Genomic DNA, 57,671 nt, shown 5'->3' with positions numbered 1-57,671 from the left:
GCAACATTGCCCGTCATGGCTATCAAGTGTTATCCGCAGGTAAAGTTGTGGGAGAAGTTACTAGTGGCACACTGTCACCGACACTTGGTTATCCTATTGCCTTAGCTTACATTCCCACCCAGCTAGCAACTGTCGGTCAGCAGCTAGAAGTTGAAATTCGTGGCAAAGCTTATCCAGCAGTTGTAGTTAAACGTCCCTTTTATCGGTCAAAAAATCGTGTTACCAACTGATAAGCGCCGAGGTTTTTGAGGAATAATGTGTTGTGAGTTATTCAATCTACACTCAGGTTCATTACCAGATATGACTTGGATGACTGTTAGGGAAATAATTTTTTTGATAAGGGAGAGGAAGTGATATGTCTTTTGAATATCCTCAAGATTTCAGATACCTGGATTCTCATGAATACGTGCGAATCGATGGTGAAATTGCCACCATTGGCATTACTGAGTTTGCCGTACATGAATTAGGTGATATCGTCTTTTTGGAACTGCCAGAAATTGGCGACGCTCTTACTAGGGGAGAAAACTTTGGCACAATTGAATCAGTGAAAGCCGTTGAAGAACTGAATTCACCAATAACAGGCACTGTTATAGAACGCAATGAAGCCTTAATTAGTTCTCCTGAAGAAGTGTCAGAAGACCCCTACGGAGAAGGGTGGTTTTTGAAAGTACGCGTCAATGACCCTGGCGAAGTTGAGGATGCCTTGACAGCGGACGAGTATCGTGCCCAGGTGGAAGGGGAGTAGGGAGTAGGGAGTAGGGAGTGGGATGAGGGGGATGAGGAGGACAAGGTAAAATTATCTCCCTTATCTCTCATTCCACTCGAAAATAAGTCATGAAATTTAGATAAATTGAAAAGTTACACCTACTTCTCATCAGTATTTATTGCAAAATATGAAATAGTACCATCTGGAGAGTAATTTGTGGTATTAAACGCCCCTATTCTCAAGTCTAATCAGCAGCAAGTGCTGGACGAAAAAAGTCAAAAGTTAAGTAGTTTTGTGCCAAGACACATTGGCCCTAACTCCGACGATATCCAGCAAATGCTTAAGGTTCTGGGGTTTCCCACCTTGGATGCCCTAATCGACCAAACAGTTCCACAGGCAATTCGGCTGAAGCAACCGCTAAAGTTACCAGAAGCCGAAAGTGAGTATGCAGCATTGGCATCGTTAAAAAAAGTTGCTGCCAAAAATCAGGTTTTCCGTTCATACATTGGTATGGGCTATTACGACAGTATTACCCCACCTGTGATTGGGCGTAATATTCTAGAAAACCCCGGTTGGTATACTGCTTACACTCCTTATCAGCCAGAAATTGCCCAAGGGCGACTAGAAGCGCTGCTGAATTTTCAAACCTTGATTATTGACCTCACAGGTTTAGAAATTGCCAATGCTTCGTTACTTGATGAAGCCACAGCCGCTGCTGAAGCGATGAGCCTAAGCTATGGTGTTTGTAAAAATCAGGCAAATGCTTATTTTGTCTCTAGTGACTGTCATCCCCAAACTATCGACGTGTTGCAAACACGCGCTCAACCATTAGGGATTAAGATTATTGTCGGCGATCATCAAACATTTGATTTTGATCAACCAATTTTTGGGGCTGTTCTGCAATACCCTGCAAGTGATGGCACCATTTACGACTACCGCGCTTTTATAGAAAAAGCCCATGCTAAGGGTGCATTGGTGACGGTAGCAGCAGATCCTTTAAGTTTAACTTTGCTGACTCCTCCTGGAGAATTTGGCGCTGATATTGCTGTAGGAAGCACTCAGCGGTTTGGTATTCCGTTGGGGTTTGGGGGGCCTCATGCGGCATATTTTGCTACGAAGGAAGAGTATAAACGGCTGGTTCCGGGGCGAATTGTAGGAGTATCAAAAGATGCCCAAGGTAAGCCTGCATTACGTCTCGCCTTGCAAACCCGCGAACAGCACATCCGCCGCGAAAAAGCTACTAGTAATATCTGTACTGCACAGGTATTGCTGGCGGTAATGGCAAGTATGTACGCGGTCTATCATGGGCCTACTGGACTGAAGCAAATTGCCGAAAATATCCATTCTTTGACGGTGTTATTGGCAGAAGGACTGAAGCGTTTGGGTTACAGCATCAGTTCCAAAGATTTCTTTGATACGCTGCGAGTAGAACTGGGAAGACGCAATTTAAAAGATATTCTGGCAGTTAGCGAACAACTTCAAATTAACCTACAGGTTTTTGATACCACTGCTGTTGGTATTTCGCTGGATGAAACAACTACGCCAGAAGATTTAATCGACCTCTGGCAGATTTTCGCTGGTACAGATGATTTACCCTTCACTTTAGAAGACTTAACTTCTGACTCATCCTTCCATCTCCCTCTCTCGCGTACAAGTACATATCTCACTCACCCAGTTTTTAACCGCTATCACTCAGAAAGTGAGTTGTTGCGCTATTTGCACAAGCTAGAAAGCAAGGACTTGTCGCTAACGACATCGATGATTCCTTTGGGTTCTTGCACAATGAAGTTGAATGCAACTGCTGAGATGATTCCGGTAAGTTGGGAGGAATTTGGCAAGATTCATCCATTTGCACCTGCGTCGCAAACTCAGGGTTATCAAATCCTGTTTGAGCAACTTGAGGCATGGTTAGCTGAAATTACCGGGTTTGCGGGAATTTCTCTACAACCAAATGCTGGTTCTCAGGGCGAGTATGCCGGACTTTTAGTAATTCGTCAGTATCACGAAAGTCGCGGTGAAGCACACCGTAACGTTTGTTTGATTCCCACTTCCGCACACGGGACAAATCCAGCAAGTGCGGTGATGTGTGGGATGAAGGTGGTAGCTGTTGCCTGTGACTCACAAGGTAATATTGACGTTGGTGACTTGAAGGCTAAGGCAGAAAAACACAGCAATGAATTAGCTGCCTTAATGGTGACATATCCCTCAACTCACGGTGTCTTTGAGGAGCCAATTCAGGAAATCTGCGCTGTTGTCCATAGTCACGGTGGACAAGTTTACATGGATGGGGCAAATATGAACGCCCAAGTGGGAATTTGCCGTCCTGGTGATATTGGCGCGGATGTCTGTCATTTGAATCTGCACAAAACTTTCTGTATTCCTCATGGTGGTGGTGGCCCTGGTATGGGGCCCATTGGCGTTGCCTCTCATCTTGTGCCTTTTCTACCCGGACATCCTGTTGTCACTATGGACAACTCAACTCAGCACTCTAATATTGGTGCGGTTGCGGCTGCGCCTTGGGGTAGTGCTAGTATCTTGGTGATTTCTTGGATGTACATCGCCATGATGGGTGCAGATGGTTTAACCCAAGCAACTAAAGTGGCGATTCTCAACGCTAACTACATTGCCAAGAAACTGGAATCATACTATCCAGTTTTGTATCAGGGGAAAAATGGTCTAGTTGCCCATGAATGTATTTTAGATTTACGATCGCTCAAAAAATCGGCTGCGATCGAAATCGATGATGTTGCCAAGCGTCTCATGGATTATGGTTTCCATGCACCGACTGTCTCCTGGCCTGTAGGAGGTACAATCATGGTGGAACCTACAGAAAGTGAATCTAAACAAGAGTTGGATCGTTTCTGCGATGCGTTGATTTCTATTCGCCAAGAAATTGCTGAAATAGAAGTTGGCAAGGTGGATGTCCAAGATAATGTTTTGAAGAACGCACCCCACACTGCCGAAAGTCTCATCACCGGAGAATGGCAGCATCCCTATTCTCGTGAACAAGCTGCCTACCCTGCGCCTTGGACTCGTGAGTATAAATTCTGGCCTGCTGTCGGTCGCATTGATTCAGCCTTTGGCGATAGGAACTTTGTTTGTTCTTGTCTGCCAATGGATGCTTATTAAAATCAAGTGAGGAGTTAGGAGTTATAAGTTAGGAATTAAGACTCCTAACTCCTCTGCCTCTTCCCAATGCCCAAACCCTTACGGCAAATTTTCTCGCAGTAATGCTCGAAACCCTGCTTGTTGAAAATGCTCATCAGCGGTCAGTGCTTCAGTGATGCCGCTATATTGCATAACAATAAAAGATACGCAATCGACAAATCCCCATTCTTTCTCTGTTCGTTCTCGATATAGCTGGAAAGCACGTTCGTAGAGTTCCTGGGAAAGGGGGACAATTTCTACTTTGGAGTCTGCTACTAGAGAATTTAATAATATGATTGCCGCTTGACGATAAGGTTGTTGGGATAAGGCATTGCCAATTTCCAACATCACCGCCTGTGTTGTCACCAAACGAGTCTCTGCTGCTTGTAACATTTTAGCCAGATGTAAGGCTCGGTCATGCAAGCGATCGCTCGGTGCAGATAAGGCAATGGCAAATGATGTATCAAGAAAGACTTCAGAATGCATGAAAAGTTTATTTACTGTATAAATATTTATCTATATTGGCAGACCAGTCAGGCGGCCCTTCGAGGTTGAGCGATCGCGCTGTTTGCAGAAATGATACCGTTTCATGTTCACTTGGCGGTAAAATTTCAATACTAATTCGCACGCGGGTATTAATTGGCAGTGCGATCGGTTCAGCCGGATAGAACACTTTGCCATTAAACACAGCTGTGATTTTTTCTAGCATTTTCCTTAGAAAGTTTTTCTAGTCTATCCTAAGCTGGTTGTGGTGATACGAGTAGGGTAAACGACCCCATAATTAGTGAAGATACGTATATTTGTCTTACAAATTATCTCGATTTTTTAAAATTGTCTAAACTACCAACTGAATTACACCCCACTGCCCATTTGTCAACCAAGAAGAGTCAGATTTTGCTACTTTCTCAATAACTTCTGGTTTTAAACCGACTGCTACTTCTGACTTCAGGGTGCGTAGAGCTACCATTGGCACGGGTAGGTAGGAAACTATATCTGCAATGTTGGTGGTAAAATCCCAGTGGCAATCGCCTAATAATCGGCGATAATTGGCATCTCCTTTGACTATAACCAAACTCGCATTGGCTAACTCATTTTTGAGGTAGTTGGGTATTTCCCAAAAGGCTAAAGGCGATGTCCAAAAGTAATCTTCAGATAGTACTAAACACCCTGATGCAATATTGTCTTGCAGCCTTTGGGTAAAGGATGTAACTTGTTGATTTCCACTAGCGGCTAAAAAACTTGTTGTGTAATGTACATCCTTAATCATGGCATCAGATACAAAAGTCGGATGTGGCTTTAAGTGTAGGTAAACCTGATTAGCCAGTCGGCTACTTAACAAAAAATCTACTAAACATAAATCACAAACAAGTTCAAAACCAGCATTATCTACAACAAAATCAATCCGTCCCCCTTGAGAGTTGATTAACAATTCCGTGACTTGGGAGGCATCATTTACTAAGATGTGAGCTAGTTGGGTTTGAATATCAAAACGACTGCGATCGCTCTCGGATGCTGACCATAAACTCAAGTCAACTCGATTTCCCCATAAAGCAAAATATAACAATGCTATTAAAGCTGTTTGATTTGATTCTCTCTTCAGTTGTGAATTATCTAACCAATTGTTAGTCTGACCACACAATAGAATAATCGAATCCAGAGATGCTTCTAAACTTTGAGACTTTTGTAACTCAAATGGATCGACACCTTGCCAGATACCAGGGCGAAAATAATTAGTAATTTCTAGAATTAACCGAAAAAAATAAGTTTCGGCAAAAAACCAAGGAACATCAACCCAACGCTGACCTTTGTAGAATTCTAAATATGTATTCCAGGCTAAAAAATCTACAGCAGTCTTATTTAAAAGAGGTTGCACATATCCTGTTGGTAATTCTCTAGCCAGGTTTTCTAAGCTGGTATTAATTTCAGACGAGAAATTATTTTCAGCGATAACTTTGCGAGCGATCGCAGGCATTCGTTGAGTAACTGTAAACTCAGAAAAAGAACCGACTTCTGACCCCAAAAGAGACGGTGGTATGGGTAATTTGGGGATGTGGGATATATTCACTACAGACTTTGATTTTACTCATATTTTCAGTTATTCTAACCCCGTGTGCGACTTGATTTCAAACCTAATCAACTCAAAAGCAGGATAAATAGTTATAGGGAGATGCGAAGATTGATTTCAGCACTCCTAAATTGTCTATTGTGAATCATTAGTATCGCCAAAGGATTTCATCTGTAACTCGACTGCGTTGACGTAACTTTGATCGTTCAAAACTTGCGCTGGTAACTTATTAGCCCTGATAGCAGCCTGAACCACATCTTTCGCAGTCAAGAATCCGGTTTGATATTTGAATAACAAAGTTCCCCCACTAGGAATACCTTGGTCTTTTAAATAACCTTGATAAGCTAGAAAAGCAAGATTAAAGGGTTGCAGATATTTGGCATCTGTGGGATTTTTACGTAAAGTATTAGAGTTAACATCTGTATTTATTTGTCCACCGCCATTGTTAGTATTAGCTGTTTGAGCGCCAGCAATTCCAGAAATAAAAGTTATAGAAGTAATGAGCAGTGCAGAATTGAGCAAAGTTGTGAATTTCATAATTTTATTCTCAGTATAAATTAACATTTTTGATTAATTGAGTCTTCTTTTTTATCAATTTCAAACTTTTGCTATTAGTCCATCATATTTGTTTATTTATCACTCATATATTTAAGTAAAATAATTTCCTAAAATCTTGATAAAACAAGATTTGAAGAGAATTAACACAGATTGATAATAGAGAATTATGAACTGTGACAAAGCTGTAATTGATAAAATAATCTAAGCTAGACCTGAAAAGTACAGAACTAATTTAGATCATTCAAAATTACCAAAACCCATCATGTAATAGGCAATAAAAGCAGTATCAAAAGATTTGAGGTGATTGGTATTTGTGGAATAGCTAGGGGAAGTGTCAGAGTTGACGGTTGTATTTATTGATGGGCTATTGTGATTCTTGGATGGATGAAAGCAATTGATTTTAGGCATAGAATTAATCCAAGTAACAATATGTGTAGAATTTACCAAGTTTGTAAATTTCATAGAGTTATGTTCAACTGAATAAAGTGCAATCAGTATTCTCTAGTATTAAAGTTGACTACTTTATTAATCTCAATCTTTTATTGGAAGTTTCCCGGATGGTTTGATTTGGTAATTACCTGAATTTGGGAGTTAAATTAACCTTAATTGGAAAAATTGGAAATTAGGAGAAAGTTTAGTAATAACTTCAAAGAGGCAAAGATATGCTAAATAGAATCCTTAACTGACAAGTATTTTTAGAAGATGCATTAGCGTAGCTCGCCACAGGCATCGCCTATTCACATATCTAAAGAATTTTTGCTTAAGGCTATGAACCAAAATGCAACTTTGTTTTGACTAATTAACTTTCCATACCAATATGCTAGAAAATCTTGATGATGGAAGCAAATGCTTTTAATTTTCAAATTGATAAATAAAAGTGATTGTAATTAATATTTAGAGGTAAATCCTCCAATTCATTGCCTCTTCGTGACTTCTGAACTATTTTGGCAGCGTCACGGGTTCCATAAATTCACTACAAATAAGCTGATAGTGTCAAAATGTTATATGTATAGTTTATTTACAAAGTCATTTATGCCGAAAGCAATTTGGAATGGAGCTGTTTTAGCCGAGAGTGATAATACTGTAGTTGTGGAGGGCAACCATTATTTCCCTGTTGACACCATTAACAAACAGTACTTTACTGAAAGCAACACTCACACTACTTGTCCTTGGAAAGGTGTTGCCAGTTACTACAGTGTCGAAGTTGATGGGCAAGTCAACAAAGATGCTGCTTGGTATTATCCCAGCGCTAAGGAGAAGGCTAAGAATATTGAAGGTTCTGTCGCCTTCTGGAAGGGTGTAAAAGTCGAGGCTTAATAAAGGTTCCTGGAAGTATTTTAGTTGCAGGTAATTGATATTACATTCGACTAATTGCCCATAAAATACTTAGCCCGTGCAAGCGGGCTAAGTGCTAAGTATTTAAACTATTTTATTTACGAATTTATTTAAATACGTAATTATATCTTCGCCTTGCGAAATGCTGCTTGCTTTCTCTTCGCCAGCCAAGCCAGACTACCAGCAAGTATAGTACCAATGATCGCACTTGGTTCGGGTACTGGTTTTGATATAATAAAACCATTAGGGGCTGAGATAGTTATGCTACCTCCTACTCCTGAATTATTGCTATCATCAGCGATCGCGCTTGGTTCGGGTACTCTTCTCACAATCAAGTTAGAGGTTGTAATAGTTATGTTGCCTCTTAATCCCGAATGATTGCTACCAGCAGCGATCGCACTTGATTCGGGTACTGATTTCAATATAATAATAGCATCGGGGCTTACTGTAAAAGCATTGGTTGTAATAGTTAGAGTGCCTGCTGCTCCTAAATTCTTGCTACCAGAAGCGATCGCACTTGGTTCGGGTACTGATTTCGATATAATAGCACCGGGGCTTACTGTAAGAGCATTAGTTGTAATAGTTAGGCTGCCTGCTGCCCCTGAATTCTTGCTACCACCCTTAATATAGAGTTTATCAGTAGAGATAGTTAAATTGCCGCTAGAGGCAGTTAAATTGCCGCCGATGGTGATGCTATCTAGAGCCGTTACATTACTATCATCGATTCCTGTTAGTTCACCATTGATTACCAAACGCTTGCTGCTGATAGTACTATTGATAAGTTTTAGATTACTATCTATATTCACATTGTCGCCGCTAATAGAGCTATTAGTAAACGTTATGTTACTAGAATTGTAAGCATTGAAATTACCTGCGATCGCTAGTCCAGAAAGTCTAACATTGGCGGCGTTAATGTCAAACACGGGGAATTGATTATTGCCACTGATAGTAAGTAAGTTAGCACCTGGGCCATTAATAGTAAGATTTTTAGCGATCGCAAGTGCCCCAGTTGTCAGGGTAATTGTACTGGGATTACTACCCAATAGGAACTCTACCACGTCATTGCTAGTTGCAGTGTTGATAGCGTCTCGCAATGAGCCAAAGCCACTATCATCAAGATTGTTAACCGTCAAAGTAGCAGCTTGGGCTAATTCCACTTGCATTATCACCCAACCCAGAGCAATAGCTGTGAAAATAGCTTGAGCAACAGCCTTTTTTCTATTGTTTTTTGTCACTTAAAACTCCTCAGATTTAGAGCAAGCAAGTATATTGAATGATGTTCAAGTTTATAACGTTTAACAAAATAAAATATAAGTATAATCTAGGGGTGCTGGTGTTGATTGATTAAACATACGCTTGACCATCCAAATTTATGCCATCCCAGACTGAAGAATTTACTATTGGTGTTGAAGAAGAATATCAAATTATCAATCCCACGACGCGAGAACTAAGTTCGCGTGTGGAGCATATTCTTCCAAAAGCCCAGAAAGCAATTGGTTCAGAGGTGCAGCCAGAAGCCCAGCAATCGCAGATAGAAATTGGTACGCCCATCTGTAGAACACTTGCAGATGTACGCTCTGAGCTTGTTCGTTTGCGCTACGAAGTGATTGCGGCTGCTGCTAAGGACGGTAAGCAAATTGCTGCTGCTGGGACGCACCCGTTTTCACATTGGGATGAACAGCAGATCACGCCCAAAGAACGTTATCAAGATTTGATGCGAGATTATCAACAACTCACCCGTGAACTAGTCATCTTTGGCTGTCATGTGCATGTGGGAATTAGCGATCGCTCTACTGCTATCCAGGTGATGAACCGGACTCGTGTATGGCTTTCCCCACTGTTGGCACTGGCAGCATCTTCACCTTTTTGGTTAGGTACGGATACAGGCTATGCAAGCTATCGTACCGAAATTTGGGGTCGATGGCCTATATCTGGAGTACCACTGATTTTCGAGTCATTAACCGATTACGAAGCGCTTGTACAAGTTTTAGTAGAGACAAAAAGTGTCGCAGAGGCGACAAAGATTTATTGGGATGTGCGTTTGTCTGAGCGCTTTCCAACAATAGAGTTTCGAGTCACGGATGTCTGCCAGACAGTAGACGAAGCAGTAATGGTAGCAGGGCTTGTACGTGCTTTGGTGCGAACTTGCTACGAAGAAGTCATAACTGATAAACCGTTTCACCCAGTGCGTCACGAACTTATACGTGCTGCTCACTGGCGTGCTGCACGTTATGGATTAGATGAGGATTTAATTGACGTTAGCGCTGTAAAAGCTGTTCCGGCACGGGAGATGGTTGAAAGCTTTCTCAGCTTCGTGCGTCCATCGCTTGAGGAGTACGGAGAATGGGATGAAGTCTCGTCTCTTGTACATAGAACGATGGAGTTTGGGAATGGTGCAACCCGACAACGCGAAATTTACAAACAAACGGGGCGTTTTTCAGATGTTGTCGATTTAATCGTCCAAGATACAGCAAAAGGGATAGCTTCAGTATAAAGCTTTGGATATTGCAGTCCTAGCCAAAACAAGTGGATTGTCTGGATTTGCCTGCTTCGGTGTACCATACAAATAATGATCGTGTTTGCTAGACCAATCTTGGGGTGCATCAACAGTTCCCGTCATCGCCTCCAGAACATCCCAAGCATCACCCGATGATTCTGGCAACTCTTGAATTGCAATTACGTAACGTGTGTTAGGTGCTAAATCCAAAGGAACATCTGGGCGCAAAACACCTCCATCAAATACAACTGTTACTATCTTGTTCATAAAAAAACCTTTAGAACTTTTGCAGTTGTGTAATCTAATGTAAACTACCCGACGCTGATTAAGCATCAATACTGTAGAGACGCGATTAATCGCGTCTGTGCCAGACATGATTATTTATAAGTTTTGCTTAAGCTGTTGTAACGATCGCATAAGCTTTGTTACAAATAGATCAGCTCTGGTAACGAAACAACTTCATTGATAAGTTTTATTTAAGCGTTGTTAATGATTGCATAAGTTTTGTCACAAAAAGATAAGCATTCTGAACGAAACAACTTGTGTTGTGAACGAACGGACAAGTTTTCGTTACCAACGGATAAGCGTTCTGAACGAAACAACTTGTGTTGTTAATGAACGGACAAGTTTTCGTTACCAACGGATAAGCATTCTGAACGAAACAAGTTGTGTTGGTAACGAACAGACAAGCTGTGGTAACGACAACAACTTTATTCTTAACGTCCGCTTCTGTGTTGGTAACAAATGAGCAAGCATTCAAAAGATAAAGTCTTAAAACCCTTCTGTCTTCTGCCTCCTGCCTCACCTCACAAAATCGCATTGCTTCCCATCTAATGCTTAACGTGAAAGGTCAGATAATAGAAAAAATGGACGCAGTTATTTATAATTCTTCAATCTAATAACCCCACATAGCGAGGTAACAACCATGCAAAATCTCACCAGAATTACCCGCAATCCAGAAGTGATGGGTGGTAAACCCTGCATTCGAGGAATGCGTGTCACTGTTGGTACTATCGTTGGGTTAATGGCATCTGGACACAGCAATAGCGATATTCTCAAAGCATATCCTTACCTTGAAGAAGCTGATATTTATGAAGCACTTGCCTATGCTGCATGGCGAGTTGAAGAAATTGAAGTCCCTCTCAAAAGTGCATGAAAATTTTGATTGATATGAATCTTTCCCCTGATTGGGTTGCGGTTTTTCAGAGGTACAATATTTCGTCTGTCCACTGGTCTACTATTGGCAACCCCCGTGAGAAAGATGCAATCATTATGGAGTGGGCAAGAACTAACAGTTATATCGTCTTTACTCACGATTTAGACTTTGGTACTTTGTTAGCTGCAACAGGTGCTGATACCCCCAGTGTAATTCAAGTTCGCGCTCAGGATATTTTGCCAAACAGTATCGAAAATCTAGTCATTTCAGCCCTGAATCATTTTGAGTCATTACTAGTCAGGTGCATTGGTTACTATTGACCAAGCTCAATCTAGGGTGCGTATTTTACCAATTCGTAAATAGCTGACAGCTTTGATTTAAGCATTTACCACAAATATGACGAAGTTCGTTACCACCACAACTAGATTTGTAACGTCACTGCTGCAAAAGTAGTTAAATTATTCTTGTGAAGAGGATTCTCTTTAAGCTTCGCATTGTACGAGTAACAACATTATGCTGATGCCAAGCTTGATAGAAATCGAGGTAAGGCATATTCTGGGCGCATTTCCAGGCTAAATCGTAGTATTCACCATTCAATTGCCAATAACCACTTAAAGCTTTAACTACCTCAAAGCGATGCTTATTAACCTGTAGAATTTCCCCTAAGCTTTCTGCTGCCTGCCTACGAGTGTAGTCATCCACAGTAGTTGATTGCAACAGTTGCACCAAGGCGGCGATCACAAATTCATTGCTTGGGTCGATTTCCCCTAAGCTTTCTGCTGCCTGCCAACGGGTGTCGTCATCTAGATTAGTTGATTGCAGCAGTTGCACTAAGGCGGCGATCGCAATTTCATTGCCTGAGTCGATTTTCCCTAAACTTTCTGCTACGTACATAAGGGTGGAGTCATCTAGATTAGTTGATTGCAGCAGTTGCACCAAAGCAGCGATTACAATTTCATTGCCTGTGCCTATTTCCTCTAAGCTTTTTCCAATGTGCCCACGGATAAAGTCATCTACAATAGTTGATTGCAGCAGTTGCACCAAGACTGCGATCGCAATTTCATTGCCAGAGTCTATTTTTCCTAAGCTTTCTGATGCCTGCCAACGGGTGTAGTCATCCACAGTAGTTGATTGCAGCAATTGCACCAAGGCTGCGATTGCAATTTCATTGCCTGTGCCTATTTTCCCTAAGCTTTCTGCTGCCTGCCTACGAGTGTAGTCATCCAGATTAGTTGATTGCAACAGTTGCACCAAGGCTGCGATCGCAATTTTATTGCCTGTGCCTATTTCCCCTAAGCTTTTTGCTGCCAGCCAACGAGTGTAGTCATCCAGATTAGTTGATTGCAGCAATTGCACCAAGGCTGCGATTGCAATTTCATTGCCTGTGCCTATTTTCCCTAAGCTTTCTGCTGCCTGCCTACGAGTGTAGTCATCCAGATTAGTTGATTGCAACAGTTGCACCAAGGCTGCGATCGCAATTTCATTGCCTGGGTCGATTTCCCTTAAACTATCTACTACCTGCCTACGAGTGTAGTGATCCAGATTAGTTGATTGCAGCAGTTGCACCAAAGCTATGATCGCACTTTCATTGCCTGTGCCTATTTCCCCTAAGCTTGATGCTACGTGCCCACGAATGTCGTTATCCAGAGTAGTTGATTGCAACAGTTGCACCAAAGCTATGATCGCACTTTCATTGCCTGGGTCGATTTTCCCTAAACTAGATGCTGCCCGCCAACGGGTGTAGTCATCTAGATTAGTTGATTGCAGCAGTTGCACCAAGGCGGCGAGCGCAATCTCATTACCTGTGCTTATTTCCCCTAAGCTATATGCTGCGTCCCTACGGGTGTCGTCATCTAGATTAGTTGATTGCAGCAGTTGCACCAAGGCGGCGAGCGCAATTTCATTGCCTGGGTCGATTTTCCCTAAGCTATATGCTGCGTCTCTACGGGTGTCGTCATCCAGATTAATTGATTGCAGCAGTTGCACCAAGGCTACAATTGCAATTTCATTGCCTGTGCCTATTTCTCCTAAGCTTTTTGCTGCCTGCCTATAGGTGTAGTCATCTAGATTAGTTGATTGCAGCAGTTGTACCAAGGCGGCGATCGCAATTTCATTGCCTGTGCCTATTTCCCCTAAACTAGATGCTGCCTGCCTATAGGTGTAGTCATCCAGATTAGTTGATTGCAGCAGTTGCACCAAGACTGTGATCGCAATTTCATTGCCTGTGCCTATTTTCCCTAAACTAGATGCTGCCACCCAACGGGTATTGTTATTCAAATTAGTTGATTGCAGCAGTTGCACCAAAGCGGCGATCGCTTTTTTGCGGTCTGTTTGTTGCAGTGCTGACATAGCTTCATCTTCTTTTTTTAAAAAAACCGAACTATAAGTCCAATTAGCGGCAATTTGTGTTATTATTTCATCTGCTCTGAAATAATCTCTAAACTCTGCAATTCCTGCGGCGGCTAAAAAATAGGCGCGATATTCATAAAATTTTTGACATCCATCTTTAAAATTAACTAAAGCATCAATAAACTCTTGCTTTTGCTGCTTGAGGTTTTCTTCTTCTCGCCCTAGCCAAAGTAACATTGTTTGCCTCCATTGCGGTTCAAAAATGCGATAAGTTCCTTGACTGGGATTTTTAGGAACGTGGTTGAGAAAGAAATGCCAGTCATCAATTGCTTTAGCAGCAAAGTACTCTTGAAATGAGGCATGAAAGAAAGCGTAAACAGGTTTTCTATTTGTATCTATCCCGACACAGTTCAGCCAGCCGCGATTTAGTGCCAATTTCAGCAGCGAATTTTCATCATCAACATCGCCCAAAAACTGACTAACAAAATCCTGCCGCAAGCGAAAACGGGTTGCTTGTTTGTCTATAGCTTCTTTTGCTAATTCCCCCAGCTTGATATTGAGTTGCTGACGCTGTTCAGATGTTGTAGTGAATTCCTCTTTCTTCCACTTGTTGAAGTCATCAACAAATTGCTGATAGAGTCCTGCTTGAGTATCCGGTAATTTACCTTCTCCTGATTGCCAATTTAAACACAGTAGTGTCAACCGCAGAGGATTTTTCACTAAATCCTGAATCCGTTCCTTACCTGATTCTTTCAACGCAGTACATAACTGCTCCCCTTTTTCTCGATTAGCAGCGAACCATTTATGAATAAATCTCTCTACCTGTTGTGGATAAGAAAAATCTAAACTGCGATAGGTATCAAAATCATTAAGTGCATTAGTGCTGCCATCCCACAGATTAACCCTACAGGTCAGCACAATTCGTGGTTGAGAAATTAACCTGACTTCACGGAATTGTCGTGCAATTTCTGTGAGAGGATTACCTGAAGATGCCGACATTTCATCTAACCCATCTAACAGCAGCCAGATATTATTTTGATTAAATAGCACAACCAAATCATTCTTCAGTTGCTCAGTGGGTTCAGCTTTACCTGTTTTCTCAGCGACTTGAGTTAACCAAGTTTCAAACAGATAAGATTTTAGTTCCTTCTCTCGCAAATCTGCTAAAGATACCCAAATCACAATCGACTGGTGAATCTCACGAGATACCCAATCAGCAATCTGCTGTAAAAGTGTTGTCTTTCCTGCTCCTGGTTCGCCAATAATCGCAATTCGCTTACCTTTACTTTTAGGCGTGTTCTTCTGTTTGAGAACTTCTTCAAGAAAAGCATCATGCTCAAATGTTTTGGTGATTTCTGTCTCCTTGTACAGTTCTGACCCCTGCTCTGGAGAAATATCAGCTTGAGGCTTGGATGGTTTTTTGCGCTCAACTAATCCCAGTGGCACGTAAACATCATCAACTTGCAGGGCGACTCCTTCAGTTGATGTCAGAGGATTTGTAGTCAGCTTTCGCCGTTCTGCGAGTATTTCACAGCAGATTTCACGCCAGTCATCGGGAGTTAACTTTGTCCCATCCTCCCCTTGAGACGACTGTAGTCAGGTGTAAGTATTGGTCTGTTGCTCAATGTTGATTTGTTGGGCAACCATTGCACCTTTCTCAGCTTTTATTTCCTCTGCTAATTTTGCAAACTTGTTAATAACTGAGGGCTGTGACTTGATTTCATCTGCTAATTTTTTAATTTTCTTAGCATTCTCAGACAGATCATTGTTAACTGCTGCTTCTACTTCCACAACAGCTTGAGCAATTTCTGGGTCTTTGTCTGCTGCTGCTGTCAGTTCCAACACTGCTTGACCATAATTTAATCGTTGCGGTTCATTTCCCTCAACAGCACTGGTGAGTAATGGCGATTTATTCTTTTGGCGGAGTAATCCGATTAACTTACCACCTAGCGTCCATGTAGCATCACCAATGTTTTCGCCCATTTTCTCTTGGGCTTTAGTCCAAAGCGTAGTTGCGATCGCAGTAGCAACAGCCGTCAGTGTCACAGTTACCATAGATTCACTACAAATTGAATTGATATAGAAATTTTTCGGTTCAATACCTTTTGCAATTTTTTACAGAGAATATCACGAATACCACGCACAACCTGATAAGTTGAATTTTAACTCAAATAATTTGAGTGGTTTGACTGGAATCAGCGTTGAAGAATAAGAACACCTAATTAGAACCCAAGCAAACTATCTCCAAGGAGTTTAGCACTGATGGAAACAGCAGATGTGATTGTGATCGGCAGTGGTCAAGGAGGCATTCCACTGGCGGCTGATTTTGCCAATGAGGGACGTAAGGTTGTTTTGTTTGAGCGGGATGCTTTAGGCGGCAGTTGCATCAACTATGGTTGTACTCCTTCCAAAGCCTTCTTAGCAGCGGCTCATGCAGCAGGGCGATCGCACCAAGCCAAAAAGTTAGGCATCCACACTGAGGTAGAAGTGGATTTTCCTGCTGTCATGGAGCGAGTTCGGGGAATCCGTAGCAGCTTTAATCAGGGGATTCGCCAGCGATTGGAGACTGCGGGTGTCAAAGTCATTTGTGCCGAAGCTTCTTTTGTGGGTGAACGCACTGTCAAAGGTGGGGATGTTACCCTTCAAGCTCCTCTGGTAATCATTAACACAGGCACGTCATCGCTGATTCCTGACATTCCCGGACTTGCAGGAACTCCCTACTTAACTAACCGCAACTTCTTTGACTTGAACACCTTACCAGCCCGTTTATTGGTGATTGGAGGCGGCTATATTGGCTTGGAATTGGGACAAGGACTAGCGCGTTTGGGCAGTCAGACTGACTTAATTGTACGGGGCGATCGCGTCCTTGATCGGGAAGAGGCTGATGTCAGCAAGGTCTTAGCAGAAGCATTAGAACAGGATGGGATTAAGCTCCACTTTGGAGTCAATGTGAATCACGTCGCCCACGAGAGTAATGTGTTTAGGCTGACCCTGAGCAATGGCCAACAACTCCAGGGAGAAGCGTTGCTGGTTGTGATTGGACGCAAACCAAATACAAGTCGATTAAATGCAGCCGCCAGCAAAATTGAGCTAGACGATCGAGGGTTTATCAAAATTGATCAGCAGTTCCATACTACCTGTTCTGGAGTCTATGCGATTGGGGATGCTGCCAAACAGCCTGCTTTTACGCACGTTTCGTGGGAGGACTATCGCCGCTTAAAAGCAATTTTGTGTGGAGAAAACCGCACACGGAGCGATCGCGTCCTTGGCTATGCGGTTTACACAGAACCCCAGGTGGGGCGAGTGGGTATGACGTTAGAACAGGCTCTAAAACAAGGCATCAACGCGCGTGCTGTCACGTTACCCATGAGCCAAATTGCGCGTGCGATCGAGTGGGGGCATGACCTCGGATTTTATCGTATGGTGATCGACAGCGACACAGACAAAATCCTGGGAGCAACCCTGGTGGGGTACGAAACTGCTGAACTGGTGCATGTATTTTTATCCCTAATGGAAGCAGGAGCAACCTGGCAGTTGTTAGAGCGATCGGTTCACATCCATCCCACCTATGGTGAAGCTTTACCCAGTCTGGCACGATTGCTGCTTGGAGATAACATGCCGGGGTGTCCGAATATGTGAAGAGGTTTTATTGATTGTCCTTTGTATCCTTTGCGGTAGCCTGCCGTAAGCCCTTCGGGTGACGCTCCTGCGTCGCTAACGCTGCGCTAACAGCAGTCAACAATTTTTAATTAGATGCTGCCTTTTCTACTACAGGATGAATTATTTCCTCCAGCGTTTGCAATAATTCTTGCTCGTTATAAGGTTTAGAAAAGTAAGCTCTTGCCCCCAATTGCATAGCTAGTTGTCGATGTTTATTGCTGCTACGAGAAGTCAGCATCGCCACAGGAATATTTTTTGTATCAACATCTGAATTTACCTTACCTAAAAAGCCATAACCATCAAGACGAGGCATTTCAATATCGCAAATTACTGCCTCAACTTTTAATCCACTATGGAGTTTTTCTAAGGCATCTTGACCATCTTTAGCTTGCTCTACTTGATACCCTCCTTTTTCAAGGGTCAGGGCTAAAAAGCGGCGGACATTAATTGAATCATCTACGATTAAAATTGTGCCTTTCTGCTTAATAGATGCTGCTGATATTTTCTCTTCATCAAAAATCAAGAACGGTGTTTTTAACCTTGCTGACGGTAATTGAGTGCCTCTAGGAGTCCGCTGATTTGTAGCAATCCAATACAGTAATTCATTGACATTAACTAGTGGCACTACTCGACCATCACCGAGAATTGTGCAGTTGCTGAAGCCTTCAGGTAAAGGTATATTTCCCTCGACTTGGCGAATCGCAACTTCTTGTTCGCCCCAGCAACGATCTATTTGGATTGCGACTGGCTGATTATTACCTTTGACTACTAACACGCTGTTAGTACTAATAGCTGCCGGAATTTCCAACTCTGGGCTATCGTAGCGTAGGCAATTAAACTCTAAATAACGAGTTAGGCGAATTAGTGGCAGCATGGTTCCTTGCCAATTTAAAACTTCGCTACCAGCCATTTCAAAAACTCGCTCGTCTTCGAGTAAAGATATTTCTGAAATCACATCTGTGGGAAATGCTAATAGAATTTTATTGATTTCTACCAGCAGAACTCGGGCAACGGAAAGTGTAAAGGGTACTGAGAGGGTAAAGGTAGTACCAACTCCTGGTTCCGTATCAACTTTCACATCTCCTCGAATCAGTTTGAGGTTGTTGCGAACCACATCCATACCGACACCGCGACCAGATAATGCTGTGACTTGCTCGGAGGTAGTAAAACCTGGTTCAAAAATTAGTGATAATAGTTCTTCATCACTAGCATTAGCGAGTAAAGAAACATCCAGTCCCATAGCTAGGGCGCGGGTGCGAATTTTCTCTACAGAAATGCCCCAACCATCATCACGGATGGTGATGAGAGTGCGATTACTGCGGTGAGTAGCTGTAATTTCAATTAATCCTTGTTCTGGTTTACCCAAAAGGCGACGCGTGGTAGAGTCTTCGATCCCATGATCGAAAGCGTTCCTTAATAGATGCATTAAAGGTTCGTTTAAAGCTTCTAAAATGCTGCGTTCAATTAAAGTGTTGCCACCTTCAATTTTTAACTGCACATTTTTCCCATGCTCGACATTTAAATCGCGTAAAGCTCTCGGAAAACGTTCGACTAAATCAGACAGCGGCCGCATTCTGATGTGATTTAGTTTGGTTTGTAACTGTTTCGATGTTTTGTTTAGTTTCCGAGCAATATGGTCTGTATCATCTATACTGAGTTGCACATCTGTTGTAACTTCCTGCACTTGAACAATGGTTTCCATAACTTCCTGCGATCGCAGGTTTAATTCGTTATAGCGATCCATTTCTAAGGCATCAAATTCTGTGTTTGTACCTTGTACTTGTCGTCCATTTTCAGCTTGTAGTTGCGCCCCATTCGACATGGTAGCTTGAGTAGAAATTTTATCGGAGACTATACGTAATTCCTGGTTTTCGCGGTCGAGAACTTGGACTCGCTGGTTGAGATTACGAACGAGTTTGCGTAATCTTTCTAATTGCGAGTTTAAGCCATTGCGCTGAACAATCAGTTCGCCAAATAAATCATTAATTTGCTCTAGCTGTTTGCTGGAAACTCGGACGCTATTTTCATGAATTTCTCGTTCTTTACCAATAGCAACTGGCTCTCCTTTGCCTTCGCTAAATTTAGCATCTGGAGGATTGTCTTCTTTCGCAAATATTGTATTGTGTTCAGTGACATTGACAGCCTTTACATCGTCGGCAAATTCTGCATCTACAAATGTAAAATTGGCTGCGATACCTACGGTGGGCTGCGCCAACGCTTCATCTTTAGTCCAAGCTTCTGGAGGGATCTCTGCTTGCCAAACAGCTGTTGACACTACTTCTGTGTCGAGGACATCTGTGGGGAGAAGCTGTGGTATTACTTCTGCTGGTAATATTAATTGGGATTGCATATAACTACCCAAATTAATTTCTGTAGGCAAGTTATCTAGCTGATTCGTCAGTACCAAAGCTTGCGATCGCCGCCATGCTTGCAATGCTAATTGAGCAATTTCAGGAATGCGATTACTACTGACAGTTTCCAAATGCTGCGTTACCGACTCACAAAGCTTGCTAAAAGCTGGCAACTGGAGCATTTCTCCTAAACCGCCTAATTCCGCTGCCAGGATCGCAATTTCTTCATGCAATCCGGCTTGTTCGCTATCTGCCAATATAGATTCTAGACGCTGCAAACACTCTTCTACTTCTGTGGCAAATAGCAAAGGGATAACGTTTTGCCCATCCTCTGGGGATAGCATAGTTGAGGCATCTTCAGGGGTGGGGTCGCCCAAGCGATCGTGCAACTCATCAAAGATGGGATAACAAAAAGTTGCTAACCACTGATCTTCGACAACATTCCCTTCTGCAAGCAATTCTACAATTTGACGCAGCCAGTCAACTCCAGATAGCAATAAACTTTGTAACTGAGTATCAATTTCTAAAGAATTTTTTTTAGTTTTTAAAACTTTAAAGGAATCTTCCAGACGGTGAGATAAATCACTGAGCGATTTAAATCCCATCATCCCCGCGCCACCTTTAATAGAATGAGTGGCCCGCAGTGCAGCATTGATTTTATCTAAATCGATACGATTACTAGTATCGATTTCCAGCAATACCCCTTCTAAAGTATTTAAGTAATCTGTTGCTTCTTCCAGAAACTGCATCTGGATTTCTAATTCTTTGTCTTGTAGCATGGTTTTTGTTAATAATCGTTGGGCATTGGGCATTGGGCATTGAGCATTGGACATTGGGCATTAGTTTTAGACAAATGACTAATGACTAATGACAAATGACAAATGACAAATGACAAACTTAACTAACTTTAAAAGCCTCAACAGTCTCTTGCAACTGTTGGGAAATGTCTACAGTTTGTTGTAAAGATTCGGAAACTTGGTGAGAAGAATCGCTGGTGCGTTGTGATATAGCAGCGATATCTTTCATCAATTGGCTAACACTTTGCGATGTTTCCACCTGAGATGCTGTTGCAGTAGAAATCGATTGCACTAAAGAGTCAATTTGACACGATACATCTAAAATTTCACTCAGACTTTGTTTCGCCTCCTCTACAATTCGAGTCCCTTCTACCACTTGGGTAGTGCCTATTTCCATCGCCTGCACCACTTCACTGGTTTCTCGTTGGATATTTTCAACAATTTGCTCAATTTCTTGGGTTGCTGCGGCACTCCTAACTGCTAGTTCGCCGACTTCTTCAGCCACTACGGCAAAACCTTGACCTTCTTCACCCGCACGTGCTGCTTCGATACCGGCGTTGATGGCTAGTAAGTTGGTTTGAATAGCGATTTGGTTAATCAAGGACACCACGCGAGAAATTTGTTGCGAAGATTCTCCCAAACGTTTCACTTTCTTAGCAGTTTCACCCACAGTTTCCCGCAAAGAGAGGATATTTTGTACTGTCAAATCCATCGCCTGTCCGCTATTGGTGGCGGTGTGAGCAGCATGGTTAGCAATGAAGGCAGCTTTTTCGGCACTTTCGGCTACGGCTTGCATCGATTGGGTCATTTGGTCAACAGCATCAAGGGTGCGGTTGATTTCGGCAGCTTGGGTGAGTGCTTCCTCTGCTAAGTGGCGGATAGCTCCTTCGTTAGAGCCAATGGCACTATTCACATGGATGGCAGCTTGTTTAACTTGGGTAACAATATCCCGGAGGCTTTCGACAATGGAGTTGAAGAAGTCGGCAACAGTACCGATTTCCCCAGCGGTTACGTCTGCACGCACTGTCAAGTCGCCTCTAGCTGCACCTTCTACCTCGTTGAGTAGTTGTAAAAGTTGTTGTTGCAGTGTTTCGTCTGACCCACTTACAGTTACATTTCTGACTTTTTCTATCTCTTCTAATAATTTGGCTTGTTCTAAAGCATAGCCGACTTGAGTTGCTATCTGTTGAAACAAGTCAATTTCCGGCTGTTGCCAAACACGAGGAGTTTCGCAATGATGAGCAATTAATAAGCCTAAAAGTTTTTCTTGGGCAAGAATCGGTACGATTAAATGACCTTTGACAGCAAATTTTTCCAACAGTTGGATGTAACCGTCGGCGTTTTTCAGGCTTTGGTCTTGATGAATATCGGCAACTGCTTGCACCTGTTCATCGCGATCGCTTTCTAGATAATGTTCTCGAAAATAAGGGTCGTCAATTTCCATTCCCAGCATTTCCGGCCAATTATCAGTTACCGATTCCGCAACGACAACGCCAGCCAAAGTACCTGGATTCAGACTATAAATGATTACCCGGTCTGTTTTGAGGATTCGCTGAACTTCTTTGACTGCTGCATGATAAATATCTTCAGTTTTGAGAATTTTCCGAATTCGTAGGGTAATATCTGCTAATAATTTTGCCCCTTCAACGTCCAGTTCTTGTTGCTGTTCCTTAACTAAGACTTGCAATTGTTCAGCCATGTGGTTGATATTTGCACTCAATACCCCTAATTCGTCTTCTCTTTCAATTTCCACACGGGTATTGAATTTACCTTGACCTAACTTTGCTAATGCCGCAGTTGCATTGAGAATTGGCTGTGTAGTCAGTTTAGCTAACCGAGATGCGATCGCACCCACAATTAATACTGTCAGTGCTGTACCAATGGCTATAGTCCACAACAATTGTCTTTGTGGTTCAAATACAGTTGCGGTGTCTGTAGATAAAAGTACTTGCCAGTTTAAATCTGGTAAGCCATCTAGGGTACTAGCTGGTACATAACTAACTAGTTCTTGTTTTTTGTGAGTTTTGGGAACTTCTATAAAACTATCTACCTTTTTAGCTGCTAGCAGCTTAGGTAAATTAGAATACTCTCTCTTGGCCTCTTTCCCCAATAATTCCTTTTGGGGACTCAAGAAAACTGTTCCCGAACCATCGAGCAAATGGTATTGTTGTCCATTGGCTACGTAGTTTTTGATGATTTCCTCTAAAGATTTTACAGGTATACGTGCTTGTACTACACCAATAGTTTGGTTCGTCCTTGTCTCTTTTACAGGTGCGGCGAGATAAATACTCACAACACCAGTATTTTTTGCTGCTTCCGGTTTGCTGATGACAGGAGTATCTTTTTGTAAAGCGTCTTGAAAATAGGTACGGTCTTTTTGGTTATCCAGGAGTTCACCTGTAGACTGGACAATCAAGTTACCTTGGCGATCGAAAACAGCAATACTGTCATAAGCTTTGTAGACTTCGACAACTTGATCTAAGACTGCTTGCTTTTCTTGAGTAGTGATATTGCCGCCGGCTTGGGGACTTGTCAAAAATAGCAAGTTTGATATTACCTGAATATCACCGTAGCGTCCTAGCATGAAGCGGTTAACTTTATCACTTAAGTCAGTGGCTTGGGCTTGTTGAGATTGAGTAATTTGCTTAGTAATAGATTTGTTGGCAAAACCAAAAGCGATCGCACCGATGCCCAAAACTGGTATTGTACCGATTGCGATCGCTAAAATAGTCGCTTTCTTAACCAATCCCAACCTTGTAAAATAGGCAATCCCCTGATTCCAAGAAGAATTATTAGCAGTTTCAGTAGTCAGCTTATTTGGTAGCTTTACTACAGTTCCAATAGCTTTTTGAGATGAAATCAGCGATGCTCGATTTTGAGCGCCATTACCTTGATTCGTGTTGGTTTTATTAAACATAAAAGTAGTTCTCCTAAGTTATGTGAATAAGAACACTAAAATCTTTTTTTAGTAGTAAACCCTAATCACTGCGGAGAATAGAAGACTGCACAATCGCCTGTGCATCTAATACTAGTAATATTTCTTCCTGTTGCACAACGCACCCACATAAATAAGGAACTAAACTGGATGCCACTTGTCCTATAGGAGAATGAATATCATCAACTATGAACTTAGTTGTACCTTTTATTTCTTGTACAACTAAGCCCAATACTAATGATTCCACTTGAATAATGATTACATTGTACTGTCGCAGTCGATAATCTAGTGATTCTAAATTGAGCATTCTTGGTAAATCAACTACCCAAATTATCCGACTCCGCCAATTCATTAATCCTAATATGCAAGACGGCATATTGGGCATTGACGTAATAGATTCAATAGGCACAATAATTGCTTCTTGCGTATGCCTCATTGATAAAACAGCAGTTGTTTGTTGATTTAGCTGAAACTTCAGATAACCATCTGCTAAATTATTGGGGATTGGTTTTGAAGAAAGAGTAATGTTTGTACTAGTCATTGATTCAAATTACCACTGATTTAATAGTACGTAGCAGATGTTCGCGGGTGTAAGGTTTAGTTATATAGGCATCTGCACCTTGTCTCATCGCCCACAAACGGTCAATTTCTTGATTTTTGGAACTACAAACTACAATCGGCACTTTTGCAGTAATCGGATTTCTTCTCAAAGAACGACACAATTCAAATCCACTCATTTCTGGCATGACTACATCAGTAACGATCGCATCTGGTTTTTCTAACACAGCTTTTTCTAAACCTTCTTTTGCACCACTTGCTTTAATTACGTTGTAACCACTCTCTTTGAGATAATGGCTCATTAATTCCAATTCGCTGGGAGAATCTTCTACAATCAAAATTGTACCAAGCAAAGTTAGGCTCACTATTAAATCTCCTAAAAAGATAAATTAAACATATTTTGTTATTTTTATTTGCCTTATTTCAATCAACCAAGATGCTTAAAAACCATTTTCAGCAATTCTGATTGTGTAAAAGGCTTGGTCAAATATCCTGACGATCTGACCATTTTAGCCTTTGCTCTGTCGATAAATCCTGTTCTACCAGTCACCATAACAATCGGTGTATTTTTAAAAGCTGAATGTTTGCGTAATAAGGAACATAGTTCATAGCCATCTAAACTTGGCATTTCAACATCTAGTAAAATCAGATCGGGCTTACTCCGTAGAATTTGCATTAAAGCTTTTACCGGATCGTTAATCATCACAACTGAAAATGTATTTTCATCCAAAAAGTGCTTGATGGAATTCAAAACAGTTTGGCTATCATCAATGCAGGCAATTGTATATAGTTTTTTGCCAACAGGTGACTGAGTAGTTTTATTATTTTCAGGAATATCAAAATTGATTGGTATTGGCAAGTTTTGCCCAAGTTTTATTTGCAGATGTGACTGAACTTGAGACGATTGTGTTGCAGAAAAAACTTGGGAACTCCCACCAGCCGGAATTGATGACTGAATATTTTGCCGATTTCGTAACTGCTTTTGACAGTGTTCAACAAGTAACCGTAAATCCAGCTGACAGAACTTTGGTAATTCATCCAAAGAGCTTTCTGGACTGAATTCATAGCTACCTTCTTTTAAACACAAAAATGATTCCATTACTTCTTTTGCCAATTCATCTATCAGGTTTCCTGCTTGTACAGAGGTAATATATTCCTGATTTACTAACCAACAAATAGCTTGGTAATCCGCATTTGGTATTGATTGATGTTCATTCTTCGTCTCAAACATCAGCCGCATCTGTACACGAGTAGCGCTGTTGAGAGCAGGAATTTGCTGACTCAAGCGCCGTAAGTGACTGTCAAGGCGCTCAAATAGTTTATCTGAATAGGAGGCATAAGTAAGTTTACCGTCCTCTAGATAGATTGACCAAGAAACTATCCCGGTAAATACGCTTAAGCAACCCGTAGCACGCCGACTAGTTAATTGTGCCAACAGAGATAGCGGATGTAGTTTCTGGAACAACCTGTAGCTACCTATAGGAGTTGTGCTCATTTTGCTTTTACTTCAGCTAAAATTCGATACGTGTAAGCTAAATTCGTGTAAAGTTATTCCACAATTAAAATCAAGTAGAAAGCATTAAAATTTTGTATTTTAAAGTACATCATTTTATATTTAGGTTTGTGGTGAAACTCAACGAAAGTAGCCTATTTTCAGATGAGTAAATCTTAGTAAATTCGTAAATTGTGATTAATCTACTTAGTGTTACTGAGATTTCTCAACATCTTTCGAGAAATAAGACATAAGAATGTCAAGACTAGATGAAGCCACTTTCCATTGAGTAACCCCATTCTGACCACAGGAATAATACTGATTTTGTTGATAGTAATATATTTGAACTTCTGTATTTACACTTAAGTAAAATCTAGTTTTTAAATAAGTAAGAACTATATGAAGCTACTTTTCATTAAATAGCCGGTTGTGACTACAGGGATAATACTGATTTTTTTGACAAAAATAAAACATAATTCAGAACGGTTAGTAACCGTACCAGGAAAAGGTGTGAAATTAATCGGCGTCTCCAGGTTAATTTTTCTGGTTGTCCAAAATGCACGATCGCAGAAATGGCTAAAAATTGGACTAATGGATCGCGATCGGCATTAACCAGTACAACAATCTTCAGCACCTAAACTATGCCAAACTAGATGCCGAAGCTATACGCGATTGGTTTGAAAAGGAAGTGCGGTTTGACAGAGTGTTTCTGTTTACAGAGGATTCAATTGCAATTCCCGCCTAGAGATGCAAGTGCATGGATAGATTAGGACTTACGCACTGTACAAAAGAATGATGTTATGTATCAACTTGAATTTCAGCGAATAGCAGTGCATTGCTACAAATATGCAAAAAAATTAATTAATGAAATTGGTGTAGATGGCGACCGCACTCATTAAGAGGTATTCTTAGAGAAAAAGAGTGTTGGCGTAGCCTTGCCGTCAGGCATCACATTGTTGTAATGGGGTGTGAGTGCGATTGCCTACGGCACGCTACGCGATCGCACTTTACAGCAGATGCTAAAAATGCTTGAATCAAGCCTAAAGTAAGAAATTCCTTGCTAGAGTTTCTTACCAGTAGTGGTCAAGCCCAGCGATAGCAACACTTTTGGGAGCCAGTGCTGTTTCCCCTTCTTGCTCGGTCGCAGTTATTTGAAATGATCTTGCATAAGTCCCCAATAACTTCCTGATAAATCAACTATCATCAGTACTGCTGAACAGTAAAGTAAGTTGAAAGGAGACAAAATGATCAAACATGACTACCGTAATGAGTATTGAGCCGAGATGCGCGACGTGAAAGTTGTACATCTTTGCTCAATACCATAACCAGTTATAAGAACCGCCAGCGATAGAAACCAAGCATTTATAAGGAGTAACCTGTGAAGAACTATGGTGTCTTGAAAGGAACAGCCGTCCAATACAAGCGAGATAACGACGATGATCCTCACTCGGAACTCTTAATGAATATCGAAGGAGTGAGTTTTCGCATTGCAATCAACGTGCGATCAAGTCGTGGTCCTGTTCAGAAGAGGCTGATCGAATATTTAATCATCCATGACATTAAGCATCCGATTGTTGACCGTGCGCGTGAACTACCCGAAGGTTGGAATAACCTGAAAGATGGTGTAAAGGATGATGCCGCAATCGACTATATCCGCAGTAACATCTTTCGTGCAACGGACATGAAACCGATCGTGCATCTTGCACCAGGTCCGAACAACGACCTCTTCGAGCAGGTAGAGGATCTCCTCCAGCGTGCGATCAACGAGGACGGTGCCGTCGTGTACGCATTCGGTGAGCGGTGGGGTCCTGAAGAAAAAAAGAAAGACGAGTACTTTGACTTTCTCCCTGGTAACGGAGTCCACCTGATTCATATGAATCAGGGTGGTGCTGGCGATGGGAACGGCACTTACCGTGATGGCGCTCTCATTATCGACTTTCCTAAATCGGGCAAAGCATCAGCGCTCTTTCTGAAATTCCAGAATCAAGTCTGGCACACTGATGAGAAAGATGCTACACCAATTGATGATGCTCCGGCGGTTCCTGTAGTCCCAATCCCAGACACCGGAAATATCGATCCCTGGCCCGTAGTTCCATCGGATTCGCCGTATCGCCTCGCACGCATCATTGCCGCGATGGTAAATCCTCATAACGATGACCCCGGCCACGAATCCGTGACGATTCTTAACACTTCTGACCAAACTTTAGACTTAGCTAACTGGAAGATTCTCGACCAACAGGACAAGGCTGATACGATTTCTGGCTCGATCAAGCCAGGAGAAGCAACCGTCTTCCGACTCAGTGGAAGCGGAGCACAATTGTCGAACAAGGGAGGGACAATAACACTTCTCGACTCCCAAGGACTCAAGGTTGATGGTGTTGCATACACCAAGGCTGCGGCGAAAGCTGAGGGTAAGCCGATTGTCTTCTCCTGAGTACAGACTGGCAACTTTGGCTTCGTTTAAAGTCCCTTGCAATCGTTGACAAAACTGGCTCATACGAATCTATTAAGCCATTACAGCACAAGGAAGTTGCGAAGCTGCGACTCTCAAATTTCTTTGCCTGTTTTGCTTTCATCCTCAAAGTCATAAACAGCATTACCTGGGTTGCTTAAACGGCGTAGGCTAGCAAAACCGCTCTCCTCGCTTCGACATCGCTTCTGATGTTAACTCTTGTAACTCATACATGGGTATAACGTTGTTGCTTGATTGTGACTACTGCGATCGCTTGCCTGCCTGAAAGCAAACCAGCGCTCATAGTGAGTGCTGCACCAAATGACGAACCCCAGACACAGCCTGAAATTTCCTCTAAATAGAAAAGAGCAGGAGGAGAGGAGCGATCAGAGTAATTACCACCAAAGACGATTGTCTTTAGGTTTGATTTCACGCAATAACTGAGCGATCGCAAAGTTAAAAATGCGGATAAAAGGACTTGAACCTTCACTCCTTTCGGAACTAGAACCTAAATCTAGCGCGTCTGCCAATTTCGCCATATCCGCATCAATTTATCATCATACCATAAGAAATTATTTTTGGGAATAGGGAATGGGGAGTGGGGGATGAGGGGAATAAGGGGGATGAGGGAGCAGGGGAGCAAGGGAGGCAGGGGAGCAGGGAAGAATAATTAATCCCCAATGCCCCATGCCCCATGCCTAATTACATGACTGCAACACGAGGCAGACGATGCTTGAATCCACAGAGAATTTCCCAGGAAATAGTGTTTAATTGTTTTGCCCAATCGTCAGCTGAAATTTCTTCTTTTCCCTGTTCCCCTAGCAAGGTGACTACTTCCCCTTCTTGGATATCGGGTATAGCACTCACATCCAGCATCAACTGATCCATTGTAATTGTCCCGATTTGCGACACCCGCTGACCGCGAATTAACACCTGCATTTTGTTGGAAAGACTGCGAGGAACACCGTCAGCATAGCCAATTCCCACGACGGCAAGGCGCAGTTCGCGCGAGGCAATAAATTGATGGCCGTAGCTAACAGCTGTTCCTGCGGCAATTGTTTTAACTTGCGTGACTCGTGCTTTAAGTTGCAAAACAGGCTTGAGATTGATCGCATTTTGTAAATGCGGTGCTGGATAAAGTCCGTAAACAGCTAAACCTACACGCACCATGTCGTAGTGCAATGCCGGATTTGTGAGTGCAGCAGCTGAGTTTGCCAAGTGCAAGCAAGGTACTTGAATTCCCATTGCTTTGATTTGAGCGATCGCATCCTCAAATCGTTTATGCTGTTCTTCCATTGCCGTGGTATCGGGATCGTCTGCTGTCGCCAAATGAGAATAAATACTGGCAATGTCAAGATGTGGTAATCGCTGCACTAATTGCACAAATTCGCCAGCTTGCTGCCAATTAGTTCCCAACCTCGACATTCCCGTGTCTAATTTAATGTGTACGGGTACTGGAGAATCATGATTCATCGATTCCAGAGTATCAGAAAATACTAAAGCTTGTTTAGGACTACAGAGTGTGGGCTGAAATTTCCATTGGGCGATCGCATGAATCTGCTCTAGTGTATGAGTTGCCCCTAAAATCAAAATGGGCGCTTGAATCCCGCCTTCTCGCAATTGAATAGCTTCTGGAACTGTAGCCACTCCCAGCCAACTAGCTCCCGATTGGATGGCAATTTGAGCGACTGTTACCGCTCCATGTCCATAGGCATCAGCTTTTACTATAGCCATCAACTGGGTATGCGGCGATAAAAACTGCACCAATTGCTTTATATTGTACGACAACGCTTCTAAATCAATTTCAACCCAAGCTCGTTGCGAAAACCACGCGTAGGTATCACACTGCTGATTAGGAACTACACCAGGGATTTGTTTGCGACTTAACATTTGTACTGCCTCCTATCCCGCCACGGCTAAACTTTCAAGTTATCTATCTATACACGCTCCTAAAAGCGAGATCAGATTAAATAGGAAGTTTAACCTTCAGATTGGAACTGATACAAGATGTTGGGGCGCTAAAGTAAAAGTTAAGAGTTATGAGTGAGGAGTAGAAGTTAGGAGTTAGGAGTTAAGAGTTAGAAGTTGGAAGTAAATCTTACGGCTCAACTTTTCACTCCATTCTTCTCTACGAGACGCTGCGCGATTGCGTCAGTCTACGTAAGTATTTTATTAAAATTATAAATTTGACTTTCAAACTCCAAACTCCAAACTCCTCACTCCTAACTCCTAACTCCTAACTCAATTTCCAAATTCTCTCCCAAGTATAATTTCTTCTCATCTCCCTAGCAGGGTGTATTTGTGTTAATATATTGTAAAACTCATACCCTGAGCGCAAATAATGGGGAAGGTTTTAGTCTTAAACGCCTCTTACGAACCTCTCAATATAACGAGTTGGCGTCGTGCTGTAGTTCTTTTAATCAAGGGCAAAGCAGAACGCGTCGAACACAACGGTAAATTTCTGTACACGGATTTCCCGTTGCCGACCGTGATCCGGTTGCGTCATTATGTACGCGTTCCTTATAAAGAAATCCCTCTAACTCGCCGAAATATATTGCACCGTGATGGTCATGCCTGTCAATACTGTGGTTACACAGGGGATGAGTTGACACTAGACCATGTAATACCGCGATCGCGCGGCGGAGGCGATACTTGGGAGAATATTGTTACTGCTTGTGTCCGTTGCAATGTCAAAAAAGGCAGTCGGACTCCCCACGAAGCTCACATGCCTTTGCGTCATCCTCCGCGCCAACCTTATAGCAGTCTCTATTTCGAGGTCAGCAAACATCTTAAAAGTGGACTGCATACAGAGTGGCAAAAGTATGTTATAGGTCTTTGAGCAAAAAATCAGAAGAGCAAAGGACAAAGAAGAAATACCCTCTTTCTTTGGGAGATAGCCAATAACTTTAGTTATCGAGTGTTAAAAAATTGGTGGCTATATGGCTTGCAATGAAAGCAATTGCATCAACTATCAAGCTTTTAAATTTGTTGTATGTATATAAAGTTTCCCGATACTTTTTTGCTAACATTCATTAACAAATACACTTTTTCAAGGGCGTATCAACCACTGCACGTTCGCATAGCGTGTCTGTCAGGAGAAGGAAAATCCCTTGCACCCCGTTTAGATCCTGGTTCATTGACTGCCTAGTACGTCACGGCGTAAATAGAGCAACCATTTAAAATCCCTAAAAAGCCCATTCCATAATACTTTTGACTTTTGACTTTTGACTTTTGACTTCCGCCTTGCGGTACTAGTTAGTTTAGATTTGATAACTTTAGCACCACCAAGGTTGGTTACAATCTCACCAGTCCAACTAATTGTTTTTGATGTATAAGCTTCGTTAACATCAATTACCACCTTGCTGTTCTCAAAAGCTTTATGTTTGAGCAATTGTTTGACCTTGTAGTGAGAAAGTGTCAACATCTGCCTAACTGATTTTGAATGAATTCGTCGTTTAGCCTTTAAAGACATCTGAGATGTTTCAAAGGTTGGTAGTAAAATCACATCAAAGTTGTTCACCAAAAATCGTGCAGTCTTTTTATGCAGTTTGTCTACTATAGGACTCATATTTGATTTTTAAGGGAGCTAGGTACACCTTTATTCCTTCTTAAGAGTCCCCATTACCCCTTATCCCCAGAGGGGGCCCCACCTTCCCCAGTCCCCAGTCCCCGGTCTCTACTAGTAATTCACCGAATCAAATCGGATTGCTATAGGTTTTTGATTTTCCCCCGTAGGCGAGCTGCAAACCTCAATCGCTTCTTTGAAGTGCATAAAGATCAAGGACTAATTCTAAAGTATAAGATAGAAAGTATACCCTAAGTTAGATAAAAATCCCCTTGATTCAATTCACGAAAGAGAACAAAACTCCTAAAACATATTTATGCTGCCAGATACAGCCCGATATCTTAAACTTCCCTGCTGTATGCCCTTTAGTGGAAATTAGTTGATTGTTGAGCGCTGTTACTGACAAGAAATATACTTAGATGTATAGTGCAATGTCTTAAGATTTTTGCGAAGATCATAATAATGTGGCTAAATTCAGGGAATTGCTGCTGGTAGTATTTCTGAATTAAAGGAGCCTCACACTTTCAAAAAGTTCCCTATGTACTTTAATTCTCCCGTTACTCAGTTTGAGAGTTTGTCATTGACTACAGAGCCAAACCCAGAGGAATCTGAAATCGAGAAAGCGCCAGTGGAAGTTGCATTTAAGAGTCCGTCATTACCGCCATCGGTAGGTGATGGGGCTACATATCTTAGTCAGCGTGGTAATTCTCTGGCACAACAAAAGTCAGAAGAACTGCAAAAAAACCTTTTGGCACACCGACACGATCGCCAACTGGTAATTCTGCAAGATTTTCCTGACCCTGATGCCCTTTCCTGTGCCTGGGCTTATCAGTTAATTGCCCAGCAATATGATATCAAATGTGAAATCATTTATGCTGGCGCATTGAGCCATCAAGAAAATATTGCGTTGGTAAGGCTGACTAATTTACCTGTCCAGCGCTGGACAACGCAAATCTTGAAAACAAAAGATTTGTCATCTTATCAAGGTTTTGTTTTAATTGATAACCAGGGAACCACTTCACAGCTACTTTCAGCAGTACAGCAGGCTGGAATTCCTCTAGTAGTACTCATCGATCATCACAGCATCCAAGGCGATCTGCAATCAGAGTTTGAGGATATCCGTCCTTATGTAAGAGCGACAGCAACAATTTTTACTCAATACCTCCAAACAGGATTACTTGCATTAGATAGCAGCATAAATCAACATGTTAAATGCGCTACTGCCTTGATGCATGGCTTGCGATCGGATACAAATCGGCTCATGCAAGCGCAAGAAGAAGACTTTATGGCAGCGGCGTATTTAAGCCGATTTTATGACGCCCAACTGCTGAATGCCATTTTACAGGCGAACCGTTCCAAGCGGGTAATGGATGTGATCGAGCGATCGCTAAAAAACCGCATCGTCCAAAATAACTTTTCCATTGCTGGTGTTGGTTACTTACGCTACGAAGACCGTGACGCCATCCCCCAAGCGGCTGATTTTCTCGTCACGGAAGAAAACGTCCACACTGCCGTAGTTTACGGTATTGTTCACGATGAAGATGATGAACTGGAAATAGTCATTGGCTCCCTGAGAACCAGCAAACTTACCCTTGACCCTGATGAATTCATCAAAGAAGCTTTTGGGCAAGATAGCACAGGGCGCTTTTTTGGCGGTGGAAGGACAAGCGCAGGTGGCTTTGAAATTCCGATGGGCTTCTTATCTGGCAGTAACGAAAATTCCGCTTATGCGAAAATGAAATGGGAAGTATTCGACGCTCAAATTAAGCAAAAACTGCTGAGGTTAGTTAATCCCAGAGATAATCCAATTCAGTCGGAGTAGAGGAAGGTGAGGGAGCCTCACAAGGGTAGGTATTTTGCATTTGGTTATTTTTTGACTATTTCAGCCAATACTTAAATCCTGAAACGACCAAACTACGTTAAAGAGTTGATAATTTTCTCAATTATTTTTGAGATTTTAAAAAACTTACCCTTGAAAGGATGAGGGAGCAGGGACAGGGAGAGAAAAAATTACCTCTTTCCCTCTGCTTTTTATGACTTATGCCCAATGCCCTTGACGAGTAACTTTAATCTTGGCTTACTAAACCATCAAAAATCGCATGGTGCGAAATAAGTTTCCATTGCAGGCGTTATTTACAAACTGAGTACTTATATGCAAAATAGTGTCTAACATACATATGGCTAACAATTTTATTTTTAGACGATAATTCCCACAAACCATTATTTCTTGTTACTAAGATAAAAGATGATTTTTATTCGATAGCAAATATTTTTAATTCGCAACGCGGTCATATATTAATGCTAGAATACAATAATTTATTAAGACGATTTAAACAAGATTTTCAGGCTTTTCTTAGTTCTGGTCAGTTTAGTAATATCTCTATTAAATTATCAAATGAAGATATTGGATTAAATGAAATAATTTCATCTTCAAAAACAAGAGATTCTTTTGAAAGATACCTGAGATTTAGTCCGCAAAGCTATCACCCTAATGATATTGAACGCCTCGATTGCTTTATTTGTGCTGCTTCACGTTATTGTAAAAAAAAGATAAATAGTGAGTTAATAAAACAATATCTTATTGAGGATTTAAACTGGCCTCCAGAAAATGCAAACTGGTGTCACAGTAGACTTGATATTGGATTAGAAATTCTGAAAGTAAACAAAAAATTTTATTGATAGATAGATAATAGTATATTTAAGTTAAAAAGTGACAAGCTTGATTTACCTAGATTATGAGTAGCTTAAACGAAGTCCAACTTACTGTTAGTCAACTTTCATCAGAGGAACTCGCGGCTTTTCGTGTCTGGTTTGCAGAATTCGATGCAGCAGCCTGGGATAAACAGATTGAAGAAGATGTGGCTGCTGGTCGGTTAGATGTATTGGCAGAGAAAGCACTCAAACATCTCCGAGAAGGGCGTTGTACTGATCTGTGAAACATCGAGCAACCCCAGATTTTTGGTATTACTATCGCCAGTTACCAATTGATATCCAAGAACTTGCCGATCGATGTTACGAGTTTCTTCAAGAAGATCCCAAATATCCATCATTGCATTTCAAAAAAGTTGGTCAGTTTTGGTCAGTGCGTATTGGTATATATTATCGGGCGCTTGCTGTAAAAGAAGATGAGAATTTTGTATGGTTTTGGATTGGATCGCATCCAGAGTATGACAGATTGCTAAGTAGTGGATAGCGTTCTAACATTGCCTAAGAGCAGCCTAACTGATCACTCATAATACAAAGTATGGAACTATACTTAATTCGTCATGGCATCGCCGAAGACAAGGGATTAGGCATCAAGGATGAGGAACGCAGCCTTACCAAAGAAGGAAGGCAAAAAACCGAAAAAGTTGCTCAGAAACTTGTTAAATTAGGTTTAAACTTTGATTTAATTCTCACCAGTCCCTTAGTGCGGGCCCGCCAAACGGCTGAAATCCTGATAGCAGAAAAACTAAGCTCCCAGTTAGAGGAATCTAGCCACCTCGCCCACGACGGTCAAATTTCTAGTTGGCTAAAAGACTGTTTAGAACCGAGGAATTATTCCCAAAATACCCAACTGGCGCTCGTTGGACACGAACCTGATTTGACCAAATGGGCAGAGATTCTCCTGTGGGGGGAAGTCAAAGCAAGCTTAGTCTTGAAAAAAGCAGGTATGATTGGGATAAAACTACCAGAAACAGGTTCTGCTCTGGGTCGTAGTCAGATGTTTTGGTTGACCCCACCCAAGTACCTGCTATAACAGTTTTTCAACATTTTCGATTGTTGTTAGAACGGCTACTGTTATGGCAGCAATAAATTTCTGGTAAGTTAGCTTGATCAGATATTTCACAAAGCGAATGGTGTTGCCATGATGGTGTGCGAATACAAGCCTGGTTTAGAAGGCATTCCCGCCGCTCAATCAAGTATCAGCTATGTTGATGGGCAAAAGGGAATACTAGAATATCGTGGCATTCGGATTGAAGAACTAGCAGAAAAAAGTACATTCCTAGAAACTGCTTATCTCTTAATCTGGGGCGAACTTCCAAGCAAAGAAGAACTGGAAACATTTGAACATGAAGTTCGTTACCACCGGCGGATAAAATACCGCATTCGGGACATGATGAAATGCTTTCCAGAAAGCGGTCATCCAATGGATGCCTTGCAAGCCTCCGCTGCTGCTTTAGGCTTGTTTTACTCGCTCCGCGATTTACATAATCCTGTCTACATTCGAGATTCAGTGGTGCGCCTGATAGCAACCATTCCCACAATGGTGGCGGCGTTCCAACTGATGCGAAAAGGCAATGACCCGGTACGTCCCCGTGATGACTTAGACTACTCCGCCAACTTTCTATACATGCTCGATGAGAAAGAACCCGATCCTCTGATGGCGCGAGTTTTTGATATCTGCTTGATACTTCAGGTCGAGCATACAATGAATGCTTCCACATTCAGTGCCAGGGTGACAGCTTCCACCTTGACCGATCCTTATGCTGTGGTTGCTAGTGCTGTGGGCACTTTGGGTGGGCCTTTGCATGGTGGAGCCAATGAAGAAGTAATTCAGATGTTGGAAAAAATTGGCTCTGTGGAAAATGTCCGTCCCTACATAGAGCATTGTCTGGAAACTAAATCTAAGATTATGGGCTTTGGACATCGTGTCTATAAAGTTAAAGACCCACGAGCCACAATTTTACAAGGACTTGCAGAGCAATTGTTTGAGAAGTTTGGCCATGACAAGTTCTATGATATTGCTCAAGAAATGGAACGAGTGGTAGAGGAAAAACTCGGTAGTAAGGGAATTTATCCCAATATTGACTTTTACTCCGGTTTGGTGTATAGAAAAATGGGTATTCCCACAGACTTGTTTACGCCAATATTTGCGATCGCTCGTGTTGCCGGTTGGCTAGCGCACTGGAAAGAACAACTAGCAGAAAACCGGATTTTCCGTCCTACCCAGGTTTACAACGGTCATCACGAAGTTACTTATACCCCCATTGACCGACGGTAAATGGGGATTGGGCATGGGGCATTGGGTATGGGGCAAAACAGTTCCGAGTTTCGAGTTCCGAGTGCTGAGTAAAGAGTAAAGAAGTGAGATTCCCCACTCAGCACGGGCTAAACGCCCCGCTTCCGCTAACAGCACTCAGCACTCCTGAGCGGCATGGGGCATGGGGCATGGGGAAGAGGATAAGGGAACAAGGAGAATTGGGGACAAGGGGAAAAACTTGTTGCAAGTTCTGACTTAAGTCACCTTATCCCCTTGTCCCCCTCATCTCCCCTATCTCCCCCATCTCCCCCATCTCCCCCCATCTCCCGCTAATCTCAATGCCAACCATAAGTAGAAGTTCTCATCTCGCTTCAGGATGGGCAAACCATCCAACGATATACTAGGCATGGGAATTGGGAACAAATCTTCAATCGGGCGTCATCACAGCAAAAATTAAAAATGGATGAATTTACAGGTATTAATTTAACTAATAGTTGTAAGTTACCATGACTCGATGTCTTAAAGAGCACCAAACATGAATTCAGGAATTGACCTCCAAGGAACTTTTATTGAATCCCTCCGGGATTTAGGTATACCAGCAGGAACAGCCAAAGCGATTTGGATGCCGCTGCCAATGATACTGATGCTGATTGGGGCGACAGTAGGAGTATTAGTTGCTACTTGGCTAGAACGGAAAATTTCTGCCTCCGCACAGCAGCGAATTGGGCCAGAATACCAGGGGCCTTTTGGGTTGCTAGTACCTGTAGCGGATGGTCTGAAGCTGGTATTTAAAGAAGATATAGTACCAGCCAAGTCTGACCCCTGGCTGTTTACCCTTGGCCCAATTATTGTTGTAATTCCGGTGTTTCTGTCGTTCCTGATTGTGCCCTTTGGACAGAATATCGTAATTAGCAATGTGGGCATGGGCGTATTCTTGTGGATTGCCTTGTCAAGCATTCAACCCATTGGCTTGCTGATGGCGGGCTATGCATCTAATAACAAATACTCCCTCTTAGGGGGCTTGCGGGCAGCAGCGCAATCTATTAGTTATGAAATTCCTTTGGCGCTGGCGGTGTTAGCGATCGCTATGATGTCTAATAGCCTCGACACCGTTGATATTGTCAATCAGCAGTCTGGCTACGGCATTCTGGGCTGGAACATTTGGCGACAACCAATCGGTTTTCTGATCTTTTGGATAGCCGCCCTCGCTGAATGCGAACGATTACCCTTTGACTTACCCGAAGCGGAAGAAGAAATCGTCGCCGGCTATCAGACTGAATACTCAGGTATGAAATTTGGTCTGTTCTACCTGGGTTCCTACGTTAACTTGATCCTTTCTTCGTTACTAGTAGCAATTCTCTACCTGGGCGGTTGGGACTTTCCCCTTCCCCTTAATCTCATCGCTGGTTGGCTGGGAGTCAGTGAAGTAAATCCCGTGTTCCAGATAGTAACTGCGGCTTTGGGTATCACCATGACCGTGTTCAAAGCCTATTTACTAGTGTTTGTCGCCATCCTGTTGCGCTGGACAGTGCCACGGGTACGGATTGACCAACTGTTAGATTTAGGATGGAAGTTTTTGTTGCCAGTTGGTTTAGTTAATCTGCTATTAACCGCCGCCCTAAAACTAGCCTTTCCCTTCGCCTTCGGCGGGTAATGAGAGAGTTAGGAGTTATAAGTTATGAGTTATGAGTTATGAGTTATGAGTTATGAGTTTTTAATTAACTCCTCATTCCTCACTCCTAGCTCCTCACTCCTAACTCCTCACTCCTCACTCCTAACTTTTATCACCTGAAGAGAGAGACACAAAATGCTCAAGTTCCTAAAACAAGTTGGTGATTACGCCAAAGAAACGGTACAAGCTGCGCGTTACATTGGTCAGGGACTTTCTGTCACCTTCGACCACATGCGACGGCGTCCGATTACCGTACAGTACCCTTACGAGAAACTAATTCCTGGCGAACGGTTTCGCGGTAGGATTCACTTTGAATTTGATAAGTGCATCGCTTGCGAAGTTTGCGTTCGCGTTTGTCCAATTAACCTACCTGTAGTAGATTGGGAATTCGACAAAGCCAGCAAAAAGAAAAAACTCAACCACTACAGCATTGACTTTGGAGTTTGTATCTTTTGCGGTAATTGTGTGGAATTTTGCCCCACTAACTGTCTATCTATGACAGAAGAATATGAGCTTTCCACTTACGATCGCCATGAATTGAACTATGACAGCGTGGCGCTAGGTCGTCTGCCCTATAAGGTAACAGATGATCCAATGGTTACACCACTGCGCGAACTAGTTTACCTACCCAAAGGCGTCCTCGAACCTCACGGACTGCCCGCAGATGCGCCACGTGCAGGTGCGCGTCCAGAAGACTTGGTAGAACAAACAGAAAAATAAATGTCATTTGTCATTTGTCCATTGTCCTTTGTTATTTGACCAATGACCAATGACCAATGACCAATGACTAATGACCAATGACCAATGACAATTGACTAAGGACAAAAAACAGTGAATCTAGCAGAAGGAGTACAGTTAGTATCACTTGGCATACTGGGCGTGATGATGATTGGGGCAGCCATTGGTGTGGTGCTGTTCTCCAACATCGTCTATTCTGCCTTTTTGCTGGGAGGTGTGTTCATCAGCATAGCGGGAATGTACCTGTTGCTAAATGCTGATTTTGTGGCGGCTGCACAAATACTAATTTACGTTGGGGCGGTTAACGTGCTGATTTTGTTTGCCATTATGTTAGTGAACAAGCGGCAGAATTTTGTAGCATTTCCTAACTCTTGGGTGCGAAAAGCACTTACGGGTATAGTCAGTGTCGGATTGTTTGGTCTTTTAAGTACGATGGTACTGGCTACTCCTTGGGCCTACTCAACTGCTCCTGTGGTGGGTGGTGAAAGTTCTATAGTTTTAATTGGAGAACATTTCTTCACTGACTTTTTACTGCCTTTTGAACTAGCTTCCATTTTGCTGTTGATAGCAATGGTAGGAGCAATTATTTTGGCACGCCGCGAGTATTTGCCAGACCTGTTGACACCATCCAAACTGGGGCAAACTGTTTTGACTTTGCAAGAACGCCCCAGAGAACTAGTATCAACAACCAGCGAAACCAAAGAGTAAAACTTGAGCCAGTTTTTTCAGGAGGGATACTTAGATTAATGCAACTCCAGTACTTTTTATTACTAGCAGCAGCTTTATTCTGCATCGGTATCTACGGTTTAATTACCAGCCGCAACGCTGTGCGGGTGCTGATGTCAATTGAGTTACTGCTGAATGCTGTTAATCTGAATTTAATGGCATTTTCCAACTTCCTCGACTCAACATTAATTAAGGGTCAGGTTTTCACAGTATTTGTGATTACCGTGGCCGCAGCCGAGGCGGCGGTGGGTTTAGCGATCGTGCTCGCCATTTATCGCAACCGCGATACCGTCGATATGGAGCAGTTTAATCTCCTGAAGTGGTAATTGTGCGTGCAACTCAAGCAGGTAATCATTGCTTATAAAGCGCGGGATGCCCGGAGTAAACAATGGGCAGAAATGTGCGCTAAACAACTCGAAAATCGCCACTGCCAGGTATTGATGGGACCTAGTGGGCCGAAAGACAATCCTTATCCTGTCTTTTTGGCTTCGGCGAATCAACCAATCGATCTCGCTTTGGTACTTGGTGGCGATGGTACTGTTTTAACAGGTGCTAGACATTTAGCCCCGGCTGGCATCCCAATTCTGGGAGTGAATGTGGGAGGTCATCTGGGGTTTTTAACTGAGTCAGTGGAAGAGTTTCAAGATACAGAGAAAGTTTGGGATCGGCTGTTTGAGGATCGCTATGCTATCCAACGACGGATGATGTTACAAGCTGCGGTGTATGAGGGTCATGGGTCTAATTTAGAACCAGTGAGCGAACGTTACCTGGCTTTGAATGAATTTTGTGTCAAACCCGCCTCTGCTGACCGAATGATTACCTCAATTTTGGAAATGGAAATCGACGGTGAGGTAGTCGATCAATATGTCGGGGATGGGTTGATAATTTCGACTCCCACAGGTTCTACTGGTTATACCGTTTCTGCGAATGGGCCAATTATGCATGATGGTATGGAGGCGCTTACCATAACTCCTATTTGTGCAATGAGCCTTTCTAGTCGCCCCCTCGTTTTACCCCCTGGTTCTGTGGTGAGTATTTGGCCTTTGGGGGATTACGACTTGAGTACCAAGCTGTGGACAGATGGGGTGTTGGGGACTTCAATATGGCCCGGACACCGTGTTGATGTCCGGATGGCAGAGTGTCGGGCTAAATTTATTATTTTGCGCGAAAACAATTCCTACTATCAGACCCTACGGGAGAAGTTGCTGTGGGCAGGTACAAGGGTTCACTATAGCAATAATCACCGTAATTAATTAAGTATTTTAGAGTGCATTTACCGCAGATTGCGATCGCGTAACGACTGTAGGCGATCGCAACCAAAATTACCCAAGCCCCTGGATTCATCTGGGGGTTTTCTAGTTGGGAGGAGAAACCTATACATAAATGTATTAGCTATTTAAAGTTTAGTATAAAATCTTGCCTCATCTCAATTCAGTCCCAGTTCTTCCTTCAACGCCTCCGGTACATTAACTGCTGTTTCTAATCCCCGCACACCTTCCCACTGCTGCTTTTTACCCCAGATCATTTCTTCTAGATTGGCGTCGCTGAGGTCTGCACCACCGAGAATGGCGTAACTGAGGTCGCTATGGCTGAGATCCGCGCCGTTGAGGATAGCACCACTGAGGTTACTGCCACTGAGGTTAGCACTGTTAAGGTTGGCATAGCTGAAGTCGGTGCCAAACAGGATCGCGTCAGTGAGGTCAGCACCACTGAGGTCGGCGTCGTTGAGAATCACGCCGCTAAGGTCAGCTTCGTTGAGAATCACCTGACTCAGGTCTACGCCGCTGAGGTCAGCGCCTAAGAACATTGCACCGTTAAGTCTGGCATTGTTAAGTTTGGCACCATTAAGTTTGGCATAGCTGAGGTCTGCGGCAGCAAGAATAGCATTGCTGAGGTTGGTACTGAAAAGAATTGTGTCACTAAGGTTAGTACCGTTGAGGATGGCGTGACTCAAATCAGCACCACTGAGGTCGGCGCGGCAAAGGTCGGCATGGCTAAAGCTGACGCTACTAAGATTGGCTTCACTCAGATTTGCACCGAAAAGGATGGCGTTACTTAGGTCAGCATGGCTGAGGTTAGTGCTGCTAAGGTCGGCACGGTTGAGGTCGGCGCGGCTCAGGTCGGCGCGGCTCAGGTTGGTATTGCTAAGGTCGGCGCGGTTGAGGTCGGCGCGGCTAAGGTTGGCACAGCTAAGGTTAGCACCGCTGAGGTTGGTGCTACTAAGGTCGGCACCACTGAGGTTAACACCGCTGAGGTTGGCACCGCTGAGGTTGGCATCACCGAGATTGGCACCGCTAAGGTTAGCACCGCTGAAGTTTACGCCAGTTAAGTTGGCATCGCCGAGATAAGCAAGGCTTAGGTCAGCACCACTAAAATCTGCCCCTGTAAGGTTGGCATCGCCGAGGTAAGCATTGCGAAAGTTACCGCCTTTAAGGAATTGTCCAACTATACTGCTAAAGTTGCCAATTTCCAGGGCATCACTATAATTGATAATCCGCAGCAGTTGGGATGTGAAAAAATTGTCTGTGTCCGGTTGGGCAGATGGATAGAAAGTGATTTTTTGTTTGAGTTCATCTCGCGCTTGGGCGTAACGGTGTAACTCTAATAATAAAATCAGTACGTTCAGCCCTGTATATATGTCTATCTGTCTCAACCCGATCGCAATATTTTGTGCTGCTAGCTTTAACTTTGTTTTCTGAGGCAGGTTATCATCTGGTGTGCCATCGATAAATTCTCCCTGACACCAGCGACGATAAAAATCTTCTAGCCGCCAAAAAAGCAATTTTGGGCGGATTTTTTGACCAGTCACAACCAATTCCATTAGTTGCTTGACTATTTCAGGTTTCAGGGCACCATTGCCCAATAAATCATAAATCTCTTCATGCATCTGGCGATCGCATACTTGAAAGCAAAACCCAGTGGGTAAAGTGCCCAATGTGCGATCGTCTATCTGATAAGTCAAACCGTTCTTTGGTATTGTCCATTTTTCTAAGCTTTTTTGCAGTCTTGGAGAGTCTAAATATTCCTGCAAATGATCTTCAGCTAATCTAACGCTTTTGTCTGATTCTTTAATATTTGTCCCTAGAGGTAAAACTGCTTCAGTTTCTAGCGATGTGGTCTTTGGCATCTCTTGTAACCTTGTACCACTCACATAATTTCTCAGCATTTGCCAGACTTGAGATAAATATGTTGACATTTTTGTTTCCGTTGTTACATTTAAATAACTGTTTTTGATAATCTGGAATTAAAAACTTTTCTATGCTAGTTTGCTTTGCATTCCCAATAACCACTAGTATAAATAAATACTATAATAAAAAAATTATGAGTTGGCGATGTTTACGGCGGGCTGCTTCTGATGAATTTGCCAACGGTGTTCCTGGATGGCGGCTTCTTGCTCACCTGTAGTAACCTTAAGCTTCTTCTCATGATGTAAACAAAGTGTTAACTTAAAAATTATTTCAAAAACCAAGTAATTCCATGCTTTGGCTAATTTGTTATACTTTTTTCCAATAAATTTACTAGTCTGATGTAAAAATCATACTTACTGTTTGTGGGAGATGCAATTGTTAGGAAAAATCCTACACTAAAACAGCACAAAAAAGCTGAAAAATGGCAACTAAAATTTAACTTGAAAGTTTGTTGCCTAATATAAAGCAGCTAGAGAGAGAATCGCCAAAAGGCAGGCTATTTGGCTTTGCAAAAGTTAAAAATTAACGAGAGATAGTTATCAGGTCATGAATGCGATGAACAGATTAAGCTTTTATATGATTTTGTTACATAGTTTGTTTTTAGGGATAGCGACAGCTAGTGCTAAGTCACCGTTTCTTAACAATGTTGATACAGATTTGTCAGCTAACCAAATCGTTGTCAAAGATGTAGTTACAGCCAAAAATGGAGAAAAATCCAATAGTCAGTTATTGACAGAAACTTCTTCAACTCAAATTTCAGCATTATCACTAAAGGATATCAATAATCCTCAGAAAGGTCGGCTACCATCAGGGCAAGTTTGGGTAGTTAATCCAAATAAACACGTACAGCCTCAACCGTTTATTTGGATAGTAAAAAACCTGAAACAAGCAGGTCAGCAACCATTTTTACAAGTTGCCAAACCCCCAGAAAAACCAGATGCAAAGCCCAATACCAGTACTAAACCAGCAGCGAAGGATGATTTAGAACCATTTAACGAAGTAATTAAAAACACCCAAAAGTCAGGGGGATTGTTCACACTTTATCGCAATAAAGAAAAGAATAAGATTTATCTAGAAATTAAGCCAGAACAACTTAATAAAAATTACCTAGCTACGGCAACCCTGGAATCGGGCATTGGCGAACAAGGTATTTACAGTGGTATGCCTCTGCAAGATTTTTTGTTTTATTTCCAACGAGTGGATGATAAACTACACTTTGTCATCCGCAATGTGAATTTTCGCACTCGTGAGGGAGATCCGCAAGTGCGATCGCTGGCGCGATCTTTTAGTGACTCTGTTCTCTACAACATTTCCATTAAAAGCATTCATCCAGAACGCAAAACTATTCTCATTGACTTGGGAGATTTGTTACTCACAGACTTAGCTGGATTATCTGCAAGTTTAGGAGTCCCCGCAAGCACAGACCAATCCTATTTTGGTACTGCTAAAGCCTTTCCCCAAAACTTAGAAGTCGAGTCAATTTTGAATTACTCTAGTAGCGTTGAACCCAACAGTGAAGTAGCAAGCTTTGCATCGCTAGCTGACAACCGTGGCTTTACCCTGCGCGTCCACTACAGTCTCTCCCAACTACCCGATCAAGATTATCGACCGCGCCTTGCTGATGATCGCGTTGGCTATTTCATCACCGCCTACCAAGATTTATCCAAAGACGACGATCGCGGCGATTCTTTTGTCCGCTACATAAATCGCTGGCATTTAGAAAAACAAGACCCGAAAGCAGTTATTTCTCATCCCAAAAAACCGATTGTCTTCTGGATTGATAACGCTGTACCCTTAGAATACCGCGATGCCATGAAAGAAGGCGTTCTTATGTGGAACAAAGCCTTTCTCAAAGCCGGATTCAAGGATGCAATTGAAGTCCGCCAAATGCCAGATGATGCTACCTGGGACCCGGCAGATATTCGTTACAACACGATTCGCTGGATTAATACAGTCGATGGCTACTTTGCAATGGGGCCATCCCGCGTTAACCCATTGACAGGGGAAATTTTGGATGCAGATATTCTCGTAGATGCTAGCTTTATCCGCGCACTCAAGAATGAGTACCGCAAAATCGTCCAACCCAGCCAAACAGAAAATCGTACTACCTTATCAGCTTTGATGCAAAATCGTCTACTTTGCGCCAATGGTTTAGATACGAAAAACAATGGTGTGCCCCAGAAGATGCAAGGGCAACAAGGGTTGTTGAATCGTTTAGCGAAAATGGCAGGCGAATACGATCTATGCTACGGCATGGAAGCTGCTAACCAGTTTGCCTTTGGTTCACTGGCGATGTCACTGCTGCCTGATACTATGGCTACTCCAGACCAAATAAAAGAATATATTAATCAATATTTACGTTTAATCATCGCTCACGAAGTTGGACATACTCTTGGTTTACGTCATAACTTCCGTGGTAGTACACTGCTACCACCACAGGAGATGAATAATACAGAAATTACCAAAAATAAAGGTCTGACAACTTCTGTAATGGACTATATTCCCCCAAATATTGCCCCTCAAGGTACAAAACAAGGAGATTATTTTCCTAGTATGGTAGGGCCTTATGATGAATGGGCAATTAAGTACGGCTACACAACAATTCAGACATCAACTCCTGTAGCAGAAAAGCCAATTTTGCAGGAAATTGCTGCACAATCCTACAAGCCAGAGTTGAGTTATTCCACAGATGAGGATGTATATGACCTTGACCCCACAGCTGATGCTTGGGATAACAGCGGTAATGTGCTGCTTTATTCTCAGTGGCAATTGAATAATTCGCGGGTGATGTGGGAACGTCTGGATAAGCGTTTCCCAATGGCTGGTGATAGTTACAGCGATGTCAGCGAACGTTTTAGTACAGTATTGGGTAACTATTTCCAGCAAGTATATTACACCACAAAATACATCGGTGGACAATCTTTTTATCGCATTCACCCCAGTGAAATACCTTCTGAGAAAGTCTCTGGAGTCCCCCAACACCGTTTACCATTTGAACCAGTGCCAGTTGAAGAACAACGGCAAGCTTTAGAAACGCTACAAAAGTATGTATTTGCAGAAGATGCCCTCAGTTTTTCACCAGAATTACTGAATAAATTAGCACCTTCCCGTTGGCGACATTGGGGTAGTTCTCCACAAGTTGGTCGTTTGGATTTTCCCATTCATGACTTGGTGCTACTGATGCAGGGTTCTGTGTTGCGAGATTTACTCTCAGGCGATCGCCTCTCTCGTCTCAAGGATATTGAACTCAAAACTCCCGAAGGAAAAGCACTGACCCTGCCGGAACTATTTGATACTTTACAATCAGATATTTGGACGGAAGTCATCAAACCAAAAGGTAAACCAATGAAGATTGCCAGTTTGCGGCGAGGCTTGCAGCGTCAATATTTGGACATTTTGACTAGTATGGTATTGCGAAAAGAAAATGTTCCAGAAGATGCTCGCACTTTAGCTTGGTATAAACTAAAACAGCTGAATGAGAAGCTCAAGGGTGTTAATTCGGAGGATGAATATACCAAAGCGCACTTATTAGAAACGCGCGATCGCATTGAGAAAGTCTTGAATGCGCCATTGCAAACGAATTAAAAAAATTAAGAGTGAGGAGTTAATAGTAAAATTTCTAACTCCTCTTTTTCTACTATAATTTTGGCAAAATATATTGATTATGCTGTGGGATAAAGGCCAATACGGTTCAGTTAAGGAAATTTATCCGTTGAGGCAGGCAGGGGGAGCAGGGGATGCAGGGGAAGCAGGGGGAGAAAAAAAGCTTATCTGAACCGTATTGGGATAAAGGCTTTTTGCCTAAGTCTTATTGAATTTACAATTGAGGCGGCTACATTTTTGAATTTCGAGAAGTCGAGCTAAGAGCAAAGTCAATATATGTAAAACTTTATATTCTTCTGAATAAATACGGTTGTCTATTAAATTTATCATTAATATATTGAACAATTAGAGTAATATTTAACCGAAAAAACAATTATTTTATGAATGCCATTTTTCTGACTTTCCAAATATTTATTTGGAGTCTACCTTTTTTATTAGCTCTTGCTTTATTAACTCTACTAAACCTCAATTATTTTTTCGGATTCTGGTTACTATCCCCTTATGATTATCCTTTTAGTTATGTCATAGCCTTATTTTTTTCACTAGTTTCCAGTATAATTTTACTTTGGATAATTAAAAATAATAATAAAGACTACAATCCGATAATCTTAGCTTTATTGGTATTTATAGGCTGTATATCAAGATTAAGTGTAAATACACAAATTGAATCAGCTCTTAGTGGTTTATTTTCCATGTTTATTGGTCTATTTATCTTGGTTACAGGTAATTTAAGAAATACAGTTATTACTGAACTAATTATTTGGATAGCAAACACAATCAACCTAACTTTTGCAACTGTAATTTTTTATACATTTCCTCTTATATTTGTTTTTATTGGTTGTATGTTCCAAGTTCGTAAACCAATTAGTAAAATCAAAAGATTATTTTATGCTACCCCTGCAATATTTATAATTATATTCATCTCTTTGATAACATTTAAAACTTCTGATTATAATCCGTCTCCTGGGTTAATTATTCCAAATCAATTAAGACACTTTTGGGGAATGCAACAATTTCCTGATAAATATCAAGAGGCGATAGAAGAAATTAAATCTTGTTCTGAGATCGGATCTCTAATTGGAGAAATTCAAAATGTTGCATTATCTGAAGGAAAAAATTACTGGAGCATGGATTTAGATGGCGATGATTGGGCAATAATAAGTCTAGAAATAGTAGGCACAAAAGGAACTGCTATCATAAAAGGCTGCGCTCATGACCACTTTTGCCACTATCGTATATATGAAGACCATTCAAAAAATGATGATAAAAAACTATATTATGGTCAATGTTTAGATTAATATAAATATCATCGGAAGCATAAATATCAAATATTATTGATGCCTCTAACTGTGATATGCACTGAATGGTAATTAATTTTGTATTTAGCAGGATTTAATAATTATAAAATTGAATTAACGTAAGCCTGAAATGATTGCTAGACATACATTCCAGGCTTTTTACGGACAGCAACAGATGAGCAACCTCACAGAGGAATGTCAAAAAATATTGATTTAACGACATTTTCCCAAACTGGTGATATCATGTCTGCTAAATTACCCTTAATTCCCTCAGAACCCCAAAGAGCCAACGCTACGCTTTGTCTCCCCTCCCCGCAAGCTCTTAGGGGTTGGGGGTGGGGTATTTTTATTATGGTCAATTCGACGGACATGATATGAGGTGTTGGGTTAAAGAAACTATTTTGGTATTAGATTTCAGCTTCTAGCCATTGGAGAGGCAGTAAATATGCACTATGCATCTCTAAATACATATTTTCTTCTTTCTTGTCAACGACACGCTACGCGAACATAAATAAATAAATAAATTTACTTGCTCTAAAAGAAAGTGGCAGAGGGCAAAAAATATATCTTCTTCCTCCTGACTCCTGCCCTTTGCCTTTCTTCGGTAACTCAGCACAACAAGCCCTAGACAAACAAAATCAAGCCTAAGTAAGGACACAGCAAATATTTGTTGAAAGAGATTATATTTTCTTCAGTTTAAGTACTATCTTAAATCAATTAACCCTGCTAATATCAAGCTGAAATACTACTCAGGCACTTTGCAATACAACCCATTAATAAAAATAGTCAGAGGAAAAAACTATGACTTTAGTATCTGATATTGTTCTGCTACAAGACTTAACATCGTCATCTAATGAGGATTTAGTCCAGCTTAAAACCGTACTTCCTGCGACGGTAAATCGCTTAACCAACCCGACGTTAGCAAGTATCTTTGGTGATGACCTGAAATTTGGTATTGCCTCTTTCAAGGATAAGCCAATTCCACCTTTTGGGGGTTACGCTGACTATGTATATCAAGCAGAAGTCGCTTTGACAAATAATGTCACAACAGTTAAAGACAAAATTTTTGACTTTGAAGCTTTTGGTGGCAATGATGGGTCAGAATCACAATTAGACGCACTCTTGTATGCAGCTTTAGATAGCGGTGGCAGTCTTGGTTATAGAGTCGGTTCATTTCGTGTTGTTATAATAGCCACCGATAGTATTTATCACGTTGCCGGCGATCGGGCAGCAGTTAGTCCAAGTGATACTATTGCCAATAATGGAGATGGTATAGTTGATGCTTATGAAGATTATCCAGAGATCGAACAAGTAAAAACTGCACTAGAAGCAAATAACATTATCCCAATTTTTCTAACTACGAGTGATGTTGCAGTTGATTACGAGACACTAGTTACCCAGCTTGGTCGAGGTGGTGTACTGACTCTTGGTTCTCAAAGTGAGAATCTTGCAGATATCATAAAAGAGGCAGTTGCTCAAGCCAGAAATGTGATCAGTGCTGATGTCACTACAACCAATGGAGACGATACCTTTAGTTGGGGGAGTTTTTCGGCTGGGGATAAGGTTATTTTTGCTGGGGATGGTGATGACAGTATTTCGCTTTCTGGTGTTATTGGTAATCATTACATTGATGGAGGGGCAGGTTCTGACATCCTTTTTGGTGGATTTGGTGCAGACAGAATAGATGGGGGTAGTGATGACGACAACCTTCTGGGGGGCAACGGTGATGATATTCTTTTTGGCAGTAGTGGAAAAGATATTCTGATCGGGAACAAAGGCAACGATTACCTACAGGGAGATAGTGGGGATGACTTACTAGAAGGAGGCGCTGGTTCAGATAAGTTTGCATTTGCAACAGGATCAAAGTTTAATATTAGGGAACTCGGAGTTGATATTATTAGTGACTTCACTCCTGAGCAAGACAAGATTCAACTATCTAAATCTACCTTTACCGCTCTAAGTAACTCAGTCTTCCCGACTGAATTAAATTCCGCAGACTTTGCCACAGTGACGAACGATACTTTAGCTGCAAGTAGTAGTGCGGTGATTGTTTATAATAGCGCAAATGGTAGTCTCTTTTATAACCCTAATGGTTCGGCGGATGATTTTGCTGAGATTAATTGCGGGGGTAAATTTGCACAATTGGATGCTACATCTTTTCCGGCTCTAACTACCGCTAGTTTTGAGGTAGTTTTTTAAGGAGGCAGTAGGAAGGAAGTAGAAATTCTTTGTGTCTGATTTTGAGTCCTGCATGCATTTTGTAACTCATCTACCTGAAAACAGCTTTAACAACAAACAAGAGGCTATCACCAAAAACAAACTAAACAGTATAGTTTCAAGATTTTTCAAGTCCTTGCTCATCGTTCTGCTTACCTCAATGAATTACTGTCTGCTTGAGCCATCTTAAAAAGTGAGATCCTCCCAGACAAACGAATTGAACTAAGATTAATCTATTTTTTTCTAAAATCAATCATTGTCTGACGATAAGCATCTGGCAAACCTGTATCAAAACACTTGCCTTTAACAACATATCCTGTCATTTCCTCTTCCTGACGCAATTTTTCAAGACAGGATGTTAACTGAAATTCACCTCGTTCTCGGAAGTTTTGGTTGATATGTTCTGCTAGAAAGTCAAAAATTTTCGGCGTTAGTAAATACAAACCAAATATACATAAAAACTCATTTTCTACCATTCCCTGTATACGCAAATGTTGTTGTGCATAGTCAATGGTAGGTTTTTCATAGAGTTGTGTAACTGACAGAATCGAGTTTAACTCTTGCCAAACTCCTGTTACACACCCAGATGTATGAAGATTTTCTGCTGGCGTTTTAGTTAGGCTAACAACGCTTTGATTAACTTGTTCATAAACATCTAAAACTTGACGCGCACAAGATTTTTCAATATCAGATGCATAAATGTGGTCGCCTAACATCAGTAAAAACGGCTCATTTTGTATCCAATCCTTGGCACAAAATACCGCATGACCATAGCCTAATTGTTCATCTTGCGATAATATAGTAATTTTGCTACCTAAATCTTCCAGATATCGACTATATTCTTGATTTTGCGGTGAAAGTTTATTTAAAAGTTCTTTTTTAGGCGGGTTTTTCAAAAAACCTTCAAATATTTCTTTATCATCCGGCTGCACCACAATCCCCACTTCTGTAATTCCAGCACTAATTGCCTCTTCAATAATTGCGAGAATCACAGGTTTTGCCCTACCATCTCGATCGATAATCGGGAAAAGTTCTTTTTTGACAACTTTAGTCGCTGGAAACAAACGAGTACCGAAACCAGCTACTGGAATCACAGCTTTTCTAACTTTATTTTTTTGCATCAGTAGTTCATCACCCCAACTTCTCAAACAACTCCGCTAACACCACATTAGAAAACAAAAATCCTTGGGGATCAATCAAACGCAACCTTCCCTCTGCAACTTCCACCCAACCTTTCTCAAAATACCCTTGCAAACATCGGCAAATCTCCTCTACCTTCTCTTTCCCAAACGCCTCTACCAACGCCGCCAAACTTACACCCTCTGCCAAACGCAACCCCAACATTAACGTTTCTAACAATACTTCCTTTGGGGGAGTCACATCACAATCAATTACACTGCCAGCTTGTACCCACTGGTAATACTCCTTAGTTTTACGCGGACGAGTGAACCGCCTCCCCTCAACATAACTCGCTGCACCCATCCCAAAGCCATAGTAAGGGCGGTTTTCCCAATAAACCCGATTATGCCGACACTGATGACCAGGTTGCGCATAATTGGAAATTTCATAATGCTCATAACCTGCACTAGTCAAAACCTGCTGCCCCATCTGGTACATTTTGACTGTGGCTTCATCCGTAGGCATTGGAGTATCGCCAGGTTTGTAGTAACGACCAAAGGCTGTACCTGGTTCGATGGTAAGATCGTAGATGGAAATGTGAGTAGGTACGATCGCTACCGCTTTTAAGAGAGAATCTTGCCATTGATCCAAAGACTGATGCGGCAACCCAGAAATTAGGTCTAAGCTAAATTCGGGAATCTCGACTTGGTGGATTAGTTCCACAGCTGCAAAAATATCTTCAACTGAGTGCGATCGCCCCGCCCTTTGCAATAATTCTGATTGAAAGGCTTGTACACCCAAACTTACCCGGTTGACGCCTGCACTCCGATAGCCTGCTATGTGGGCTAAATCAAAGGTTGCTGGGTCAATTTCCATAGAAATCTCTGCCCCAAACGCAATCCCAAAATGCTTATCTAGCTCTTTTATTATCCGTTGTAGCTGCTCTATTGATAGCAGCGAAGGAGTACCACCACCGAAGAAAATTGTCTTCAGAGGTTGACCAAATGCGGGTGTAATAGCAATTTCTTGACATAGCACCTCAACATATTGGGAGATAGTACCAGATGTTTCGCCCCGCAAGCGATCGCCCACAACAGACACCGGAAAATCACAATAAAAACACCGCCGTCGGCAAAAGGGAATATGCACATAAGCAGAACTCGCAATTCCAGAAATACTAAATTTTTGACTCATTTTGAGAAAAGTTTTAAGTTAATCCAACTGCGAATTAGAGATAATGAAAATGAGGTAACAATTCAGGAGTCAAGAGTCAGGAGCCAGAATAATTGTAAAATTAAGCGTGTAATAACTTATTGATTTTATTAAAATTATTAGTTTGGGTATCAAAGTCTTCTTAATTCTAACTTTTGGATTCTGGATTCTGAATTCTTACAAAATGAGTAGTTTATTTACAAGTTTTTGTCGTTTTACAACGAAACAATGAAAAATATTAAGATAAAAGCCTTTAGTTATAATAATTGCAGATATTGTCAGCCTAAACCCCTAGTGTAAGTTAATGTTGATGAGTTTATCTTACCGATGAAATAAAAAATACTTAACTTTATCGGTTAACACAGTTGCAGGAAAACAAGACAACCATGCTTGACGCCATTATTATTTTCTCATTTATCCTAGCAGCGTCGGGAATAGGGTTCTACAGCATTGAACTACTACCCAATGGGACGCTAGATCAGGTAACGAATCTAGAAGCTTTACGCTTAGTTGTTGCCGTCTTTGCCGCTATTATTGGTGGTGCGATCGGGCTGAGTTTCCAGACGACATATCGTCGCCTAGAATCACAAGTCAAAGAAATGCCTGTGGAAGTGATCTTAACTCGTGCCATTGGCTTAGTGATTGGGCTATTACTAGCCAACCTGATGCTAGCCCCATTATTTTTGCTCCCTATCCCGGCGGATTTTGGATTTATTAAGCCATTAGTGGCAGTTGTCGGTAGTATTATCCTCTCCGTCACTGGCATGAATTTGGCAGACACCCACGGACGAGGCTTATTGCGGTTCATTAATCCCAACACCGTTGAATCGATGGTAGTGGAAGGAACATTAAAACCAGCCAATACCAAAGTTTTAGATACTAGCTGTATTATTGATGGTCGCATTGAAGCCTTACTAGAAACAGGGTTTTTAGAAGGGCAAATTATTGTACCGCAGTTTGTCTTGCAAGAACTCCAACAAGTAGCGGATGCTAGCAAAGACCAAAAGCGTGTACGGGGAAGGAGAGGACTAGAAATTCTCAACCGCATTAAGGAAGATTATCCCGATCGCATCCTGATTAATGCACTTGACTACGAAGATATTCCCACAGTGGATGCCAAGTTAGTACGCTTCGCCCAAGAAATCAGCGGCACACTGCTAACCAACGACTACAACTTGTCTAAAGTCGCCAGTGTTCAGAAAGTACCTGTTTTGAATGTGAATGATTTAGTGAATGCCGTCCGTCCCAGTTATTTACCTGGCGACAACCTGGATTTAAAAATCCTTAAGGAAGGCAAAGAACCCAGTCAAGGCATTGGCTACCTAGATGACGGCACAATGGTAGTTGTTGAAGAAGGTAGCAGTTATGTGGGTGGTGAACTGCGAGTAGTAGTCACCAGTGCTTTGCAAACTACAGCAGGAAGAATGATTTTTGCCAAACCCCAAGCTTCAGCATTGGCGTGAAACAATCGGATGTTTGTTCAATTCGAGTGACACTTGGTAATCGGTGCAGTCAACCTGCACCGATTATTTATTGATTGGACTCACGAGACTCACTTGCCTGTAAATACTGTAACTGCTCAATTGATAATCCTGTGACTCTGCCGATTTGTTCTAATGGCATACCAGTACTAAATAGATTTCTTGCCACTTCGAGTAACGCTTCAGCTTTGCCTTCAGCTTTACCTTCAGCTTTACCTTCAGCTTTACCTTCAGCTTTACCTTCAGCTTTGCCTTCAGCTTTACCTTCAGCTTTACCTTCAGCTTTACCTTCAGCTTTACCTTCTTGTAGAATGTCTTGATAAATCGCTGACTCGCGCATAATGTCTGACCTCAAAACTCGTTTAATAACCTCTTTATCTAATACTAAACCAGCTAAAATCGCTGTAGAAGCAGCAATATTACTTTGAGTTCTTAATTCTGTAATACCGTTAATTTCCCGTGCCACTTCGTTAAGTATAACTTCTGGATCAATTGTACTGCTTAACACCGCCAAAGGTAAAAGTCCAGGTGTTCTCAAAAATACTTCAGTTGGTTGTTCCCAAAGTCTGATAACTGCAAATTCATGTCGTGTCCCAGGAATTGTAAATGTATTTTGTTGCACCAAATTTGAATTTGTCTGCTTGAGGTAAATTACGACTTGATGCATTGCTTTGTCTGGAAAGCGGCGATATGCTCGTAATCGATAGTCAATCATCCGAAAAGGAATTTCCGGATCAACTTGGGTTTGAAATTCCAAATGCAATATGCTTTGCTCCGACTGCAACAGAATTAGAGCATCAGCCCGAATCGGTTCGAGAGATAATTCTTTTGGACTTAATTCTGTTAAATTAATAGATTCGCCTAATAACCATGTAGCGAAATCACTGGAGAAGTTCTCAACTAAGAATTTGCAGATATTGTCAAACATTTGAATTAGTCTAGTTGGTGCAGATGGGTTCGCATGATGCTGGGAACCTATCTAACACATTGCCTATATGTTGTATCCGACTATATGTCCATAATTCCATCAAACTAAAGTCTGCGGCTACACAAACAAAGCTATAGATTAGCAGGTTAATTATTTTATGGTCATTTACATAAACATCATATGACTAAAAGTGACTTTTGTTTTAGGGCTGATTTGTTAATTGTGTACATACCTTATTTAGCAGCGGCGTTTTTTTAGAACTGATAAAGCTTAAAGGTGTTAAGGATGCAAAAGTGTTAATCCCGAAATATACGGTTGCAGTATTGATTATTCCTATACCAAAATCTGCAAACGATCTTGATGTGGTAGACGACTACGAGCAGCTACTATATATTTTGTAAATTGGACAGGATGCTTAACATACAATAATAGTGCTATACCTTTGTAGTTAAAAATTTTAATAAACCACGAAGGCTTAAAAAAATCACAAAGCCGACTTTTGCAACACAACCGTATTTGATGGCTAAATCAATTGTTTCAACAAAACGGCTCGGCAGCCAGTTAATCCATTGGTTGCTTGAAGAAAACCGACAAGAAAAAAAAGGGCCTTACCGCAAAGAAGAAGCACATCGCCAGCATTCTTGGTGGCAAGTGATGTGCTTGACTGGGGTAGATTATTTCTCAACCCTTGGCTATCAACCAGGGATTGCAGCACTGGCGGCTGGCGCTCTTTCTCCTATAGCTACCCTGATTCTGGTTTTGCTGACGCTCTTTGGAGCATTGCCAATTTATCGGCGCATTGCTGCCGAAAGCCCTCATGGTGAAGGGTCGATCGCAATGTTAGAGCGTTTACTTTCCTGGTGGCAAGGCAAATTACTTGTACTGTGCTTACTTGGGTTTGTGGCAACTGACTTTATTATTACCATTACTTTGTCAGCTGCTGATGCTACTGCTCATATCATCGAAAATCCGCTGACACCAAATTGGCTTCACAATCAGGCGATCGCAGTTACCCTGATATTAATTGCATTACTAGGTGCAGTTTTCTTGAGAGGTTTCCGAGAAGCCATTGGGATTGCAGTAGTTCTGGTGGGAGCTTATCTGCTGTTAAACTTCATTGTCGTTGGCGTCGGTCTGTATCAGATATTAAATCACACAGAAACGATTCCGAGCTGGCAAACTGCACTTTTTGCACGCCATTCCAATCCTTTGATCCTAATCGGCATCTCTCTTTTTATATTCCCCAAACTAGCGCTGGGATTGTCAGGTTTTGAAACTGGTGTTACCGTTATGCCCCTGGTTAAAGGTAGCAGTAACAGCACTCCGCACCATCCTAAAGGGCGGATTCGGAATACACGCAAGCTGCTCACCTCTGCTGCACTGATAATGAGCTTCTTTTTGCTTACCACTAGCTTTATAACCACTCTACTGATTCCAACCGCAGAATTTGTATCAGGGGGCAAAGCTAACGGACGGGCCCTTGCTTATTTAGCACATTTGTATTTAGGCAATGGCTTTGGCACAATTTACGATTTAAGTACTATTTCTATTTTGTGGTTTGCAGGTGCATCTGCAATGGCAGGGCTGTTAAATATCGTGCCTCGCTACCTACCACGCTATGGCATGGCACCCAATTGGGCACGAGTAACCCGACCTTTAGTGTTAGTCTACACAGCGATCGCTTTTGTTGTCACAATTATCTTCAAAGCAAGTGTAGAAGCCCAAGGTGGGGCTTACGCAACTGGTGTGCTTGTATTGATCACCTCAGCCGCCTTTGCCGTCACCTTATCAGCCCACCGTCACCGACAGAAGCGGGCCAGACTCGTTTTTGGCTTCATTACACTGTTATTTGTATATACCACTATTGTCAATATCATCGAAAGACCAGAAGGGATTAGGATTGCTGGGTTTTTCATTGCTGCAATCATTTTTACCTCGCTGGTTTCTCGTGTTTGGCGTTCAACAGAACTGCGAGCAGAGCGAATTGAAGTTGACGAACTTGCTGGTCAATTCTTTGCTGAAGATAGCCAGGGAACAATACGATTGATTGCAAATCGGCTGAATACGGGCGATGTCCTAGAGTATTTTATGAAAGAGAAAGAGGTACGCGAAGACAATCATATTCCACCCAACGATCCAATTCTGTTTTTAGAAATTCATGTATCCGATGCTTCGGAATTTGCGGATGTGATCAAAGTAAAAGGGGTGCAAGTTGGTGACTATCGCATCCTCCGGGCTGAAAGTGCAGCAGTACCGAATGCGATCGCAGCTTTACTACTTTACATTCGCGACCAAACAGGTAAGATTCCCCATGCTTACTTCGGCTGGGTTGAGGGAAATCCCATACAATACCTATTGCGTTTTATCTTGTTTGGTGAAGGTGACATTGCTGTAGTTACCCGTGAAGTACTGCGGCGGGCTGAAAAGAATCCCGAAATGCGACCTGGTATTCATGTTGGGGGTTGATTTACGGAAGAGGACAAGGGGACAAGTTTCCCTTTGTCACCCCATCCCCATCAAGATTTGGAGTCAAATATGAACAAAAATATTACCATTCTTAACCGACCTTTAAAACTAGCCTGTGGGGCAGAATTGCCAAATCGTATAGCTAAAGCTGCTATGAACGAACAGTTAGCTGACGATAAAAACAGCCCCACAAAAGAAATAATCCGCTTATATAAGCGATGGGCATTGGGAGGAGCCGGTTTGATGATTACCGGTAATGTTATGATTGCTCGAACAGCTTTGGTTTTACCACGCGATGTTGTGATTGAAGATGAACGGGATCTGCCACTTCTCCAAGAATGGGCAGCCGCAAGCATTGCACAAGGTGGTCATATCTGGCTACAGATTAACCCTCTTTTGTCACTCTAGGCAGAGGAAAAATAGAAATAAGGGATATT

49 protein-coding genes, 1 tRNA gene and 3 pseudogenes (1 of these 53 running past the window's edge) are annotated in these 57,671 nt (G+C 42.0%); 30 read left to right on the top strand and 23 right to left on the bottom strand.

Features of this window, described 5'->3' with window-relative positions:
• The 3 genes from gcvT to gcvP all read left to right on the top strand — a co-directional run.
• Positions 1-230: the end of a glycine cleavage system aminomethyltransferase GcvT gene (gene gcvT / locus RMY63_RS12590; protein WP_322729020.1), read on the top strand. 907 nt of this gene lie to the left of the window's left edge; the window shows 230 of its 1,137 coding nt (coding positions 908-1,137); its start codon lies off the left edge, out of view; the stop codon is at positions 228-230.
• A gap of 125 nt (positions 231-355) precedes the next feature.
• A complete protein-coding gene (gene gcvH, locus RMY63_RS12585) occupies positions 356-745 on the top strand; it encodes a glycine cleavage system protein GcvH (RefSeq protein WP_322729019.1) in 390 nt (129 codons plus the stop codon).
• A 177-nt stretch (positions 746-922) separates the two neighbouring features.
• Complete coding sequence (gcvP, locus tag RMY63_RS12580; protein WP_322729018.1) at positions 923-3,835, top strand: aminomethyl-transferring glycine dehydrogenase; 2,913 nt, start codon at positions 923-925, stop codon at positions 3,833-3,835.
• Between the two features lie 78 nt (positions 3,836-3,913).
• On the opposite strand, the gene RMY63_RS12575 is transcribed toward gcvP, so the two are convergent.
• The 5 genes from RMY63_RS12575 to RMY63_RS12555 form a co-directional block, all read right to left on the bottom strand.
• The gene (locus RMY63_RS12575; RefSeq protein WP_104906391.1) at positions 3,914-4,339 is read right to left on the bottom strand and encodes a type II toxin-antitoxin system VapC family toxin; all 426 of its coding nucleotides are present in this window, start codon (positions 4,337-4,339) and stop codon (positions 3,914-3,916) included.
• A 7-nt stretch (positions 4,340-4,346) separates the two neighbouring features.
• Positions 4,347-4,562, bottom strand: coding sequence for a hypothetical protein (locus RMY63_RS12570; protein WP_322729017.1), 216 nt, complete (start codon positions 4,560-4,562; stop codon positions 4,347-4,349).
• A gap of 126 nt (positions 4,563-4,688) precedes the next feature.
• Positions 4,689-5,918 carry a damage-control phosphatase ARMT1 family protein gene (locus RMY63_RS12565; protein WP_322729016.1) on the bottom strand — a complete coding sequence of 410 codons (1,230 nt, stop codon included), beginning with the start codon at positions 5,916-5,918 and terminating at the stop codon, positions 4,689-4,691.
• 135 nt (positions 5,919-6,053) lie between these two features.
• The gene (locus RMY63_RS12560) at positions 6,054-6,455 is read right to left on the bottom strand and encodes a hypothetical protein (protein WP_322729015.1); all 402 of its coding nucleotides are present in this window, start codon (positions 6,453-6,455) and stop codon (positions 6,054-6,056) included.
• A 258-nt stretch (positions 6,456-6,713) separates the two neighbouring features.
• Positions 6,714-6,884, bottom strand: coding sequence for a hypothetical protein (locus tag RMY63_RS12555; protein ID WP_322729014.1), 171 nt, complete (start codon positions 6,882-6,884; stop codon positions 6,714-6,716).
• A gap of 624 nt (positions 6,885-7,508) precedes the next feature.
• Here RMY63_RS12555 and RMY63_RS12550 point away from each other — a divergent pair.
• Positions 7,509-7,793, top strand: coding sequence for a DUF427 domain-containing protein (locus tag RMY63_RS12550; RefSeq protein WP_322729013.1), 285 nt, complete (start codon positions 7,509-7,511; stop codon positions 7,791-7,793).
• 140 nt (positions 7,794-7,933) lie between these two features.
• Here RMY63_RS12550 and RMY63_RS12545 read toward each other — a convergent pair whose 3' ends face one another.
• Positions 7,934-9,046, bottom strand: coding sequence for a PEP-CTERM sorting domain-containing protein (locus tag RMY63_RS12545; RefSeq protein WP_322729012.1), 1,113 nt, complete (start codon positions 9,044-9,046; stop codon positions 7,934-7,936).
• Between the two features lie 137 nt (positions 9,047-9,183).
• Here RMY63_RS12545 and RMY63_RS12540 point away from each other — a divergent pair, with 137 nt between their 5' ends.
• On the top strand, positions 9,184-10,305 hold the full coding sequence (locus RMY63_RS12540) for a carboxylate-amine ligase (protein ID WP_322729011.1): 1,122 nt from the start codon (positions 9,184-9,186) through the stop codon (positions 10,303-10,305).
• Here the strand turns inward: RMY63_RS12540 and RMY63_RS12535 are convergent.
• The gene (locus RMY63_RS12535; protein WP_322729010.1) at positions 10,297-10,683 is read right to left on the bottom strand and encodes an antitoxin family protein; all 387 of its coding nucleotides are present in this window, start codon (positions 10,681-10,683) and stop codon (positions 10,297-10,299) included. The two genes, RMY63_RS12540 and RMY63_RS12535, sit on opposite strands and share 9 nt — an antisense overlap.
• 172 nt (positions 10,684-10,855) lie before the next feature.
• Between RMY63_RS12535 and RMY63_RS12530 the strand changes: the two genes are divergently transcribed.
• From RMY63_RS12530 to RMY63_RS12520, 3 genes are all read left to right on the top strand, one after another.
• Positions 10,856-11,056 carry a hypothetical protein gene (locus tag RMY63_RS12530; protein WP_322729009.1) on the top strand — a complete coding sequence of 67 codons (201 nt, stop codon included), beginning with the start codon at positions 10,856-10,858 and terminating at the stop codon, positions 11,054-11,056.
• A 177-nt stretch (positions 11,057-11,233) separates the two neighbouring features.
• The gene (locus RMY63_RS12525; protein ID WP_322729008.1) at positions 11,234-11,464 is read left to right on the top strand and encodes a DUF433 domain-containing protein; all 231 of its coding nucleotides are present in this window, start codon (positions 11,234-11,236) and stop codon (positions 11,462-11,464) included.
• Positions 11,461-11,784, top strand: a complete 324-nt coding sequence (locus tag RMY63_RS12520; protein ID WP_322729007.1) for a DUF5615 family PIN-like protein — start codon at positions 11,461-11,463, stop codon at positions 11,782-11,784. The genes RMY63_RS12525 and RMY63_RS12520 overlap by 4 nt, the downstream gene beginning before the upstream one ends.
• A 133-nt stretch (positions 11,785-11,917) precedes the next feature.
• On the opposite strand, the gene RMY63_RS12515 is transcribed toward RMY63_RS12520, so the two are convergent.
• The gene (locus RMY63_RS12515; protein WP_322729006.1) at positions 11,918-15,259 is read right to left on the bottom strand and encodes a HEAT repeat domain-containing protein; all 3,342 of its coding nucleotides are present in this window, start codon (positions 15,257-15,259) and stop codon (positions 11,918-11,920) included.
• Positions 15,260-15,409: 150 nt separating this feature from the next.
• On the bottom strand, positions 15,410-15,868 hold the full coding sequence (locus RMY63_RS12510; protein WP_322729005.1) for a hypothetical protein: 459 nt from the start codon (positions 15,866-15,868) through the stop codon (positions 15,410-15,412).
• A gap of 207 nt (positions 15,869-16,075) precedes the next feature.
• Here RMY63_RS12510 and RMY63_RS12505 point away from each other — a divergent pair, with 207 nt between their 5' ends.
• Positions 16,076-17,452: a dihydrolipoyl dehydrogenase family protein gene (locus tag RMY63_RS12505; protein ID WP_322729004.1), complete on the top strand. Its 1,377-nt coding sequence runs from the start codon at positions 16,076-16,078 to the stop codon at positions 17,450-17,452.
• Between the two features lie 106 nt (positions 17,453-17,558).
• On the opposite strand, the gene RMY63_RS12500 is transcribed toward RMY63_RS12505, so the two are convergent.
• The 5 genes from RMY63_RS12500 to RMY63_RS12480 all read right to left on the bottom strand — a co-directional run bounded on the left by RMY63_RS12500 (position 17,559) and on the right by RMY63_RS12480 (position 25,609).
• Complete coding sequence (locus tag RMY63_RS12500) at positions 17,559-20,603, bottom strand: hybrid sensor histidine kinase/response regulator (protein ID WP_322729093.1); 3,045 nt, start codon at positions 20,601-20,603, stop codon at positions 17,559-17,561.
• 118 nt (positions 20,604-20,721) lie between these two features.
• Positions 20,722-23,538, bottom strand: a complete 2,817-nt coding sequence (locus tag RMY63_RS12495; protein ID WP_322729003.1) for a methyl-accepting chemotaxis protein — start codon at positions 23,536-23,538, stop codon at positions 20,722-20,724.
• Between the two features lie 61 nt (positions 23,539-23,599).
• Positions 23,600-24,097, bottom strand: a complete 498-nt coding sequence (locus tag RMY63_RS12490; protein WP_322729002.1) for a chemotaxis protein CheW — start codon at positions 24,095-24,097, stop codon at positions 23,600-23,602.
• A gap of 4 nt (positions 24,098-24,101) precedes the next feature.
• Positions 24,102-24,479 carry a response regulator transcription factor gene (locus tag RMY63_RS12485; RefSeq protein ID WP_069071198.1) on the bottom strand — a complete coding sequence of 126 codons (378 nt, stop codon included), beginning with the start codon at positions 24,477-24,479 and terminating at the stop codon, positions 24,102-24,104.
• 62 nt (positions 24,480-24,541) lie between these two features.
• The gene (locus RMY63_RS12480) at positions 24,542-25,609 is read right to left on the bottom strand and encodes a response regulator (RefSeq protein WP_322729001.1); all 1,068 of its coding nucleotides are present in this window, start codon (positions 25,607-25,609) and stop codon (positions 24,542-24,544) included.
• A 453-nt stretch (positions 25,610-26,062) separates the two neighbouring features.
• Between RMY63_RS12480 and RMY63_RS12475 the strand changes: the two genes are divergently transcribed.
• Positions 26,063-26,218 carry a hypothetical protein gene (locus RMY63_RS12475; protein WP_322729000.1) on the top strand — a complete coding sequence of 52 codons (156 nt, stop codon included), beginning with the start codon at positions 26,063-26,065 and terminating at the stop codon, positions 26,216-26,218.
• A gap of 766 nt (positions 26,219-26,984) precedes the next feature.
• Positions 26,985-28,040: a DUF2278 family protein gene (locus RMY63_RS12470; protein ID WP_322728999.1), complete on the top strand. Its 1,056-nt coding sequence runs from the start codon at positions 26,985-26,987 to the stop codon at positions 28,038-28,040.
• A gap of 244 nt (positions 28,041-28,284) precedes the next feature.
• On the opposite strand, the gene RMY63_RS12465 is transcribed toward RMY63_RS12470, so the two are convergent.
• From RMY63_RS12465 to alr, 3 genes are all read right to left on the bottom strand, one after another.
• Positions 28,285-28,548, bottom strand: a complete 264-nt coding sequence (locus RMY63_RS12465; RefSeq protein ID WP_322728998.1) for a hypothetical protein — start codon at positions 28,546-28,548, stop codon at positions 28,285-28,287.
• Positions 28,522-28,603: transfer RNA gene (locus tag RMY63_RS12460), tRNA-Leu, on the bottom strand. The genes RMY63_RS12465 and RMY63_RS12460 overlap by 27 nt, the downstream gene beginning before the upstream one ends.
• A 157-nt stretch (positions 28,604-28,760) precedes the next feature.
• Positions 28,761-29,948 (bottom strand): alanine racemase, encoded by a 1,188-nt coding sequence (gene alr / locus RMY63_RS12455; RefSeq protein WP_322728997.1) that lies wholly within the window; start codon positions 29,946-29,948, stop codon positions 28,761-28,763.
• A gap of 451 nt (positions 29,949-30,399) precedes the next feature.
• On the opposite strand from alr, the gene RMY63_RS12450 reads away from it, so the two are divergent.
• Entirely contained in the window at positions 30,400-30,897 is a 498-nt protein-coding gene (locus RMY63_RS12450; RefSeq protein ID WP_094349059.1) for an HNH endonuclease, read from the top strand.
• A gap of 294 nt (positions 30,898-31,191) precedes the next feature.
• Here RMY63_RS12450 and RMY63_RS12445 read toward each other — a convergent pair whose 3' ends face one another.
• Positions 31,192-31,626: a hypothetical protein gene (locus RMY63_RS12445; protein WP_322728996.1), complete on the bottom strand. Its 435-nt coding sequence runs from the start codon at positions 31,624-31,626 to the stop codon at positions 31,192-31,194.
• 535 nt (positions 31,627-32,161) lie between these two features.
• Here RMY63_RS12445 and RMY63_RS12440 point away from each other — a divergent pair.
• From RMY63_RS12440 to RMY63_RS12390, 11 genes are all read left to right on the top strand, one after another.
• Positions 32,162-33,445 (top strand): bifunctional oligoribonuclease/PAP phosphatase NrnA, encoded by a 1,284-nt coding sequence (locus RMY63_RS12440; RefSeq protein WP_322728995.1) that lies wholly within the window; start codon positions 32,162-32,164, stop codon positions 33,443-33,445.
• A 476-nt stretch (positions 33,446-33,921) separates the two neighbouring features.
• Entirely contained in the window at positions 33,922-34,302 is a 381-nt protein-coding gene (locus RMY63_RS12435) for a hypothetical protein (protein ID WP_322728994.1), read from the top strand.
• 56 nt (positions 34,303-34,358) lie between these two features.
• A complete protein-coding gene (locus RMY63_RS12430; RefSeq protein WP_322728993.1) occupies positions 34,359-34,559 on the top strand; it encodes a hypothetical protein in 201 nt (66 codons plus the stop codon).
• Entirely contained in the window at positions 34,556-34,816 is a 261-nt protein-coding gene (locus RMY63_RS12425) for a hypothetical protein (protein ID WP_322728992.1), read from the top strand. The genes RMY63_RS12430 and RMY63_RS12425 overlap by 4 nt, the downstream gene beginning before the upstream one ends.
• 51 nt (positions 34,817-34,867) lie before the next feature.
• A complete protein-coding gene (gene sixA, locus RMY63_RS12420) occupies positions 34,868-35,362 on the top strand; it encodes a phosphohistidine phosphatase SixA (RefSeq protein ID WP_322728991.1) in 495 nt (164 codons plus the stop codon).
• 108 nt (positions 35,363-35,470) lie between these two features.
• On the top strand, positions 35,471-36,607 hold the full coding sequence (locus tag RMY63_RS12415; RefSeq protein ID WP_322728990.1) for a citrate synthase: 1,137 nt from the start codon (positions 35,471-35,473) through the stop codon (positions 36,605-36,607).
• A 514-nt stretch (positions 36,608-37,121) separates the two neighbouring features.
• Positions 37,122-38,240, top strand: coding sequence for an NADH-quinone oxidoreductase subunit NuoH (nuoH, locus tag RMY63_RS12410; RefSeq protein WP_322728989.1), 1,119 nt, complete (start codon positions 37,122-37,124; stop codon positions 38,238-38,240).
• Between the two features lie 153 nt (positions 38,241-38,393).
• Positions 38,394-38,978: an NAD(P)H-quinone oxidoreductase subunit I gene (gene ndhI, locus RMY63_RS12405; RefSeq protein ID WP_190890175.1), complete on the top strand. Its 585-nt coding sequence runs from the start codon at positions 38,394-38,396 to the stop codon at positions 38,976-38,978.
• Between the two features lie 111 nt (positions 38,979-39,089).
• Positions 39,090-39,704: an NADH-quinone oxidoreductase subunit J gene (locus RMY63_RS12400; protein WP_322728988.1), complete on the top strand. Its 615-nt coding sequence runs from the start codon at positions 39,090-39,092 to the stop codon at positions 39,702-39,704.
• Positions 39,705-39,742: 38 nt separating this feature from the next.
• On the top strand, positions 39,743-40,048 hold the full coding sequence (nuoK, locus tag RMY63_RS12395; RefSeq protein WP_006199065.1) for an NADH-quinone oxidoreductase subunit NuoK: 306 nt from the start codon (positions 39,743-39,745) through the stop codon (positions 40,046-40,048).
• Positions 40,049-40,054: 6 nt separating this feature from the next.
• A complete protein-coding gene (locus RMY63_RS12390) occupies positions 40,055-40,975 on the top strand; it encodes an NAD(+) kinase (RefSeq protein ID WP_322728987.1) in 921 nt (306 codons plus the stop codon).
• A 173-nt stretch (positions 40,976-41,148) separates the two neighbouring features.
• Here RMY63_RS12390 and RMY63_RS41780 read toward each other — a convergent pair.
• Positions 41,149-41,787 (bottom strand): annotated as a pseudogene (locus RMY63_RS41780) (pentapeptide repeat-containing protein); the annotation flags it as partial.
• On the opposite strand from RMY63_RS41780, the pseudogene RMY63_RS41775 reads away from it, so the two are divergent.
• Positions 41,768-41,863: pseudogene (locus tag RMY63_RS41775) on the top strand (hypothetical protein); the annotation flags it as partial. The pseudogenes RMY63_RS41780 and RMY63_RS41775 sit on opposite strands and share 20 nt — an antisense overlap.
• Here RMY63_RS41775 and RMY63_RS41770 read toward each other — a convergent pair.
• Positions 41,818-42,543 (bottom strand): annotated as a pseudogene (locus RMY63_RS41770) (pentapeptide repeat-containing protein); the annotation flags it as partial. The pseudogenes RMY63_RS41775 and RMY63_RS41770 sit on opposite strands and share 46 nt — an antisense overlap.
• Before the next feature lie 922 nt (positions 42,544-43,465).
• On the opposite strand from RMY63_RS41770, the gene RMY63_RS12380 reads away from it, so the two are divergent.
• The 3 genes from RMY63_RS12380 (at position 43,466) to RMY63_RS12370 (ending at position 50,010) form a co-directional block, all read left to right on the top strand.
• Positions 43,466-46,495 carry a zinc-dependent metalloprotease gene (locus tag RMY63_RS12380; RefSeq protein WP_322728985.1) on the top strand — a complete coding sequence of 1,010 codons (3,030 nt, stop codon included), beginning with the start codon at positions 43,466-43,468 and terminating at the stop codon, positions 46,493-46,495.
• Between the two features lie 398 nt (positions 46,496-46,893).
• Positions 46,894-47,811, top strand: a complete 918-nt coding sequence (locus RMY63_RS12375) for a hypothetical protein (protein WP_322728984.1) — start codon at positions 46,894-46,896, stop codon at positions 47,809-47,811.
• An 801-nt stretch (positions 47,812-48,612) separates the two neighbouring features.
• Positions 48,613-50,010: a hypothetical protein gene (locus RMY63_RS12370; RefSeq protein ID WP_322728983.1), complete on the top strand. Its 1,398-nt coding sequence runs from the start codon at positions 48,613-48,615 to the stop codon at positions 50,008-50,010.
• Between the two features lie 251 nt (positions 50,011-50,261).
• Here RMY63_RS12370 and RMY63_RS12365 read toward each other — a convergent pair whose 3' ends face one another.
• Positions 50,262-51,149 carry a UTP--glucose-1-phosphate uridylyltransferase gene (locus RMY63_RS12365; protein WP_322728982.1) on the bottom strand — a complete coding sequence of 296 codons (888 nt, stop codon included), beginning with the start codon at positions 51,147-51,149 and terminating at the stop codon, positions 50,262-50,264.
• 10 nt (positions 51,150-51,159) lie between these two features.
• Complete coding sequence (gene hemW / locus RMY63_RS12360) at positions 51,160-52,341, bottom strand: radical SAM family heme chaperone HemW (protein ID WP_322728981.1); 1,182 nt, start codon at positions 52,339-52,341, stop codon at positions 51,160-51,162.
• 404 nt (positions 52,342-52,745) lie between these two features.
• Here hemW and RMY63_RS12355 point away from each other — a divergent pair, with 404 nt between their 5' ends.
• Positions 52,746-53,822 (top strand): PIN/TRAM domain-containing protein, encoded by a 1,077-nt coding sequence (locus RMY63_RS12355; RefSeq protein ID WP_322728980.1) that lies wholly within the window; start codon positions 52,746-52,748, stop codon positions 53,820-53,822.
• A gap of 67 nt (positions 53,823-53,889) precedes the next feature.
• Here RMY63_RS12355 and RMY63_RS12350 read toward each other — a convergent pair whose 3' ends face one another.
• Positions 53,890-54,768 carry an Rpn family recombination-promoting nuclease/putative transposase gene (locus RMY63_RS12350; protein ID WP_322728979.1) on the bottom strand — a complete coding sequence of 293 codons (879 nt, stop codon included), beginning with the start codon at positions 54,766-54,768 and terminating at the stop codon, positions 53,890-53,892.
• Between the two features lie 519 nt (positions 54,769-55,287).
• On the opposite strand from RMY63_RS12350, the gene RMY63_RS12345 reads away from it, so the two are divergent.
• Both RMY63_RS12345 and RMY63_RS12340 read left to right on the top strand, forming a co-directional pair.
• Positions 55,288-57,234 carry an amino acid transporter gene (locus RMY63_RS12345; RefSeq protein WP_322728978.1) on the top strand — a complete coding sequence of 649 codons (1,947 nt, stop codon included), beginning with the start codon at positions 55,288-55,290 and terminating at the stop codon, positions 57,232-57,234.
• A gap of 69 nt (positions 57,235-57,303) precedes the next feature.
• Complete coding sequence (locus RMY63_RS12340; RefSeq protein ID WP_322728977.1) at positions 57,304-57,642, top strand: hypothetical protein; 339 nt, start codon at positions 57,304-57,306, stop codon at positions 57,640-57,642.
• Positions 57,643-57,671 lie beyond the last annotated feature (29 nt).

The sequence above is a fragment of the Nostoc sp. ChiQUE01b genome (assembly GCF_034531255.1).
Taxonomy (GTDB): Bacteria; Cyanobacteriota; Cyanobacteriia; order Cyanobacteriales; family Nostocaceae; genus Nostoc.
The sequence above is the reverse complement of the archived record's forward strand: the minus strand, read 5'-3'. Positions and strand labels throughout refer to the sequence as shown.

Coding starts and splice junctions, on each gene's coding strand:
- RMY63_RS12445 (WP_322728996.1), bottom strand. CDS start 31,626: ATGAGTCCTATAGTAGACAAACTGCATAAAAAGACTGCACGATTTTTG.
- RMY63_RS12570 (WP_322729017.1), bottom strand. CDS start 4,562: ATGCTAGAAAAAATCACAGCTGTGTTTAATGGCAAAGTGTTCTATCCG.
- ndhI (WP_190890175.1), top strand. CDS start 38,394: ATGCTCAAGTTCCTAAAACAAGTTGGTGATTACGCCAAAGAAACGGTA.
- RMY63_RS12340 (WP_322728977.1), top strand. CDS start 57,304: ATGAACAAAAATATTACCATTCTTAACCGACCTTTAAAACTAGCCTGT.
- sixA (WP_322728991.1), top strand. CDS start 34,868: ATGGAACTATACTTAATTCGTCATGGCATCGCCGAAGACAAGGGATTA.
- RMY63_RS12450 (WP_094349059.1), top strand. CDS start 30,400: ATGGGGAAGGTTTTAGTCTTAAACGCCTCTTACGAACCTCTCAATATA.
- RMY63_RS12550 (WP_322729013.1), top strand. CDS start 7,509: ATGCCGAAAGCAATTTGGAATGGAGCTGTTTTAGCCGAGAGTGATAAT.
- RMY63_RS12500 (WP_322729093.1), bottom strand. CDS start 20,603: ATGCTACAAGACAAAGAATTAGAAATCCAGATGCAGTTTCTGGAAGAA.
- nuoH (WP_322728989.1), top strand. CDS start 37,122: ATGAATTCAGGAATTGACCTCCAAGGAACTTTTATTGAATCCCTCCGG.
- hemW (WP_322728981.1), bottom strand. CDS start 52,341: ATGAGTCAAAAATTTAGTATTTCTGGAATTGCGAGTTCTGCTTATGTG.
- RMY63_RS12440 (WP_322728995.1), top strand. CDS start 32,162: ATGTACTTTAATTCTCCCGTTACTCAGTTTGAGAGTTTGTCATTGACT.
- RMY63_RS12520 (WP_322729007.1), top strand. CDS start 11,461: ATGAAAATTTTGATTGATATGAATCTTTCCCCTGATTGGGTTGCGGTT.
- RMY63_RS12525 (WP_322729008.1), top strand. CDS start 11,234: ATGCAAAATCTCACCAGAATTACCCGCAATCCAGAAGTGATGGGTGGT.
- RMY63_RS12430 (WP_322728993.1), top strand. CDS start 34,359: ATGAGTAGCTTAAACGAAGTCCAACTTACTGTTAGTCAACTTTCATCA.
- RMY63_RS12555 (WP_322729014.1), bottom strand. CDS start 6,884: ATGCCTAAAATCAATTGCTTTCATCCATCCAAGAATCACAATAGCCCA.
- RMY63_RS12495 (WP_322729003.1), bottom strand. CDS start 23,538: ATGTTTAATAAAACCAACACGAATCAAGGTAATGGCGCTCAAAATCGA.
- RMY63_RS12375 (WP_322728984.1), top strand. CDS start 46,894: ATGAATGCCATTTTTCTGACTTTCCAAATATTTATTTGGAGTCTACCT.
- RMY63_RS12540 (WP_322729011.1), top strand. CDS start 9,184: ATGCCATCCCAGACTGAAGAATTTACTATTGGTGTTGAAGAAGAATAT.
- RMY63_RS12435 (WP_322728994.1), top strand. CDS start 33,922: ATGCTAGAATACAATAATTTATTAAGACGATTTAAACAAGATTTTCAG.
- RMY63_RS12365 (WP_322728982.1), bottom strand. CDS start 51,149: ATGCAAAAAAATAAAGTTAGAAAAGCTGTGATTCCAGTAGCTGGTTTC.
- RMY63_RS12575 (WP_104906391.1), bottom strand. CDS start 4,339: ATGCATTCTGAAGTCTTTCTTGATACATCATTTGCCATTGCCTTATCT.
- RMY63_RS12350 (WP_322728979.1), bottom strand. CDS start 54,768: ATGTTTGACAATATCTGCAAATTCTTAGTTGAGAACTTCTCCAGTGAT.
- RMY63_RS12560 (WP_322729015.1), bottom strand. CDS start 6,455: ATGAAATTCACAACTTTGCTCAATTCTGCACTGCTCATTACTTCTATA.
- RMY63_RS12370 (WP_322728983.1), top strand. CDS start 48,613: ATGACTTTAGTATCTGATATTGTTCTGCTACAAGACTTAACATCGTCA.
- RMY63_RS12415 (WP_322728990.1), top strand. CDS start 35,471: ATGATGGTGTGCGAATACAAGCCTGGTTTAGAAGGCATTCCCGCCGCT.
- nuoK (WP_006199065.1), top strand. CDS start 39,743: ATGCAACTCCAGTACTTTTTATTACTAGCAGCAGCTTTATTCTGCATC.
- RMY63_RS12490 (WP_322729002.1), bottom strand. CDS start 24,097: ATGACTAGTACAAACATTACTCTTTCTTCAAAACCAATCCCCAATAAT.
- RMY63_RS12535 (WP_322729010.1), bottom strand. CDS start 10,683: ATGTCTGGCACAGACGCGATTAATCGCGTCTCTACAGTATTGATGCTT.
- RMY63_RS12345 (WP_322728978.1), top strand. CDS start 55,288: ATGGCTAAATCAATTGTTTCAACAAAACGGCTCGGCAGCCAGTTAATC.
- RMY63_RS12505 (WP_322729004.1), top strand. CDS start 16,076: ATGGAAACAGCAGATGTGATTGTGATCGGCAGTGGTCAAGGAGGCATT.
- RMY63_RS12380 (WP_322728985.1), top strand. CDS start 43,466: ATGAACAGATTAAGCTTTTATATGATTTTGTTACATAGTTTGTTTTTA.
- gcvH (WP_322729019.1), top strand. CDS start 356: ATGTCTTTTGAATATCCTCAAGATTTCAGATACCTGGATTCTCATGAA.
- alr (WP_322728997.1), bottom strand. CDS start 29,948: ATGTTAAGTCGCAAACAAATCCCTGGTGTAGTTCCTAATCAGCAGTGT.
- RMY63_RS12480 (WP_322729001.1), bottom strand. CDS start 25,609: ATGAGCACAACTCCTATAGGTAGCTACAGGTTGTTCCAGAAACTACAT.
- RMY63_RS12510 (WP_322729005.1), bottom strand. CDS start 15,868: ATGGTAACTGTGACACTGACGGCTGTTGCTACTGCGATCGCAACTACG.
- RMY63_RS12355 (WP_322728980.1), top strand. CDS start 52,746: ATGCTTGACGCCATTATTATTTTCTCATTTATCCTAGCAGCGTCGGGA.